A 55,506-nucleotide genomic window follows, 5' to 3' on the forward strand; every position below is an offset into this window, starting at 1 on the left:
AATCGAATTCTAACGAATGGCCGATTTCTGTCCCATTCTCTTTGCTCCATCTCGAACACACTTCCTCCGAGGGAATTGTCACTAATTATAAATAGTTACATTTTTATCTTTTAAAACAAATTTAAAAGTGCTATAATGTTTGTATAAAAAAGACCGAGATGTCTCAGCCTTTTTCGTTCTTAGTGATCGCGGTCGCAGGAGATAAATTTGATCTTGTAGTAGTCCCCGCGCTTATATGTCTCGGTGTACTCGATGATTTGGCCTGTGGCTTCTAATTTTGTAATTTTCACCTGTTTGACCGTTGGGAAGTTTTCGTCGATTTCCAATACTTTAGCGACCTTGCTAGGTGTAGGAAAGACGATCTCATTCACTTCTTCAAAGTGTTCGTCATTCATATGGATATGGTAATCTTCTTTGAAGCGATCATAGATAGAACTGTAGTATTCCAAATTTGGATAATTTGGATTGATGTATTGTTCAGGAATATAGGTTTGGTGGAAGATATAGGTGTCGTTTCCGGTCTTACGAACCCGTTCAATCTTGTAGTAGAACTGCGTTGGGTTGAGTCCAAGTTTTTCTAGGATGCCCAGGGTATTTCCACGTTTGATCGAGAGAACTTTGACAGTTGCTTTTTGGATAGGAAAGGTTTCAACGTCTGAAAATTCAACGAGTTTGTGTTTTCGAGCGCGAGAAACGAAAGTCCCTTTTCCTTGCTGGCGGACAATGTAGCCATCAGCAGCGAGGTCATTCAAAGCACGGACAACGGTGATCGAGCTGACATCATAAATTTTAATGAGTTCAGCCTCGGTATAAAATTTATCTCCGTTTTCAAATTTTCCTGAAATGATTTGCTGCTTCAGATCATCTTTAATGTACTGATACTTCGGAATTGCCATAGTAGCTACCTCTCTTTACATTTCTCTTATTAACCTTATTTTAACATATTTTTTTTAAAAGTGTTGACATTTTTAAAAAAATTTATTATATTAATAAATGAAAAGGGTTACATACTAGAAAGGGGGCAGTTTATGGGAATATTTGAGATCCGAGATGCTTTCTATTTAAACGGTCAACCCTTCAAGATTTTATCAGGAGCGATCCATTATTTCCGAATTGACCCAGATGATTGGTACCATTCTTTATTCAATCTAAAGGCTTTGGGCTTTAACACGGTTGAGACCTATGTTCCGTGGAATGCCCATGAACCGCACAAGGGGCAGTTTGATTTTAGTGGTCGGCTGGATATAGAGCGTTTCATCCAAACTGCTCAATCTCTAGGACTCTATATGATCGTAAGGCCATCGCCTTTTATCTGTGCAGAGTGGGAATTTGGCGGATTGCCAGCCTGGCTCTTGGAAGAGAATATGCGGATTCGCTCATCTGATCCAGCTTTTATCGAAGCTGTCAGTCATTATTATGATCGCTTGCTAGGGATATTGACTCGCTACCAGGTGGATCAGGGTGGCCCGATCCTCATGATGCAGGTGGAAAATGAATATGGCTCTTACGGAGAAGACAAGACCTATCTTCGGGCGGTTCGCGATCTGATGAAAGAAAAAGGTGTGACCTGTCCACTCTTCACCTCAGATGGTCCATGGCGGGCAACGCTCAGAGCAGGAACCTTGATTGAGGACGATGTCTTTGTGACAGGGAATTTTGGCTCCAAGGCCAGCTATAATTTTGCTCAGATGCAGGAATTCTTTGATGAGCATGGGAAGAAATGGCCCTTGATGTGCATGGAATTTTGGGATGGCTGGTTTACTCGTTGGAAGGAACCGGTGATTCATCGAGATCCTGAGGAGTTGGCAGAAGCCGTGCATGAGGTTCTAGAGCTTGGCTCGATCAATCTCTACATGTTTCACGGTGGCACCAATTTTGGTTTCATGAATGGTTGCTCTGCTCGAGGGACACTTGATTTGCCACAGGTAACGTCTTATGATTATGGAGCTTTGCTTAATGAGCAGGGGAATCCAACGGAGAAGTACTACGCTATTCAAAAGATGATGGCGACCTATTATCCGCAATATCCTCAAGAAGAACCGCTCATCAAGGAGTGCTTGCCAGCACGAACCTTATCACTAACAGCTAAGACTAGCCTCTTTGCCAATGTGCACAACATAGCCCAGGTTGAGACAAGCCTCTACCCAAAACGGATGGAAGAGCTGGGTCAACATACCGGCTATCTCTTGTATGAGACAGATGTTGAAATGGATGCACCGGAGGAACGACTCCGGATCATCGATGGTCGAGATCGGGCGCAGGTGTACGTGAATGATCGTCATCTGGCAACGCAATACCAGACAGAGATCGGTAAGGATTTGTTGATCGCAGGGGACGAGAAAGAGTCTGTCAATCTCAAGATTCTTCTTGAGAATATGGGACGTGTCAACTATGGTCATAAACTCCTAGCTGATAGCCAGCGCAAGGGGATTCGTACGGGAGTTTGTGTGGATTTGCATTTCCACCTTCAGTGGAAACAGTACCCACTCGAACTACAAGACCTGAGTCGGTTGGATTTTTCAAAGGAATGGCAGGAAAACGCACCAGCCTTTTACCGTTTTGATTTTCGGTTGGATTGTGTCTATGATACCTATATTGATATGATGGGATATGGAAAAGGTGCTGTCTTTGTCAATGGCCACAATCTTGGGCGTTTCTGGGAGGTCGGACCGACCACCTCACTCTATGTGCCTCATGGTTTCCTCAAAGAAGGCGACAACACCATTATCGTCTTTGAGACAGAAGGACGCTATCAAGAGACACTTCAACTTGTTCAACAACCTACATTTTTGACAATAAAGGGGGAAAACTTATGACAATTGTAGGATGCCGTATCGATGGACGCTTGATCCATGGACAGGTAGCCAATCTGTGGACTACCAAGCTCAATGTTTCGCGTATCATGGTGATCGATGATGAAGTCGCTCAAAATGATATCGAAAAAAGTGGCTTGAAACTAGCGACACCACCTGGTGTCAAGCTCAGTATCTTGCCAGTCGCAAAGGCTGCGGAAAACATCTTGGCTGGGAAATATGATAGCCAACGACTCTTTATCGTAGCTCGCAAGCCAGATCGTTACCTTCGCTTGATTGAAGCGGGTGTACAGATCGAAACACTCAATGTCGGCAACATGTCTCAATCTGATGAGACACGCGCCATTACACGCTCCATCAATGTTGTGGATGCTGACGTGGAAGCTTTCCACAAGATCCACGAAAAAGGGGTTCGCATTACTTCTCAAATGGTGCCAAATGACACAGCAGAAGATTTTATGAAGTTATTAAAATAAAAGAAAAATTTTTAGGAGGAAATTGTCATGATACAATGGTGGCAAATTTTACTACTTACTTTGTACTCAGCTTATCAAATCTGTGATGAGTTGACAATCGTTTCATCAGCAGGTTCGCCAGTCTTTGCTGGTTTCATTACCGGCTTGATCATGGGAGATTTAAAGACAGGTCTCTTTATCGGGGCTTCGCTTCAATTGACCGTGCTTGGTGTAGGTACTTTCGGTGGTGCTTCTCGTATTGACGCTACCTCTGGTGCCGTTCTTGCGACTGCCTTCTCCGTAGCAAAAGGGATTGATCCAGAGATTGCTATTGCTACAATTGCTGTGCCGGTAGCGACTTTGTTGACCTACTTTGATATTCTTGGTCGTATGACTACAACTTACTTCGCTCACCGTGTAGACGCTGCAATCAACCGCTTTGACTACAAAGGTATCGAACGCAACTACCTTCTTGGAGCGATTCCTTGGGCTCTTTCTCGAGCTCTCCCAGTTTTCTTCGCGCTTGCTTATGGTGGATCTTTCGTAGAAACTGTTGTCACAGGTCTTGCTAATGTACAATGGTTGGCAAACGGTCTGAAACTTGCAGGTCAAATGCTTCCAGGTCTTGGATTTGCGATCTTGCTTCGTTACCTTCCTGTTCGTCGTAACCTTCACTACTTAGCACTTGGCTTTGGCCTAACAGCAATGTTGACAGTGCTTTATAGCAATGTTCAAAGTGTTGGTAATGCCGTTTCAGCAATGCTTGGAACAGATGTTTTTGCAAAACTTCCAAAAGAACAAGCTATCACTTTTGTTAACAACTTCAAGAGTGTATCTATGATTGGAGTTGCCATCATTGGTATCTTCCTTGCAGTGCAACACTTTAAAAACAGCCAACGTACGGTTGTAGCTGCTCCAGCAAGCAATGTAGAAAGCGGGGAAATTGAAGATGACGAATTCTAAGAACTACAAACTCACTAAAGAGGATTTCAAACAAATCAACAAACGGAGCCTCTTCACCTTCCAATTGGGTTGGAACTACGAACGGATGCAGGCTTCTGGTTACCTATACATGCTGTTACCACAATTGCGGAAAATGTATGGAGATGGCACTCCTGAATTGAAGGAAATGATGAAAGTTCATACTCAATTCTTCAATACTTCTCCATTCTTCCACACCATTATTGCCGGTTTTGACCTTGCAATGGAAGAAAAAGATGGTGTGAAATCAAAAGACGCTGTTAACGGGATCAAGACAGGTCTCATGGGACCATTCGCCCCTCTTGGGGACTCAATCTTTGGTTCCTTGGTTCCAGCTATTATGGGTTCAATCGCAGCAACTTTGGCTGTTGCAGGGAACCCAGCCGGTATCTTCTTATGGATCGCTGTGGCAGTTGCTTATGACATTTTCCGTTGGAAACAATTGGAATTTGCCTATAAAGAAGGGGTTAACCTCATCAACAACATGCAAAGTACCTTGACAGCTTTGATTGATGCAGCTGCCGTTCTGGGTATCTTCATGGTCGGTGCCTTGATTGCTAGCATGATTGGTGTTGAAGTTTCTTGGGCTCCACACATCGGGAAAAAAGCCATCGATGTCCAAGACATGCTTAATTTGATCTTCCCACGCTTGGTACCAGCTATCATCACAGGTGTGATCTACTGGTTGCTTGGACGTAAAGGTATGAACTCTACAAAAGCTATCTTGCTCATCATCCTTGCAGCAATCGCATTCTCAGCATTTGGCCACTTCTTCTTTGGAATGGCATAATGGAGTAAGGTATGGCAAAACAGTTAGTATTGGTCAGCCATGGTCGCTTCTGTGAAGAGCTTAAAGCGAGCACAGAGATGATTATGGGGCCACAAGAAAACATCCATACGGTTGCGCTCTTACCAGAAGAAGGTCCGGAAGATTTTACAGCCAAATTTGAAGCAGCTGTTGAGGGAGTAGACGATTACGTGGTTTTTGCAGACCTCCTGGGAGGGACGCCTTGCAACACGGTGAGTCGTTTGATCCTTGAAGGCCGCGCCATTGACTTGTATGCTGGGATGAATCTTCCGATGGTGATTGAATTCATCAATAGCAGTCTGATTGGTAGTGAGGGCAACTATCCGGAACGTGCGAAAGAAAGCATTGTCAAGGTCAATGACCTCTTGTCAAACCTTGATGATGATGAAGACGAGTAGGTTGGTAGGGGAGTCTGGGAGAAGTATCTCAGGCTCCTTTCCCATGTACTGAAAAAGAATGTAGAAAGGAATACAACTCGCTATGTTAGACTATACAAAAGAAGACTTGCAGGAGCTAGGAGCAGAGATCACAACGCGTGAGATCTACCAACAACCAAGGGTTTGGAGAGAAACAGCCCGCTTATACCAAGAACGAAAAGCAGAAATCCAAGCTTTTTTAACAAAAATTGGCAAGCAACATGACTACATTAAGGTTATCTTAACTGGAGCTGGAACCTCTGCTTACGTGGGGGATACCTTGGTTCCGTATTTGCAGGAAGTGCACGATGAACGCCACTGGAATTTCCAATCCATTGCGACAACAGATATTGTGGCCCATCCTCAAACCTATTTGAAAAAAGAGGTTCCAACGGTTCTGGTTTCGTTTGCCCGAAGTGGCAATTCCCCAGAAAGTGTTGCGACAGTAGACTTAGCCAAAGACTTGGTGGAGGATCTGTACCAAATCACCATCACCTGTGCAGAGGAAGGGAAATTAGCCCTCCAGGCACACGGGGATGAGCGCAATCTCTTACTTCTACAACCAAAAGAAACCAATGATGCAGGCTTTGCCATGACTTCCAGCTTTACCTCTATGCTTTTGACAGCCCTCTTGGTCTTTGATCCGAGTGAGGAAGAAAACAAGGAAAAACGGGTTGAGGAGTTGATTCGTCTGTCTGAACAGGTACTAGCCAGTGGTCAAGTAGTCAAGGAGGTTGTAGATTTAGACTTTGAGCGTGTAATCTATCTGGGGGCAGGGCCTTTCTTTGGACTAGCGCACGAAGCGCAACTCAAGATTTTAGAATTAACAGCAGGAAAGATTGCGACCATGTACGAGAGTCCTGTTGGTTTCCGTCACGGTCCGAAATCTCTCATCAATGAGCAGACTCTGGTCTTGGTCTTTGGATCTATCGATCATTATACGCGTCAGTATGATTTAGACTTGGTACGAGAAGTGGCAGGGGATCGGATTGCGCGTCAAGTCGTCCTTTTGACAGATCAAGCGTCTGAAATCGATCATGTACGGGAAGTCTTAGTAGAAGCTTCGGAGAACTCACTCGATATTTATCGCGCCTTCCCTTATATCCTCTACGGCCAATTGATTTCTCTTTTGACTTCGCTCAAGGTGAACAATCGCCCAGATACGCCGTCACCAACAGGAACGGTCAACCGGGTTGTACAAGGAGTGATCATCCATCCTTTCCAATAAACGGTGGTGTAAAAGGAAATGAAAACGAAGAGCGAGAGGAGGAGTTCTATGAAATCGTATCAAGTAGCTGTATTTGGGAAATGGCAGAATCAGGAGGTGCTGGCTTATCGCTTTGAAAATGAGCAAGGCTACCAATTGCGTGTCATGACCTATGGAGCAACAATTTTAGAGTATGTGACACCAGATCAGGAAGGTCACTTTACAAATGTTGTCTTAGGCTTTGACCGTTTTGAGGATTATGTGGGAAATAGTCCGAAGTATGGGGCTAGCATTGGCCCTGTCGCGGGCCGGATTGCGGGGGCAAGTTTTGAGCTCAATGGTCAAACTTACAACCTGGAAAAGAATAATGAGCATAACTGCAACCACAGTGGATCAACTGGTTGGGACAGTGCCTTGTTTCAGGTAGAGTCCGTCACGGATCACGGTCTGACTCTTTATACGGAGCGTGCAGATGGGACGGGTGGCTTCCCAGGGAATCTCAAGGTTTGGGTGACCTATGGCTTGAGTGAGGAAGGAGCGCTTGAGATTGCTTACCGAGTGGAAACAGATCAAGATACCTTGGTTAATCCAACCAATCACAGCTATTTCAACTTGTCTGGAAACTTTACACAGCCAATTGATGACCATGTCTTTCAGATCAATCATCAGGGGCTTTACCCGATTCGGTCAGACGGAGTTCCTTTGCAAACCATTGAGAAAGACAGCCCTCTTGTCAACTATCTTTCTCAAGCGATGCGACTAGCGGATCTCTTTCAAGATTCGGATCCGCAAATCCGTTTGGTAGAAGGTCTGGACCATCCTTTTGCTCTAGCGCCAAATCAGGAACAGGCAGGCTTCCTCTATCATCAGCCAAGTGGTCGCTTTTTAGCATTCCAGTCAGAAGCACCGACCTTGGTCGTTTATTCAGCCAATTTTGTAGACGAGAGCGTGCATCTTGATGGAAAACCGATGGTGCAGCACAATGGCCTGGCTCTTGAATTTCAAACCGTGCCAGATGCTATTCATAGTGAAGAAGCAGAGAAGGTTATCCTGAGAGCAGGTCAAATCTTTACCAGCAAGACCCGCTACCATGCCCTTGTGAAGACACAAAAAAGTTGAAACGAACAGAAGAAGTTTTTAGGACGGAGAAGTGGATAACCGCCACACTTTGCCTTCTTCTAAAAAAGAATGTATTTTTAAAATGAAGATAAGGAAACTTTAAGCTTCCTGTCGTATACTAATACCATCATCAAAGACCTCCTAACTTTGAATGATAAAACTCCTAAAACTTTTTCATAATAATCTCCCTATAGAGGCCACCAAAACCGGTGGCCTTTTTTTCTGGGAGTGAGACAGAAAAATTTTTTAAAATTGCTTCGCTTCCTTATTTTTTGGCTTAGGTTGAAAAGGTTCCCCAAACCTTTTCAATTGTCTCACCCCCGCACAGTTGATTAGGTATTCTTTGGAGCTATAAGATCGAAATCAACCACTGCGTCATGTAACTATTACTAAACCTATTTCATCGCACCAAGCCTAATTAGGTACTTTCCTTAAAAAGAAAGGTTAGCAACGAGTGCCGATCTTTCAACTTTTTCTAACGAACACCAATGAGAATTACGGTCTAGAAAATAGCAGGTTTTCCATTGGAAAATTATTTCTATTTTCATTTGAAATATTTGTCAGCTTATCCTCGGATCTATTGGCATTTTTTGCTATAATAGTGTGTATGAGTAGAATTTTAGATAACGAAATCATGAGCGATGAGGAAGCTGTTGAACGGACCTTACGCCCGCAATATTTACAGGAATATATTGGGCAAGACAAGGTCAAGGACCAGCTGAAAATCTTTATTGAGGCGGCCAAGCTTCGGGATGAAGCGCTGGATCATGTCCTTCTTTTTGGTCCTCCAGGATTGGGGAAGACCACCATGGCCTTTGTCATTGCCAATGAGCTAGGCGTTAACCTCAAGCAGACTTCAGGTCCTGTCATTGAAAAAGCTGGTGACTTGGTAGCCATCCTCAATGACCTGGAGCCAGGTGATGTTCTCTTTATCGATGAGATCCACCGCTTACCTATGTCGGTTGAAGAAGTGCTTTACAGCGCTATGGAAGATTTTTATATCGACATCATGATTGGTGCTGGTGAGAGCAGCCGCAGTGTCCATCTGGAGTTGCCTCCCTTCACCCTGATTGGGGCAACGACCCGAGCTGGGATGCTGTCCAATCCCTTGCGTGCTCGCTTTGGGATCACTGGGCACATGGAATATTACGAGCAAGATGATCTGACAGAGATCATCGAGCGGACGGCCGATATCTTTGAGATGGAGATCACCCACGAAGCTGCTGAAGAGCTTTCTCTTCGTAGTCGTGGGACTCCTCGGATTGCCAATCGCTTGCTCAAACGGGTACGCGATTTTGCCCAGATTATGGGCGATGGCTTGATTGATGATACCATTACGGATAAAGCCCTTTCCATGCTGGATGTGGACAATGAAGGATTAGATTATATCGACCAAAAGATTCTGCGCACCATGATCGAGATGTATGGGGGTGGACCGGTCGGACTTGGGACTCTATCGGTCAATATTGCTGAAGAACGCGAGACGGTAGAAGATATGTATGAGCCTTACTTGATCCAAAAAGGCTTTATCATGCGGACCCGGACTGGGCGCGTGGCAACTCGCAAGGCCTATGAACACCTAGGCTATCCCTATAATGGAGACTAGCAAAAGATGATGACAGAAGAAACGATAGTAGAACAAATCCAAGCGGATCCGGAGATGATGGCGGTCTTGGCCATTATTCGAGATCTCAACTTGGCAGATGCTTGGCTGGCAGCGGGCGCAGTGCGCAATTTCATCTGGAACCTGCTCTCTGGAAGACCAGGGTTTGATGCGACAACCGATATGGACCTGGTCTTTTATGATCCTGCGATTAGCTATGAGGAGACGCAGCAGATTGAGCAGGAGCTGAAGAAAAAGTTTCCCCAGTACGCTTGGGAAGTCAAAAATCAAGTCTACATGCATCAACATAGCCCAGGGACAGCTCCCTACACGAGTGCTTGTGATGCAGTTTCCAAATACCCCGAACAGTGTACGGCTCTTGCGGTTCGCCTAAGGAAAGATGGTCAGTTGGAACTTTTTCTCCCCTATGGAACCAGGGACATCGAAGACTTCATCGTTCAGCCGACACCACATTTTTTAGCCAGCCCAGAGCGTTTGGCGGTTTATACGGAACGCATGAAAAAGAAAAATTGGCAGAGGAAATGGTCTCAATTAGAGGTTCGTTTTCCAAAATAGAGAAAAAGATCAGATTGGAGCAGAACATCTGATTTTTCTTTAAAATGATAGGGCGCCTTTGTCATCTTTCTGTCATATTTTTGTTATAATAGTCATAGTGTGCGAGTTTCCCTTGGGAAAGCGCAAAGGTCTTGCAGGGTTGAAAATTCAAACAAGGAGTTGGGTGTTGCCATGAAACAAATCGTTTTTGTCTGCTTAGGAAATATTTGTCGAAGTCCCATGGCAGAGTTTGTCATGAAGAACTTAACCGATCAGTATCAGATTGAAAGTCGAGCAACTTCCAACTGGGAACATGGCAATCCGATCCATCAGGGAACCCAGAAAATCTTTCAGAAACACCAGGTTTCTTATGATCTAACCAAGACTTCCTTACAGATCAAGGATAAGGATTTTTATGACTTTGATCTGATCCTTGGGATGGATGAAAATAATGTGGCAGATCTCAAGCAAATGGCTCCTGCAGGAACCGAACACAAGATCCATTTGTTTGCAAGTGAAAGTGTCCCAGACCCTTGGTATACGGGTGATTTTGATGATACCTACCGCAGGGTTTTGGCTGGATGCGAGGCCTGGTTGGACCAGCTAGCAAGGACCGAAGAGTTTGATCGTTGAGAGAATACAGAATATGAAAGAATTTTATGAGACCTATAAGGTCTATCTGACAAGAAAAAATTTAGAAATCGTCGCCTTGGTCGTCATCATCCTATCGGCCTTGATGGTCTTCGTTTCGGCCATTCCAGGTCAAGGTGTTTTAACCTTGGATAAGGGAGCAATCCGCTATGACGGGACTTTAGTTCGTGGGAAGATGAACGGCAAAGGAACTGTCACCTTCAAAAATGGGGATACTTATACAGGCAACTTTGTTAATGGTGCTTTCAGTGGTCAGGGCAAGTTCAAGGCCAAGGCTGGGTGGACCTATGAAGGCCACTTTGTCAATGGGCAGCCAGAAGGCAAAGGGACGTTGACAACAGAAGCCAATGTCGTTTACAAAGGAACATTCAAGCAGGGGATTTATCAAAATGCGCATTAAATGGTTTTCACTGGTCCGTGTCACAGGACTCTTACTAGTATTGCTTTACCATTTCTTCCAGAAAGCCTTTCCTGGAGGCTTTATCGGGGTGGATATTTTCTTCACTTTTTCAGGATTTTTGATCACAGCCCTCTTGATCGATGAATTTGTGCGCAAACAAGAGATTGACTATCTAGCCTTTTTGAAACGCCGTTTCTATCGGATTGTTCCGCCTTTGGTCTTTATGGTTTTGGTCGTGATGCCCTTTACCTTTATGGTGCAACGGGACTATGTGGCTGGAATCGGGACCCAAATTGCGGCAGTCTTTGGCTTTGTGACCAATTTCTTTGAAATGGCAACGGGTGGTAGTTATGAAAGCAACTTCATTCCCCACCTCTTCCTTCATACCTGGAGTTTGGCTTTAGAAGTGCATTACTATGTGCTCTGGGCGCTTCTAGCATGGTTTTTGGCTAAGCGGGCAAAGACGGTTGGGGCCTATCGTGGCATGCTCTTTTTGGCCTCTAGTGGACTCTTTCTCTTTACCTTCTTGTCCATGTTTATACGAGCCTTTTTAACAGCAAACTTTTCAACAATTTACTTCTCTAGCTTCACCCACATTTTCCCCTTCTTTGTGGGATCTTGCTTAGCAACGGTGACAGGGATTTCCAATGTCAGCCCGAACTTCACTAAGCTGGTGCAATCATGGAGTATGAAAAAGACGGTATCAGTCTTGGGAGGAAGCTTTGCCTTCTTATTCGTGCTCAGTCTTTTCTTGCCGTTTGATAGCTTGTGGACCTATCTCTTTGGATTTTTAGCTGCAACCATTGCTGCCGCGGTCATGATTCTTGCAGCTCGTATTCTTCATGAAAAGACGCCAAATAAAAAAGAACCGGCTATCCTCAACTTCTTTGCGGATACTAGTTATGGTGTTTACCTCTTTCACTGGCCTTTCTTCATCATCTTCTCTCAACATTTGGGCACCATGATGGCAGCGATTGTCACCACCATCTTGTCTTTGACCTTGACAGCTCTTTCCTTCTACGTCTTAGAGCCTACGATTGCAGGAAAGGAACCACGCGTCTTTGGCATGAAGATGGATCTCAGCTTTTTGACCAAACCGGTCTTTTATCTCATGATCCCATTGGCCTTACTGATGGTTGGGATTTCAGCTTTTGCGCCAACGGTTGGAGCCTTCGATGAGAGTCTGGTTGCCAGCGGGCTCAATCAAGCTAATAATAAAATGCAGGTCACACGGACCCAGGTGGACAATGCGACGGCGACAGATTACAACGTTTCAAATGGGGTGACCATGATCGGGGATTCGGTCAATTTGCGGGCACAAGATTATCTAATAAAAGCGATCCCTGGCATCCAGATCGATGCGGTAGTGAGCCGTCAGTTGGAAAATGGGATGAAGGTCTTTGAAACAGATATCTCCAATAAAGTTCTCCTGAAAAACGTTGTCATTGCCCTCGGAACCAATACAGTCAGCAACTACAAACAATTGCTAGATCAGTATGTTGAAAAGTTGCCAAAAGGTCGTCGCTTGATTTTAGTGACACCATACGATGGACGGTATGCGAGTGATCAGTCAAGTGAGTCGGTCCAAACCCGTCTCTATGAGTTGGAATTGGCTAAGAAATATGACTTTATCACCATTGCAGACTGGTATCAAGTAGCCGTGGAAAATCCAAATATTTGGGTGGGAACAGACTCTGTACACTTTAATATGGAAACCAATGGTGGAGAGCTCTACGCTCAGACAGTCAAAGAAGCCCTTGACAAAGCTGAAAAAGGCCCTGTTAAGAAGTAGTCTAGATTTTTGGAAAAAGAAAGACAAATTCATATTAAAAACTTTCCTTAGGTGAGTACGGACGTCAGCGAACTTCTATGAAGTTCCATGACTAATTTTTGAGCCTAAGGTCTCAAAAATTCCGAGTGCCTGAAACTGTATTGTTTCAGGCACTTTTCTCACATCGGAAAGTTTCGGTATTTTCTTGATTCATTCTTAAAATTAGGACTCATCTTTATTTTTTACAAAAGTAGTTTGTCTACCTTCTAAAGCAACTTTATACTTGTAAAAAGTTACTTTTTTTAGTAAGATAAAGAAAACGCTTACAAAAACGGAGTGAAAATCTCTCTTTGTGAAGAAAAAATTTTTTAACGAATTCCTTCACAAAGTGCTGACTCCAAACCCCTCTGCCAGAGTGGTTTGAAAAAAGATTCACAAAATTAGAAAAAATCTTTGTGAAAATTGCTTGGAAGTGTTTACAAAAAGCTCAAAATAGAGTAGAATAATATTGTGAAATAATTAACAAAAGAAAGACTGGGTAAAAGGTTTGAGCGTTTACTGAAAACATGAAAACAACTTTCTTTTGAACAATTCGGAGGAAACCATCAAATGGCTGATAAAAAATCACTTACCCCTGAAGAAAAGAAACTCGCCGCTGAAAAGCACGTTGACGAGTTGGTCCAAAAGGGCCTTGTTGCATTAGAAGAAATGCGTAAATTGACGCAAGAGCAAGTGGACTATATCGTTGCAAAAGCATCTGTAGCAGCTCTTGATGCTCACGGAGAATTGGCTCTTCATGCATATGAAGAAACCGGTCGTGGTGTCTTTGAAGATAAGGCAACTAAGAACTTGTTTGCCTGTGAACACGTGGTCAACAACATGCGTCATACGAAAACAGTTGGTATCATCGATGACGATGATGTGACAGGATTGACCTTGATTGCAGAACCAGTCGGTGTGATCTGCGGGATCACTCCAACCACTAACCCAACTTCTACAGCGATCTTCAAAGCCTTGATCTCATTGAAGACTCGCAACCCAATCATCTTTGCCTTCCACCCATCTGCTCAAGAATCATCTGCTCATGCGGCTCAAATCGTACGCGATGCAGCGATCAAAGCAGGAGCACCTGAAAACTGTGTGCAATGGATTACCCAACCTTCTATGGAAGCAACCAGTGCGCTGATGAACCACGAAGGAATTGCGACTATCCTTGCGACCGGTGGGAATGCCATGGTGAAAGCTGCCTATTCTTGCGGGAAACCAGCTCTTGGGGTAGGTGCTGGAAACGTACCTGCTTATGTTGAAAAAACAGCCAACATCCGTCAAGCAGCCCACGATATCGTCATGTCTAAGTCATTTGACAACGGAATGGTTTGTGCATCTGAACAAGCGGTCATCATCGATAAAGAAATCTACGATGAGTTTGTAGAAGAATTCAAATCTTACCACACTTACTTTGTCAACAAAAAAGAAAAAGCCCTCCTTGAAGAGTTCTGCTTCGGTGTCAAAGCCAACAGTAAGAACTGTGCGGGTGCGAAATTGAATGCGGACATCGTTGGGAAACCAGCAGCATGGATCGCTGAACAAGCTGGCTTCTCTGTCCCAGAAGGTACCAATATCCTTGCTGCAGAAGTGAAAGAAGTTGGTCCAAAAGAACCATTGACTCGTGAAAAATTGTCTCCAGTCATCGCTGTCTTGAAAGCAGACAGCCGTGAAGATGGAATTGACAAAGCTCGTCAAATGGTTGAATTCAATGGTCTGGGTCACTCTGCTGCCATCCATACTGCAGATGCTGATCTGGCTAAAGAATTTGGGAAATCAGTCAAAGCCATCCGTGTGATCTGGAACTCTCCTTCTACTTTTGGTGGTATCGGGGACGTATACAATGCCTTCTTGCCATCATTGACTCTTGGTTGTGGTTCATATGGGCACAACTCAGTCGGTGATAACGTAAGCGCAGTAAACCTCTTGAATATCAAAAAAGTCGGACGCCGGAGAAATAACATGCAATGGATGAAACTTCCTTCGAAGACATACTTCGAACGTGGATCAATTGAATACTTACAAAAATGTCGTGATGTAGAACGTGTCATGATCGTGACAGACCATGCGATGGTAGAACTTGGTTTCTTGGATCGCATTATTGAACAATTAGACCTTCGTCGCAACAAAGTAGTTTACCAAATCTTTGCGGACGTTGAACCAGATCCAGATATCACAACTGTTGAACGTGGTACCGATATCATGCGGACCTTCAAGCCAGATACGATCATTGCTCTTGGTGGTGGTTCTCCAATGGATGCGGCCAAAGTCATGTGGCTCTTCTATGAACAACCAGAAGTGGACTTCCACGATTTGGTTCAAAAATTCATGGATATCCGTAAACGTGCCTTCAAATTCCCATTGCTTGGTAAGAAGACAAAATTCATCGCCATCCCAACAACATCTGGTACTGGATCAGAAGTTACTCCATTTGCCGTTATCTCTGATAAAGCCAATAACCGCAAATACCCAATCGCTGACTACTCATTGACACCAACAGTGGCGATTGTGGACCCATCTCTTGTCTTGACTGTTCCAGGATCGGTTGCAGCAGACACTGGTATGGACGTCTTGACCCACGCGACAGAAGCTTACGTCTCTCAAATGGCTAGCGACTTTACCGATGGTCTTGCCCTTCAAGCTATTAAACTGGTCTTTGAAAACTTGGAAGAATCTGTGAAAACAGCTAACTATGATGCTCGCGAAAAGATGCACAATGCCTCTACGATCGCAGGTATGGCCTTCGCCAATGCCTTCCTCGGTATTTCTCACTCCATGGCCCACAAGATTGGTGCGCAATTCCACACCATTCACGGACGGACCAATGCCATCTTGCTTCCATATGTGATCCGCTACAACGGTACACGCCCAGCTAAAACTGCGACATGGCCTAAGTACAACTACTACCGTGCAGATGAAAAATACCAAGATATCGCTCGTATGCTTGGACTTCCATGCTCTACACCAGAAGAAGCTGTTGAAGCATATGCTAAGGCTGTATATGAACTTGGTGAACGCTGTGGTATCCAAATGAACTTCAAGGCACAAGGAATCGATGAAAAAGAATGGAAGAAACATTCTCGTGAATTGGCCTTCCTTGCTTATGAAGATCAATGTTCACCAGCTAACCCACGTCTTCCAATGGTAGACCATATGCAAGAAATCATCGAAGATGCATACTATGGTTACAAGGAACGTCCAGGACGTCGTAAATAAGACGCCGACGAACAACTGATGTTTATCAGCCCCCTCACTTGAAAGAGTGGGGGATTTTTTGCTTTGAGTTCGCAATTCCCTTGATTTTATGATAGGGTATAAGAAAAGAACTAGAACAAAGAAGGTAAAGATGAGAAAAAAGATTATAGGAATCCTTTTAGTGATCGTCGTCATTCTGGGTGTAGGGATGATCTGGCTGAAGAACCCCCATCGAACAGCCCAAGGCTTGACCCATGAAGAGGAGAGCATTTTTAAACATTCTTTCCGTCTATTGGAAGAACAAACGGCTTTGTACGTGAAGGAAAATTTCACAGGTATCAGTAAAATTGAATTTTCTCCGATTATCTTTGACGGAGGTTTGAAGTCTGGGGATCCTTTACGAGTGAATGTGGTTCCGGTTGTCTATGATCGGCATGGAAACAAAGCTTATCTAGGGCGGGATGCAAAAGGAGAGCCCATGCTCCGCTATGGCTTCCACCAGGGAGTTGAATTTGATTTTGGGATGAATCATAAAGAGGTCATTTTCTTAGATAATTCAAAAACAGGAGAAGCAATTGATGTTTCAAATGAAGAGAAACTACCAGAAGATGCAAAGGTGAAAGAGGATGAAGGAATTGATACGAGTCTAAAGGTCCTAACGGATGCTGGGCAGTTAGTTGGAGTGGATAAAAATAAAAGTGGTAGCCCAGAAGCGAAGGTTGTTTACAATTTAGAGATCCAAAAAGGGGATTATAGTAAATGGCGCTAAAAAAGCTGAGCTCTTCCTTTTATTTTTTAGGAACATGAGACTCAAATTCAATTTTTTTCATCAAGAGCTGTTTTTTTAACTATTTTTTGAAATTTTTATAGCATTACGAGCTAATTTATGTTACCCTATAGTGTGTGAATTTGCTTCTACTGGTGAGGCAGGGAAGTTTAGGATCTGTGGACCATAAAATGAACCAAGAAAGGAGGCTGTCTCAAATGGGGTTAGAAGATGAAGTACAAGGGATGCAAGACCAGGCGCAGAAAATTATTGAGATGCCACAAAGGGATCAAGAAGCACCTACATCAGAAAATCCATCATCTGCCTCGGTTGTTTCTCTGCATGGGCAGGGGACACCTGAGGATGCGTCCAGCATTCCTAGCCTCCATCAGCAACTAGCGAGTGCGTCTGGGACCCAGACCATTCAATTGCGGGAGGAATTGGTACTGGCAGTAGCACAAAATGCTTCAGCGCAAGCGACGCTCTTTGAAGCCGAGCTCAAAGATCAGCTAGAAGTGGCCAAGGAGACGGTTTCCCATAAGGTTGCGGAGGTGTCGCAAATGGCCCACAGTATGGCCCAATTTTTAACGGATGCAGAAGTGGAACAACTATTAGGAGAGTTCTCCATGGATACTTGCTGGGACCAAGCGGTCGAGGCAGAAAACCTGGCTCAAGCAAAGGCCTACTCGACACGTCTGTCAGATCTGGCAGGCCAACTGGAAGCTGCATCAGCCCAATTGGTGGACTTGGACAAGGGACAAGCAGCGGCCTTTGATTTTTCATAAGTAGGAGAAAAAGATGTTAGAGATCCTGGGAGAGGATAGAGAACGCATTGAGGAGCTCCATCGAGAGATTAAAAAGGAGCAAGAGCGGATTGCAATTCGGAGTTTGATTGCAACGCAAAAAGCCTTGATGATGTTGGAAGGGATGAGTTTGCAGGTGACTTTGAGCGGTCAATCCGAAAAGATGCGCTCTTTTGCCACAACGACCCTAGTTAGTGATTTGAAAGATGGATTTACAGGAGGAGCAGCGGACGCAGCAGAAGCAGCACTGAAATCAGTGAAAAAGCCGATTTTCATGAGTCCAATTAAAGGAGGTATGTGATGTACCATTCAGGAAATAATGAATTAGAACAGCTAGAAGATCGACATCACCGCTTTAATCAGAAGCTTAGTGAGCTGGAGTGGGATTATGCGGATATGCGCATGGATGTCCGCCAACACACCGAAAATTTGGTGGATTGGCTGAGTGCTCTGCATTTTCAAGCCCCAAGTGCGGAAGCTCAAAGTGGCTTAGAGCGCTTATTTGCCTTGCAAGAAGAGTTTGAGGCAGAACTCAAGCGTTATGAAGAGCGCTTAGAAGAAGAGCGCGAGCGCGAACAGCAAGAATACTATAAGCAACGTGAACAGTTAGAACAAGATCATTAAAGCATTCCTCTGATAGAGTTAAGTGGAATGTTTTTGTTTGCTCAAAAAACTGTTAAAAATATGCTTTGAACTATTGTAAACGCTTGCTTACTATGTTATAATATTCACAAAGAAACAAACAGAAAATGGTTTTATCAAACCAACAAAGAAAAGGAGTCGCTTATGAAAGCTGCAACCTATGTATCTGCAGGCAATCTGCAACTGATCGACCAACCAAAACCAGGGATAAAAAACCCAACGGATGCTATTGTTCGTGTCTTGAAGACAACTATCTGTGGGACAGACCTTCACATCCTAGGAGGAGATGTTCCTGCCTGTAAAGAAGGCACGATTTTAGGTCACGAAGGCATCGGGATCGTCGAAGAAGTCGGTGATGCGGTGAATAACTTCAAGGTGGGTGACAAGGTCATCATCTCTTGTGTCACAGCTTGTAACACCTGCTATTACTGTAAACGTAGCCTGCCTTCTCACTGTGAAGATGGTGGTTGGATTCTGGGTCACTTGATCAATGGAACCCAAGCAGAATATGTGCATATTCCACATGCGGATGGTAGTCTCTATCATGCGCCTGAAAGTGTGGATGACGAAGCCTTGGTCATGCTCTCAGATATTCTCCCAACCTCTTATGAAATCGGGGTCCTCCCATCTCATGTAAAACCAGGGGACAATGTCTGTATCGTTGGAGCTGGTCCGATCGGTCTTGCGGCTCTTTTGACCGTTCAATTCTTCTCACCAGCTACAATTATCATGGTGGACTTGTCCGAAGCGCGCCTCGCAGCGGCTAAGAAATTTGGAGCAACTCATACCATCTGCTCCAGCGATATTGCGGAAATCAAGGCCTTTATTAATGAAGTGACCGATGGCCGTGGGGTCGATATTTCTATGGAATGTGTGGGTTATCCTGCTACCTTTGATGTCTGCCAAAACGTCATCTCCGTTGGCGGTCATATTGCCAATGTCGGTGTTCACGGAAAACCGGTTAGCTTCAATTTGGACGAATTGTGGATCAAGAACATTACCCTTAACACCGGTCTTGTCAATGCCAACACCACTGAAATGTTGCTCAATGTCTTAAAATCTGGTAAGATCGATGCAACCAAGCTCATCACCCATCACTTCAAACTCTCAGAAGTCGAAAAAGCCTATGATGTCTTTAAACATGCGGGTGAAAACAATGCACTCAAGGTGGTTATCGAAAATGACATCAGTGAATAAGGTGGCAACTAATATTTGTTCATAGTTTTTTTAGTAGGGCTGGGAGGTAACTTCTGGCCTTTTTCCAGAGGATTAAGAGATGAGAGATATAAAAAGTGAAATTGGGAAAAAACTAAGACGATTAAGAGAAGAAAAGGGGATGACGAGAGAAGTACTTTGTAACGATGAAAGTGAATTAACAGTACGTCAGTTAGTACGTATTGAAAAGGGGGAATCTTTACCTAGCTTAAAAAAATTAGAATATATTGCGAATATGTTGGGTATTCCAGTGTCGAATATTGTAGATCATGAAAAAGCGGCATTGCCTCGTAGATATCTAGAATTGAAATTTCTAGTTACTCATTTTATGACATATGGGGATGAAGAACGGATAAGACTAAAGGAATCCTATTTTGATGAGATTTACGAATCGTATTTTGAAGATTTACCAGAAGAGGAACAAGTTGCTATTGAAGCTGTAGATGCAGCGTTAAATGTTTTTTCAACTGAGAAAGCTGAATATGGAGAAAATTTGATTGAGGAATATTTTGGGCAATTGATGACTAAAAAAGAATTTTCTCAAAATGATCTATTAATCATCAAATTATTTTTGTTCAAATGTCTCGCGAGAGCCAAGGATAAAAGAGATGCCATGGTTTTAGTTGATAAAATGATTGCTACCAAAAATTCATCTGATAAAACGAGCCTGTATTTAATAACCAGAAATTTGATAGCGATGACTTCTATCTTATATCAAGATGAAGATTATGAACAGTTGGGTCCATATATAGATGAATTGGATAAATTGGTACAAGAAACTCAATATTTTCAACAAAAGCCGGGTATAGATATGATGAAAGGAACCTATGCATTCTACGTGGAAAAAGATATAGAAAAAGCAAAAGTATTTTATCACCAAGCGATGGTTTGTGCTCATTCATTTGGCGAATTTGATCTTGAAAATAAAATAAAAAAAGAAATGGAAAAACATATAAAAATAAAATGGACATGACATTTATGTCATGTCCATTTTATTTTTAAAGTGATACTATTACTATCGAAAGCGAATAAAGGAGGATAAGCCAGGTGTTGGGAGTAATTGTAACTGTATTATCTTTAGTATTTTTAGTTGATTAAAAATACCAATTTAACAATTAAGTAGAGAAGGTGATGATATGAAAAATATTAAAAAAATGATACTTCTTTCGATTATAGGATTTTCCTTAATAGGATCTTTTGTATCTCCAGTTAGTGCCAATGCTATAAAGCCCATCGAAATATCAATTTCACGGGACCGTGGTGTTTGTGGAGATATGAATAAAAACAGTTCAACCTATAAACGCTATTGTCTCAAAGATGGTAATGCTTCAGCTCATTTGACTCAACGACAAATAGATTGTATTTGGTCTTTGTTTAGAGTTGCTGTGTCCCCAGCTGGTGGGTGGGCATCTGTAATTAGAGCACTTGGTAACACAGCGTACAAATGCTATAATGTATGATTAAAAGGAAATAGTTTGTAAGATTACGTTAAATAATCCTCCTTTGTTTGTTATTATTAATATGGTTCGTGAAATGAATTTTAAGAAATTTAGTAAATTAATGCTAGGTATTATTCTTCTGTGCCAGTTAAATGCTTGTGTTTTATCATCAAAATTGGCTGATAAAGAAAATTTACAATTAACAAAAGTTGAAATCGATAAAGATTATGAATTAAAAATGAAAAGATTATATCGCTCTATAGTAACAAATTATACAAAAGTAAGTGCTGGAAATATCATAGATAGAAATTTAAAAAATAACAGTTTTGTATATATAGGCAGAGAATCTTGTCCATTTTGTAGAGAGTTTGTGCCAATGTTAAATGAGCTTTTATTAAAGTCAAATAACAAAGTCTACTATTTAGATACTGAGTCAGATTCAAAAAATCCTAGAATACAGGAGTTTTATCAAAAATTTAGTATAGATGGAGTACCTGCTTTGCTTTATTTTAAAAAAGATGGGGGATACGAAATATTACATGAAGATGATGTTTTACCTGAGTGGATTAATAAAATGATAGAAAATTAATATCATATACAAAGTTATAAATTTCACTTCATATTTCTTGTAAATAGCCTATTATAGTCTTATAATATAAGTGTAGAAAACGATTACATTAAGAGAAAGGTGTGATCTTATGAGACGGTTTTGTTATCATCGTGAATTTTGGATGGACTTCCATTTCTGGATCTTGGTCTTGCTTTTAGCAGCTGTGGCTTTAACGATGCGGACTCCGATTTCGGTAGTTAGCCTAGCTTATCTTGCTTTTGTAGGGATTTTGATCCTACTGCAGGTCTTTCAACCGCCTGTATCGACACGTCAGTACCCAGAAGGTAGCTACCATTTCAATTGGACCTTTTATCGGGATACCCGACTGTATATCGATCTCTTTGTCTTAGCTGGTCTCTTGGCAGGCCCAATGGCTTCATCGGATATGGTCTATTGGGTCTTGCTTGGAGCCGTCGTCGGCTCTATCGGCTTTGTATTTGTCGTAAAGGAAAAAGCGACTTAAAAGATGGCTTAGGTAGATGAGATGGTCTCAGTATTATAGAGTAGAAATACTTCTTTAGAAGAATCAGAAAAATTAATTTGGCAGGGTTTTTCTTTTTGCTAAAATGTTGTATAGAAATTCCGAAAGAAATAATAAACTCAAAATAAAAATTAATAAAATAGGTATATATGAACATATTGACGTAGACAAATGTTCTTGCAAGACATAAAATACAAATAAAAAGAATAAAAAATTGTTATATTTCAGACTGAAGAAAAAGTCCATTTTGGACAATTTTCTTCAGTCTTTTTCTTTCATTAGAGAAACTAAATAACTCTTAAAAAATAGCGCTATATCAACATTCCTAAGAGCTTTTACAATATGGCAATTTTTCTATTGCTGGTAGGATTTGTCTACGTTCTGATATTTTAATATTTGTTGTTCTGTTATAAAATGAAAGAAATTAGAAAGTATTTTCTAAATCATGAAAAATATTGAACTGAAAAAAATAAGTGTTAAAATAAAGAATGTAAACGTTTACTTTAATAAAGGAGCTCATATGTTACTGCAAAAAGAACTAATTTCAAGGTGCTTATGCAGCGCTGATTGTATCAACCATCGTTATGGTATTTATTAAATACTTCCTTCCTCCAACAGCTGTTAGCTACTGGGCATATTCATTGATTTCAATTTCTGTATCAGTAGTTTCAGGTTATATTGTATCTGTTCTTACTGAAAATAAAGTATCTGCACCTAAATATACAACGATTCATGATATTTCAGAAATTAAAGCGGATTCAAGTTGGGAAGTTCGTCGCTAGTCACTAATAGAAAAGAGAAAATAATATGATTATTTCTGAACAATCTGATTTTAGACGATATGCTTCTGTCAATAAACATTTTTCAAAAGTCTGTGATTTTTTAGAAAATACAAATTTGACAGATTTAGTTGATGGAAAAATTGATATTGATGGGGAAAATGTTTTTGCAAATTGTATGACTTATCTAGCTGATGGAGTTCCAGGAGATATTTTTGAAACTCATAAGAAATATTTAGATATTCATATTGTTGTTGAAAATACAGAAAAAATGGCAGTAACTTCCCCAGTTCGTGCTCAGTCACGTGTACCTTTTAGCAAAGAGAAGGATATTGCTTTTTACGATAGCAAAGACTATCAAATTGTTGAATTGCTTCCAGGGAATATGTTGGTGACTTTTGAAGAAGATCTTCACCAACCAAAGATTCATTGCAATGATGAAACTGTTAAAAAACTTGTTATCAAAGTTTTAAACGAGGAAAAATAAAATGAAAAAAATATTAAACAACATGAAATTGGATTGATGTTTGAAAAATTTGATTCATGGTCTCGTAATGAACTTCATATGAAAAATGTTGTACCATATATAACATTTAAGATTGAAGATTTGAAAAAGAATTAAAGCTGAAATTTAAAAATATATAGAAAGAGGATAAAAATTATGGTAAATTACGGTATTGTTGGAGCTGGATATTTTGGAGCTGATTTGGCTCGCTCAATGAACAAAATTGAAGATGCCAAAGTGGTTGCGGTATTTGACCCAAATCATGGAGAAGAAGTTGCTCAAGAGTTGGGATCAGATGTTTGTGCAAGTTTAGATGAACTTGTAGCACGTGAAGATATTGATTGTGTGATCGTAGCTTCACCTAGCTACCTTCACCGTGAACCTGTTGTGAAAGCTGCTCAACATGGCAAACACGTATTTTGTGAAAAGCCAATTGCATTGTCTTATGAAGATTGTAAAGCCATGGTTGACGCATGTAAAGAAAATAATGTTATCTTTATGGCTGGTCACATCATGAACTTCTTTAATGGTGTACACCATGCTAAAGAATTGATTACTCAAGGTAAAATCGGTAAAGTTCTTTATTGCCATGCCGCTCGTACAGGTTGGGAAGAACAACAACCAACTGTATCATGGAAGAAACTTCGTTCTCAATCTGGAGGACATTTGTACCACCATATTCATGAATTAGATTGCATTCAGTTCATCATGGGAGGACTTCCTGAAAAAGCGACAATGGTAGGAGGCAATGTATATCATAAAGGTGAAAACTTTGGTGATGAAGATGATATGCTCATTGTAAACCTAGAATACTCTGATGATCGTTATGCTGTTTTGGAATATGGTAATGCTTTCCGTTGGGGTGAACACTACGTCTTGATTCAAGGAACTGAAGGAGCTATCAAACTTGACTTGTTCAATACTGGAGGTACTCTTCGTGTTAAAGGTGAAGGAGAATCACACTTCTTAGTACATGAAACTCAAGAGGAAGATGATGACCGTACAGCTATCTATACCGGTCGTGGTATGGATGGAGCAATTGCGTACGGTAAACCAGGAGTACGTTGCCCATTATGGTTACAAACATGTATTGATAAAGAAATGGAATATCTACATGACATCATTAAAGGTGGAGAAATTACAGAAGAATATGAAAAACTTCTCAATGGTGTAGCTGCTTTAGAATCAATCGCTACCGCTGATGCATGTACTTTATCAGTTAAAGAAGATCGAAAAGTAAGTCTTTCAGAAATCACAAATGCTTAACTATTGTAAAACAGAATAGTAAATTCTTGTCATTATATAATTTCTAAAGTTCTGTGATACAACTCATTGAATAAAGGAATAGAGGCTCATTGTCAACTGTAGTGGGTTGAATAAAAGCTAACATCTGGAGAGGACAATCGTTGTCCTCTCCATTTTTATATTCAGAGCGATGAAAATTCGTTTCTTAAAGTTGTCAAAGTTCCTAAAACCAAAGGCATTGCGTTTAATAAGTTTAATGAGATTATTCGTTGCTTCCAATTTAGCGTTGGAATAAGGTAATTGAAGGGCGTTGACAATTTTCTCTTTGTCCTTGAGAAATGTCTTAAAGACAGTCTGAAAAAGAGTATGAACCTGTTTTAGATTATCCTCAATGAGTCCGAAAAATTTCTCGGGCTCTTTATTCTGAAAGTGAAAAAACAATAGTTGATAGAGTTCATAGTGAGATTTTAAGTCTTCGGAATAGCTTAAAAGCTTGTCCAGAATTTCTTTATTCGTCAAGTGCCTACGAAAAGTGGGGCGATAAAAATGTTTATCGCTGAGTTTACGACTATCCTGTTGAATGAGCTTCCAGTAACGTTTAATAGCCTTGTATTCATGAGATTTTCGATCAAATTGATTCATGATTTGGACACGAATACGGCTCATAGCACGGCTCAGATGTTGTACAATGTGAAAGCGATCAAGTACAATTTTTGCATTTGGAAGTGAAACAGTCCAGTGGACTGTTTCAGCCTGAGCCTAGAAATTCGAAAGCGAAGCTGTTTAGCTAAGTCATAGTAAGGGCTAAACATATCCATAGTAATGATTTTCATTCGACATCGGACCGCTCTATTATATTTAAGAAAGTGATTTCGGATGACTGCTTGTGTTCTTCCTTCAAGAACAGTGATGATGTTGAGATTGTCAAAATCTTGCGCTATGAAACTCATCTTTCCCTTGGTAAAGGCGTACTCGTCCCAAGACATAATCTCTGGAAGACGAGAAAAATCATGCTTAAAGTGAAAGTCATTGAGCTTACGAATGACAGTTGAAGTTGAAATGGATAGCTGATGGGCAATATCAGTCATAGAAGTCTTTTCAATCAACTTTTGAGCAATCTTTTGGTGGATAATACGAGGGATTTGATGATTTTTCTTGACTAAGGAAGTCTCAGCGACTGCCATTTTCGAGCAATGATAGCACTTAAAACGACGCTTTTTAAGAAGAATTCTGGTAGGCATACCAGTCGTTTCGAGGTAAGGAATTTTCGACGGTTTTTGAAAATCATATTTCTTCATTTGATTTCCACAATCAGGGCAAGATGGGGCCTCGTAATCCAGTTTAGCAATGATTTCCTTGTGTGTAGCCATATTGATGATATCTACAATCTTGATGTTTGGGTCTTTGATATCAAGCAGTTTTGTGATAAAATGTAAATGTTCCATATGATTATTTCTAATGAGTTGTTTTGTCGCTTTTCATTATAGATCTTATGGGACTTTTTTTCTACACAAAAACAGGGTCCATAATATCCATAGGGGATTTACCCACTACAAATATTATAGAGACGAAAAACCAAGAAGGATGAGTTTTATCTCATCCTTCTTGGTTTTTTAAATAGGGAGACCATATTAAGATTTTCGGGAACGTTGATTAGAAAGCTTTTTGTTTTCCCAATAGCGATTAAACACCGTCTCTTTTTCATCTCGATTTTTACTGAGAAAATGGGTGTAGATAAGGTCGACCACAATCAGTAAAGGAAGGACCGCTGAGATGCGATCAATATAGGTATTGCTAGGAAGAGGAGCAGCAGGCACTACTTCAGTAAAATCATGGTGAACACAAGCAGGGTTGGCCGTTACAAGAACAGTTTTTGCACCGTTTTCCTTGGCTTTCACCAAACTATCTGTAATAGCGCTCGTCTTACCCGATAAGGAAAATCCAATCACTAAGCAGGAAGAATCGAGAATACTGGTGGTCCAGGTAAATCCGTCCTGATCGGTTACGGCTTTCCCAGCCACACCGAGCCGCATGAGGCGCACTTTCATCTCCCTGGCTACCAAGCTGGAACTTCCGATCCCGAAGTAATAGACTCGGTCTGCCTGATCAATTAAGTCTGCCACATGCTCCAATTGGGGATCTTTGACGAAGTTTTCCGTAACGTTACTGACATGGTGGTAGCGTTGCAAGACGCTGAGAGTGAGGTCATCATGCTCTTCCTCGTGCTGTTGCTCTTTCGCTTCTTCGTTAAAATGGTAGACAAATTCCCGATAGCCAGTAAACCCGCATTTTTGGGAAAAACGAGTTAAAGCGGCTTTTGAGACATGTAGCAATTTGGTCACGCGAGACGAGGATAGGGAATGCTGTCGTGCTTCGGATGATAGGAAATAGTGGGCAATGTCGCGTTCCATATCTGTCAATTCCGTTTCATGGCTAGCGATAATCATGCGTAAATCTTGATCTTGTTTCACAGCAGTCCTCCTTTCTCGCAAAATGAAATAATAGGATACTCCTATAATATATTACACATTATAACATGGGGAGACCAGTTTATTCAAGTAAAAGTAAGTAAAAACCATTGAAACTAGTAACAGGATATAAGGGGAAAACGAACGATGTTAAAAGTAGTCTCAAGAGTAAATTTACTTTCAGAATGAGAAGGCCAAAAAGTGGATAGGTTAAATAGCAGTTATGAGAAATAAATAAGGAAGTAAATGAATGGTGGGAGAGAAGCTTCTCTCAGCTCTTGATAATAAAGAACATAAAAAATAACGGAAAATATTTGTATATGAAATCAAATAGAGATACAATAAAAATATAGGAAATACGATATTTTTTTGAAAGTACTTTCTAAGTATGACAAAAGTATTGAAAATACATATTTAAAGTATTATGATTATTAATGTAAGAGCTTACAATTAAAAAAAGAAGCAGGTGATTAAATCATGGAAGAGTTACGGCATAAGCTAATTGTATCGTGTCAAGCTCTACCAGACGAACCATTGCATAGTGATTTTATTATGGCTCGTATGGCAGTGGCTGCCAAGGAAGGAGGAGCATCTGGAATTCGCGCCAATTCGGTTGTTGATATCGCAGCGATTCAAAAAGCGGTAGATTTACCGATCATTGGGATCATCAAACGAGATTACGAAGATGCAGATGTTTATATCACGGCAACTATGAAAGAGGTAGATGAACTCATGACGGTTCGTCCGAATATCATTGCGATAGATGCCACAACTTCTACACGACCAAATGGCGAAAGCTTGAAAGAATTTTTCCAAAAAGCAAAGGAAAAATACCCGGATCAATTATGGATGGCAGATTGTTCCACCATTGATGAAATGCTGACGGCTGACCAATTAGGTTTCGATTTTATTGGAACGACCTTGGTAGGCTACACCAAGCAAAGTCAGGGCGATAAAATCGAATCAAATGACTTTGAAATTATTCGCAAGGCCCTGAGTAAACTATCTCATCCATTAATTGCAGAAGGCAACATCGATACCCCTGATAAAGTCCGTAGGGTCTTGGAGCTAGGTGCCTATAGTGTTGTCGTAGGATCTGCTATTACACGTCCACAACTAATTACAAAAAAATTTGTAGAAGCAACAAAATAAAGAAAGAGGTCTCCAAATGACAAATGAAAATTTGAAAAAATATGAAGGTGTTATTCCAGCGTTTTATGCTTGCTATGATGAAAATGGCGAAGTGAGTCCAGAAAGAGTCCGTGCCTTGACGCAATACCATATTGACAAAGGGGTGCAAGGGGTCTATGTCAACGGTTCTTCTGGAGAATGTATTTATCTTAGCGTGGAAGATCGTAAGCTGATTTTAGAGAATGTGATGGCGGTTGCGAAAGGAAAACTAACGGTTATTGCCCATGTCGCATGTAACAATACCAAAGATAGCGTTGAACTTGCTAAGCATGCTGAAAGCTTGGGAGTAGATGCTATTGCAGCGATCCCACCTATTTACTTCCGTCTTCCTGCCTATTCGATTGCTCGCTATTGGAATGACATGAGCAAGGCTGCACCAAATACAGATTTTATCATTTATAATATTCCGCAATTGTCTGGTACCACCCTCACACGCGACCTGTATGCTGAAATGCGCAAGAATCCACGGGTGATCGGGGTGAAAAATTCATCCATGCCAACACAAGATATTCAAATGTTTGTAGCTGATGGAGGAGATGACCATATTGTCTTTAATGGACCAGATGAACAGTTCATTAGTGGTCGTGTTATTGGTGCAAAAGCTGGAATTGGTGGTACTTACGGGGTGATGCCTGATTTGTTCTTAAAATTAAATGAATTGATCAAAGAATCCGATTTTGAAACAGCTAAAGAATTGCAATATGCGATCAATGATGTCATTTATAAGATGGTCAGTGGACGAGCAAATCTTTATGCAGTGATCAAAGAAATTCTCCGTCTAAATGAAAAATTAGATCTTGGTTCTGTAAGAGCACCACTTGAACCCTTGCATGAAGAAGATCTGGCAATTGCAAAAGAAGCAGCTGACTTAATCAATAAGGCAAGAGAACGCTTCTTGTAATCAGTGTTTAGAGCTTCATAGGAGCGGGAACGATTCCAATGTGTGGACGGGTTGAAGAGGTTTCCCAAATCTTTTCAATCTTCCTGCTCCTAAAAAGTGGTGCTTTGAGCGATTGACCACTGTGTCAATCCGGTTTTTTCAAGTATCGTTTTAGAGGTTGGACTGTGACCTGGCCTTCTGAAGTACTTGTTGGATGGAGAAAGTAATATGGGAAATTCTGGTTTTACAACAATTGATTTAATTGTTTTGATTGTCTACTTATTGGCAGTATTGATTGCAGGACTTCTATTTTCCAAAAAGGAAATGCAAGGAAAAGAGTTCTTCAAAGGAGATGGTACCGTCCCTTGGTACGTTACCTCGGTGTCTATTTTTGCGACCATGCTAAGCCCGATCTCTTTCATGGGATTACCGGGAAATTCTTATGCTGGGACTTGGATTTTATGGTTTGCTCAATTAGGGCTCATCATTGCAGTGCCTTTGTCTATTAAGTATATCTTGCCTATCTTTGCAAGAATGGACATTGATACCGCCTATGATTATCTAGAACGAAGATTTGATTCTCGACCTCTTCGTGTCATTTCAGCCTTGCTATTTATCATCTACCAAATTGGACGGATGTCCATTATCATGTACTTGCCTTCCGCTAGCTTAGCGATTTTAACAGGCATTGATGTAAACATCTTGATTATCCTGATGGGAATTGTGGCGATCATTTACTCCTACACTGGAGGAATCAAGTCTGTATTGTGGACTGATTTTATTCAGGGTGCGGTTTTGATCGTTGGCGTCATCATCTCATTGGTTGTATTGGTTGGCAATTTGCATGGTGGATTTGGTTCAATTTTCCATGAATTAGCTCATGGTAAATTCATTGCCCCAACTGAGAAATTATTTGACCCGAATTTGTTGTCCGGATCTGTATTCTTGATTCTCATGGGATCTGGTTTAACCATCTTGTCTTCTTATGCGTCTTCTCAAGACTTAGTCCAACGCTTTACGACTACTCAAAATATTAAAAAATTGAATAAAATGATGTTTACCAATGGTGTACTTTCCCTTGGAACAGCAACTGTATTTTATTTGATTGGTACAGGTCTTTACGTTTATTACAAGGTTCAAAATCCAGGAGCTTTTGGTAGTGATATTCCTCAGGACCAAATCTTCACTTATTTCATTGCTTATCAATTGCCTGTTGGGATTACAGGAATTATCTTAGCAGCTATTTATGCTGCAGCTCAATCAACCTTATCTACAGGTTTGAATTCTGTAGCGACTTCCTGGACCTTGGATATTCAAGATGTTATCTCTAAAGATATGACGGACGCTACACGTACGAAGATTGCACGTTATATTTCCTTGGGAGTAGGTATTTTCTCAATTGTTGTGTCGATCGTGATGGCTCATTCAGATATCAAATCAGCCTATGAATGGTTTAATAGCTTTATGGGATTGGTATTAGGAATCTTAGGCGGTATCTTTGTTCTTGGATTCGCTTCTAAAAAAGCTAACAAGTATGGTGCCTATACTGCCTTGGTTGTTTCTAGTATCGTGATGATTGTAATTAAATACGTACTTCCTGCAACAGCAGTAAACTATTGGGCTTATTCATTCATTTCAATTTTTGTATCATTAGTATCTGGATATGTTGTTTCACTATTGACTCAAAAAGGTAGTGCAGCTCCTAAATATACCACGATCTATGATATTCCTGAAATCCATGCGGATAGTAGCTGGGCAAAACGTCAATAAAGCGATGCATCAGCTATTGAAGATAGGGAAACAGGTCCCTATCTTCAATGGGCAAGAGCAATTAGAAGCTTAGTTAGAATTTGGAAAGGAGTTCCAATATGGAATTAGTACAGTATAAAGATGCAGCGATTGCACGAGACATTCAACACCCTGCACTCAAGAAAGTGGTAGACTATTTAAAAACACATGATGTCAGTCAAGAGGAAAAGGGGACGCATACAGTCTCTGATGATTTCTTTTACAATGTGATTGAAATGGAAACAACGGATGAAGAGCACCGTGTGTGGGAAAGCCACCGAGCTTACTATGACGTTCATGTCCTATTTGAAGGAAAAGAACGCATCTCATATAATTTTTTGTCCAATATGAAGGTGGAAGATTATGTGAAAGAAGAGGATTGGCAACAAATGTCTGGTACTTCCCTGTTTGATATTCATTTTACCCCTGGTAGCATTTTGTTATTGGATCCAAATGATGCGCACAAGACAGGTTTGAAAGTGGATCAGGCACAAGGTATTCGCAAGGTCGTTTTTAAAGTGCGCTTATAGCCTGCGTGGTTCATTCTTTTCATTCCAAGCGGGAGAAATAGAACAATTTTTGAGGGAAGGGTTCTTGTCATCTGGCCACTGATTTCTCTCATTGAGTGGTCTAAATGGCTCGATAGAGCCTTTCAGAGGACGGATGTTCCCATGAATTGTTAGTGGAGGTTGGAGACTATTCCCAGCCTCTTTCCCCGTTTTTAGAAGATCTTGCCAGAGTGGAGGAGAAATGGTTACATTAGAAAAAAGTATACAACCTATTATTGAGTCGGTCTATGAAAGCTTAACGGATTTAGAAAAGAAAATAGCCGACTATTTTTTATCTGATCAGGTTATGCAAGACGACTTGTCTGCACAATCAGTAGCGAAACGATTGTATGTTTCCCTCTCTTCTTTGACAAGATTTGCTAAAAAGTGTGGGTTTACAGGCTACCGGCAATTTGTCTATGAATTTGAGGGATCCAATCAGGAGATTCAAAATGTTAGTCGCCACATTACAAAAAGTGTCTTATCTGATTATGGAGAGTTGCTAAATAAGACATTTTCCTTGATTGATGAAGAACAGTTCTTGCGTGTCAGCCGTATGTTAGACAAGGCGAAACGGGTCTATATATACGGGATGGGGAGTTCCGGCCTTGTGGCGCGTGAAATGGAATTTCGTTTCATGAGATTGGGAATGATTTGTAAGGCGATTACAGATGACCACATGATCCGAGTCAATGAGGTCATGCTGGATGAGGAATGTCTGGTGATCGGGATTTCATTATCAGGTGAGACCAAAGAAATTCTAGATGCTGTCTATCAGGCGAAACAAAGAGGCTCTAGGACGGTCTTGATAACATCCAAAACAAGTGCGTTTTTAAAAGAGCGGTGTGAGGAGCTGGTATCTGTGGCCGTAAAGGAAAGTTTGCCTCAAGGTACGCTGATCTCTCCACAATTTCCAGTCTTAGTCGTAGTGGATATTTTTTATGCCTATTATGTGGATTTGGATAGAGAAAAAAGAAATCATATCTTTACCAACACACTTTCGGCCCTCAATATGCATAAGAAGGAGGATGAACAATGAATATTTTAGGAATCGACATTGGAGGTACATCTATTAAAGCGGATGTATACGACGAAGATGGCACTGCTTTGGGACATTTTTCGGAACAGAGTACCAAGATATGCCATGAGAACCAAACCAATGAGATACTGGAGCAAATTTGCGACCTTATTGCCAGCTATCAATCTAGTCTTGATTTAGACGGGGTTGCGATTTCGACAGCAGGTGTGGTCGACAGCCAATCAGGGAAAATTGTATATGCAGGTTATACCATTCCTTCTTATAGTGGAACTGATTTTTCCAGCGAGATTCAGAAACGATTTTCCATTCCCGTCACAGTAGAAAATGATGTCAATTGCGCCTTGTTAGGAGAAATGTGGAAAGGTGCAGCCAGAAATAGCCATTCTACTGTTATGATTACGGTTGGGACCGGTATCGGTGGTGGTATTTTCACCAATGAACAAATCTTGTCCGGGCATAATTTCACAGCAGGCGAAATCGGATATTTACCGATTGGGAATGCTGATTGGCAATCCTTAGCGTCTGCGTCAGCACTTGTTCAGATGTATGAGGAAGCAACTGGCTTACACCATCAAACTGGTAAAACGTTTTTTGAGGCGGTGGATAAGAGTGATCCAGTTGCTTTGAAGGTTTTAGAAACATACGTTCATCATCTGGCACAAGGATTGGTCACTCTTTCTTATGTCTTAAATCCGGAGAAAATGATTTTAGGAGGTGGCATCTTTGCTCGCTCAGATGTTTTGCTGCCCCTATTGCAAAACGAATTGTATCATGCAGTTCAGGACCAACGATTCTTACCGCGAGAAATTGTAACGGCTACATTAGGAAATGAAGCAGGAAGATTGGGAGCAGTAGCCAAATTTTTAATGGATCAGGGGAAAAACTTGTCTTAAAAAACGGTCGTTTTAGGAGCGATCGATCCCTAATTTCCCGAACAAAACTATGTAAAATATGGTATAATCTAAGGTAATTATACTGTTGTTTAAAGAATGATAGTTGAATAAGGAGGTGTGACGATGTCGAATGCAACACTCGAAATGATGCAAGAGATCGAACAGGCTGCTCAAGGAGTGATCGCTACTTATGAAGAGCAAGTCGAGCAAGTCCGGACGGATTCGCGTGATCGCCTTGCAACAGTGGCGCAGCATTACGATGAGGAAACCAAGCAATTGGTAGCTGAGGCTGAAACCAATGCCCAAGAAAAACTTGTCGCTTTAGCCAAAGACCTAGACGAAACGGTCGCGAGAAACGACGCCAAGGTGCAGCAAGCGATGACCGACAAGCGCGCCGGTTTAGTCGAAGCCATTGTAGAAAAGGTGGTAGCAAGCTATGGCCATTAGTCAGATGCAAAAATTGTCCCTTATCTTGCCCAAAGATGACTTGGACAGACTACTACTAGCCTTGCAAGCCCAAGCAAACGTTCAGATTTATGATCTGAGTGAAAACGAAGAGTGGCAGGCAGCCTTTGAGGTGTCTGCCTTGTCTCAACCCTTGACAGAAGACAATCGTCAAGCCTTGGTAGAGTTGCAAAAACGCCAAGAACAAGTTGAAAAAATGATTCAAACTCTAGAAGCTTACATGCCTGAGAAAAAGGCCATGCAAGCTCTCAAGGAAGAACCCTTAAGTTTGTCTTTTAATGATCTGCAGGCCCACGGGATGATTCGAGATGAGGATCTTCTATTGACCAAGTTGAAACGCCAGTTGCGCGTGTTAGACAAGGCCCATCAGAAGATTGCGGATGCAAAGGGAGAGATCGAGCGCTTAGAAAAATGGCGACCCTTAGAGGTGACGCCAGCAGCCCTTGCTACCTTTCACTATGTGCATGGTTTGATCGGGACCATTCCCAATAGCGATACAGACGCTGTTCGTTCTTCCTTAAAAGCTCATCCTGAGCTGGAACTAGAAGAAGTCTTTACATCTGAGACGGAACACGGCTATATGATCCTGTATCGCTCGGGAGACCGTACGGCTGTTCAAGAGCTCTTAGAAGAGCATGGGTTCAAAGAATTGGACTATGAAGAAGAGCAACTTCCAGCTGCCTACTTGGATCGCCTAGAAGGGGAAATCAAAGAGCAGGAAGCTGTGGTTGCAGCAACGCTAGCAGAGTTGCAAAACTCCCAGAAGGAGTTGGATCAGCTCAAGTATCAGATGGATTACTTGTTGAGCTTGGGAGCTCGTGAGGAAGCCAAGTCACTGCTAGCCAGCACGCAAAGTTTGGTAGCCTTAGAGGGTTGGATCGAAACAGCCCAAGTGGCCTCATTACGAGATTTCTTGCGGCAAGGTTTTGGTTCTCGGGTCCTACTAGAAACGCGCGATGTAACGAAAAAAGATTGGGATGACGTGCCGATCCAGTTGCGAAATAGCGCCTTGGTAGAGCCCTTTGAATTAGTCACAGAGATGTATGCCTTGCCTAAGTATTACGAGAAAGATCCGACACCGATCGTTTCACTCTTCTACTTTGTTTTCTTTGGCATGATGGTCGCAGATATCGGTTATGGACTCTTGCTAACGGTAGCGACAGGGTTTGCCCTTAAAGCCTTCAAGCTCAAGCCTGGTACAGCCAAGAACCTTCGTTTCTTCAGTCTCCTTGGGATTTCTGTTGCCCTTTGGGGAGTGGTCTATGGCTCTTTCTTTGGATTTGAGATGCCTTTTGCCCTGATCAGTACGACCAGCAATGCTATGACCATCCTGATCCTCTCAGTGGTCTTTGGTTTTATCACCGTCTTAGTGGGCCTCTTCCTAGGAGGCATGAAAAATGTCCGCCTCAAAGACTACACCGAAGCCTACAATTCAGGCTTTGCCTGGGTTTTGATCCTGCTTGGCTTAATGCTGCTAGCAGTGGGCAATATCCTGCCTGGGATGGCGCTTCTGGTGCCGATTGGTAAGTGGCTAGCTATTTTGAATGCGATTGGGATCTTGATTGTTTCCATCGTCAGTACCAAGAAGCTGTCTGGTTTAGCGTCTGGTCTCTTTAACCTCTACAATGTCAGTGGCTATGTCGGAGACTTGGTCAGCTTCACCCGTTTGATGGCCTTGGGCTTGTCTGGAGCTAGTATCGGTTCAGCCTTTAACCTTATTGTCAATCTCTTTCCACCGCTTGGACGGTTTACGGTAGGGCTTCTGCTCTTTATCGTCCTTCATGCCATTAATATGTTCCTGTCCTTCTTGTCAGGGTACGTGCATGGAGCCCGTTTGATCTTTGTGGAATTCTTCGGTAAGTTCTACGAAGGAGGAGGCAAGCCATTTCGCCCTCTTAAACCTTCTGAACGTTATATTAAAACAAAAAAATAAGTATTATCTTTTAAAAAATAGGAGTATATCATGGAATCTTTAGCATCATATTTTTCAGCCCATGGGGGCGCCTTCTTTGCAGCATTTGGTGTCGCGATCGCCGTCGCTCTTAGTGGGATGGGATCTGCCCTTGGGGTTGGTAAAACGGGTCAAGCAGCAGCAGCGCTCTTGAAAGAACAACCAGAAAAATTTGCCCAAGCCTTGATTCTGCAATTGTTGCCAGGTACACAAGGTTTGTATGGTTTCGTTATCGGGATCTTGATCTGGTTGCAAATTAAGCCAGATATGCCACTTGAAACAGGAGTCGCTTACTTCTTTACAGCTCTTCCAGTTGCGATCGTTGGTTATTTCTCAGCAAAACACCAAGGAAATGTTGCGACAGCGGGGATGCAAATCTTGGCAAAACGTCCTGAAGACATGATGAAAGGGGTTATCCTTGCGGCCATGGTTGAAACCTATGCCATCTTGGCCTTCGTTGTGTCCTTCCTATTGACCCTACGCGTCGGTTAAGAGCTAGCTTTGATGGATTCGTCTAGAGACGAAAAACACAAGACGCATGCCAATAGGAGAAAAACGACATGGATGAACATACCCAATTAAAGGATTCGATCTTGGCCCAAGCCCACGAAAAGGGGCGAAAACTCGTAGAAGAAGCCAAAGAGAGCATCCTAAAAGAAGAGACTGTTCAAGAAGAGCGTTTGATCCAAGACAAACTTAATCAACGCTCGGAGCAGCTCAAGCGGGTTCAACGTCAATTGCAACGTGAAACCCAACAAATCGAAAATAAAAAACGCCAATCAACCCTTGTCACCAAGCAACGGGTCTTAAAGGATCTCTTTGCAGAGGCATATAAAGCGATGGCAGCATGGCCCCTTGAAAAGGAAGTGCAATTTGTAGAAGCTGTCCTAGATCACTATCAAGGACAAGCGGTAACTTTGACCTTTGGAGCAGTGAGTGCTGCAAAATTTGGACCAGCTGATCTGGAACACTTGCGTCAGGCTCACCAGGACTTGACGGTCTCAGAAGCGACGATTCCAGCTCAAGCAGGCTTTGTCTTGTCGGTTGGGAAGATTGATGACAACTATCTCTACCGTGATTTGGTGGATTCCATTTGGGAGCAAGAAAGCTACCAGATGGCAGCCAGCATTTTCACTGATGAAGCAAACTAGGAGGATACGATGAGCGAACGGACCTATTCTCAAGTCAATACCGGAATCAGTGTACGTGAGGCCAGTTTTCTCAGTCCCAGTCAGTTTGAGCAGTTGCTTGCAAGTGACTCTAGCGAAAGCAGAGAAGTCTTGCTGCAAGGAACGCCCTATGCGTTAGATGGCCAAGAAATCAAAAATCCAGAAGCAATCGAGAGCCGTTTGATGGCAGCCTTGTTGGCAGAATACCAATGGGCCTTTGAAGCAACACCTCAGTCAGATTTGGTCAGCCTTTTTACCTTGAAATATACCTATCATAACCTCAAGGTTTATTTGAAACACAAGGCGACAGAGCGCACATTGGGACACTTATTGATCCCCATCGGTCCTTATTCTCTCGATGTGCTTGAGCATTTGGTGGCGACCTTTTCTGCAGAACATTGCCCGAATTTTATGGCTGAAGAAGTGGCTGCTACCTGGCAAGAATACCAAGACTATCAAGACCTGCGGGTGCTTGAAATCGGTATGGATCTAGCTTATTTTAAACACCTGAAAATTCTAAGAGAAAGCTTAGATCATCCAATTCTCAAGCAGTTGGTGGACGTGACCATTGATTTTTACAATGCCATTACGGTCAAACGGGCCTTGGATCAGCAAAAACCGCATAGTTTCATGCACCAATTGCTCTCGGATGAAGGAAGACTCAGTGCCCATCAGGTGATCGACCTGCTAGAATCGGGTCAGTGGTTGACCTGGTTTTATCAAGTCAATCCTCTGGACTATGATCTCGCCTTAGACACTTACGAAGAAAAGATGCGCACTGGTCAATTAAAGACCGTGGAGTTGGAGTATTTAGAAAGTTTGGTGAAATTCAGTCTTCTAGACGCTGGTCGTTTTGAAGTGGATGGACCGCTACCCCTTGTCCGCTATCTTTACGGAAAAGAGCTAGAGGTGACTAACCTTCGTTTAGTCCTCTCTGGTTTGGACAATGGTTTTCCACTAGCAGACATCAAAGAAAGGATGAGACCGATTTATGGACAAACAGACCTATAAGATCGCGGTTGTGGGCAATCGGGACGCCATCCTTCCTTTTCGCCTGATTGGCTTTCAAACCTATCCGGTCGCAGAGCCACAAGAAGCGGTCAATACCTTGCGCAAACTCAGCCGAGAAAACTTCGGGATTATTTACCTGACAGAGGATATAGCTCAGGCTATTCCAGAAACAGTGGCTTATTATGACCAGCAGCTGACACCGGCTCTGATCCTTATCCCGACCCATCGAGGAACGACAGGGCTAGGACGGCAACGCATTCGTGATAATGTTGAAAAAGCAGTAGGACAGGATATTTTATGAGAACAAATGAATTTGGCCAAGCCATTGGCGATGCACTGCCCAATTTTACACCGGGACGTCTACCAGCTATCGAGCGGATCGAGGGTCGCTATACCGTGATCGAGCGCCTGTCAAAAGAAAAGCACGGTGCGGATCTTTATCAGGTCTATGGGCCGTCCTCCCCAGCAGATATGTGGACCTTTCTGTTCAAAGGCCCTGCCCGCAATGAAGTGGAGTGGGACCGCTTGTTGGATGAGCTCATGACAGCCCAAGGTCGCTTTTACTATGCGATAGTAGACAAAGATTCAGGCAAGGCCTTAGGGACTTTCTCTCTCATGCGGATCGATCAAGCCAATCGGGTGATCGAAGTCGGAGCAGTGACCTACTCACCAGCGCTAAAAAAGACACGCATGGCTACAGAAGCCCAGTATCTCTTGGCGCGCTATGTGTTTGAGGACTTAGGTTACCGACGCTATGAGTGGAAATGTGATGCCTTAAACCAAGCTTCGCGCAAAGCAGCTGAGCGCTTGGGATTCACCTATGAAGGCTGTTTCCGCCAGGCTGTTGTTTACAAAGGTCGGACGCGAGACACAGATTGGTTGTCTATCATTGATCAAGAATGGCCAGCTATCAAAGAACGTTTTGAAGCTTGGTTGGATCCAACTAATTTCGATGAAAATGGCCAACAAAAGCAATCTCTAGCCGATATGGCGCAAAAGTAATACAAAGAAACAAAGGATTCCCAGGAGGAATACATGACTCAAGGAAAAATTATCAAAGTTTCCGGTCCCTTGGTGGTCGCATCAGGGATGCAGGAGGCCAATATCCAAGATATTTGCCGGGTCGGCGATCTTGGTTTGATTGGCGAAATTATTGAGATGCGGCGTGACGAAGCCTCTATCCAAGTATATGAAGAAACATCTGGAGTCGGACCAGGAGAACCAGTGGTCACAACTGGAGCTCCCCTTTCTGTCGAGTTGGGACCCGGTTTGATTTCCCAGATGTTTGACGGGATCCAACGTCCCTTGGAACGCTTCCAAGAAGTTACTGCCAGTGATTTTCTGGTTCGTGGGGTGCAAGTTCCAAATCTAGACCGTGATACCAAATGGACCTTCGAACCAAGTGTGGCAGAAGGGACAGAGGTGGTCGCTGGAGACATCGTCGGTACCGTTCAGGAGACCAATATGGTGGAACACCGCATCATGGTACCATTTGGAGTCAGTGGACGTGTGACCAAGATCGCAGCAGGTTCTTACACAGTGGAAGAACCGGTTTATGAGATCGAACAGGCTGATGGTAGCCTCTTTACTGGTACTTTGATGCAAAAATGGCCAGTTCGTCGAGGCCGTCCCTTTGCACAAAAATTGATCCCAGTAGAGCCTTTGGTCACTGGTCAACGGGTCATTGACACCTTCTTTCCTGTGACAAAAGGTGGAGCTGCAGCTGTACCCGGCCCTTTCGGAGCTGGAAAAACGGTCGTGCAACACCAGGTGGCTAAGTTTGCCAATGTAGACATCGTAATTTACGTGGGTTGTGGGGAACGTGGAAATGAAATGACGGACGTTCTGAATGAGTTCCCAGAATTGATCGATCCAACAACTGGTCAATCCATTATGCAACGGACCGTTCTGATCGCCAACACTTCGAACATGCCAGTAGCAGCGCGGGAAGCTTCCATCTACACAGGGATTACCATTGCTGAATACTTCCGTGATATGGGCTATTCCGTTGCCATCATGGCCGATTCGACATCGCGTTGGGCAGAAGCTCTTCGTGAAATGTCTGGCCGTCTAGAAGAAATGCCCGGAGATGAAGGCTACCCAGCCTATCTTGGTAGCCGGATTGCTGAGTACTACGAGCGGGCAGGTCGGGTCAAGACACTGGGAACCACTGCGCGTGAAGGTTCGATTACCGCTATCGGTGCCGTTTCCCCTCCGGGTGGAGATATTTCAGAGCCCGTAACGCAAAATACCTTGCGGATTGTTAAGGTCTTCTGGGGCTTGGATGCTCAGTTGGCCCAACGGCGCCACTTCCCAGCCATCAACTGGTTGAGTTCTTACTCGCTTTACCAAGATGAGGTGGGCCAATACATCGATCAACACGAGCAGATTAGCTGGTCTGAAAAAGTGACCCGCGCTATGAACTTGTTGCAAAAAGAAAGTGAATTACAAGAGATTGTGCGCTTGGTTGGTCTAGATTCCTTGTCTGAAAAAGACCGCTTGACCATGAATGCGGCCAAGATGATCCGCGAAGACTACTTGCAACAAAATGCCTTTGATGAGGTCGATACCTATACCTCTTTCAGCAAGCAAGTTGCCTTGTTGACCAATATCTTGACCTTTGACCAAGAAAGTCAAAAAGCACTAGAATTAGGGGCTTACTTCACAGAAATTATGGAAGGAACCGTAACTCTTCGAGACCGCATTGCCCGGAGCAAGTTCATCCATGAGAATCAGTTGGCCACTATCCAAGCTTTGAAAGAAGAAATCGTAGAAACCCTACACCAAATCGTCGCAAAAGGAGGAGTAGACAATGAGCGTGATTAAAGAATACCGTACTGTCAGCGAAGTTGTTGGCCCCTTGATGATTGTCGATCAGGTCGAAGGGGTTCACTACAATGAACTCGTAGAAATCAAGCTCCATGACGGAACGACCCGTCAGGGACAAGTCCTCGAAGTCCAAGAAGATAAGGCCATGGTCCAGCTCTTTGAAGGATCTAGCGGAATCAATTTGGAAAAAGCCAAGGTTCGCTTTACCGGACGTCCCCTAGAACTCCCTGTGTCTGAAGACATGGTGGGTCGCATCTTTAACGGGATGGGCAAACCCATCGACGGTGGTCCAGAGATTATCCCAGAGAAGTACTTGGACATTGATGGGCAAGCCATCAACCCTGTTTCGCGGGACTATCCAGATGAATTTATCCAGACAGGGATCTCAGCTATTGACCACTTGAACACCTTGGTTCGGGGCCAAAAACTCCCCGTGTTCTCAGGTTCTGGTCTCCCTCACAAGGAGTTGGCAGCTCAGATTGCTCGTCAAGCGACGGTTCTTAATTCTGAAGAAAACTTCGCCGTGGTCTTTGCGGCTATGGGGATCACCTTTGAAGAAGCCGAGTTCTTTATGAACGACCTTCGGGAAACAGGAGCTATTGACCGCTCTGTCCTCTTTATCAACCTAGCCAATGATCCCGCTATCGAGCGGATTGCGACTCCTCGGATCGCCTTGACCGCGGCAGAATATTTGGCCTATGAAAAAGACATGCACGTCTTGGTTATTATGACCGACATGACCAACTACTGTGAAGCTCTTCGGGAAGTATCCGCTGCCCGTCGGGAGGTTCCAGGACGTCGGGGCTATCCAGGTTACCTCTATACCAACTTGTCGACCCTCTACGAACGTGCAGGACGTTTGGTTGGGAAAAAGGGATCGGTGACCCAAATTCCGATTCTCTCTATGCCAGAAGATGACATCACCCACCCCATCCCTGACTTGACAGGTTACATCACGGAAGGGCAAATTATCTTGTCTCGCGATCTCTACAATAGCGGTTACCGCCCACCGATCAATGTTCTTCCATCCCTTTCTCGTTTGAAGGACAAGGGTTCTGGTGAAGGTAAGACACGGGAAGATCATGCGGCGACCATGAACCAGCTCTTTGCGGCCTATGCCCAAGGAAAACAAGCCAAAGAACTGGCTGTAGTGCTTGGAGAGTCTGCCTTGTCCGATACCGACAAGCTCTATGTCAAATTCACCGATCGCTTTGAGCAAGAATACATCAACCAAGGCTTTACCACCAATCGGACGATTGAGGAAAGTTTGGATCTCGGTTGGGAACTCTTATCCATCCTTCCACGAACAGAGCTTAAACGGATCAAGGATGAGATGATTGACAAGTATCTGCCAAACAAAGAGGATTAGCCTATGGCACGATTAAATGTAAAACCAACTCGGATGGAGCTCAATATTCTCAAAGAGCGCCTCAAGACAGCAACCCGTGGACACAAGTTGCTCAAGGATAAGCGGGATGAACTCATGCGCCGTTTTATTGAGGCGGTGCGTGAGAATGACCGCTTGCGCCAAAGGGTAGAGGCAGCACTGGTGGACAACATGCAAGATTTCGTGATGGCCAAGTCCTTAGAGAGCGACCTCATGGTAGAAGAAATCTTTGCTGTTCCCACGCGAGAAGTGAGACTCGATATCGAGGAAGAAAATGTCATGAGTGTGCGCGTGCCCAAACTCCATGCTCGTATCGATAATCCGTACGGCGATGACGAAGGAGATGTGGTCTATAGCTACCTCGCCTCCAACAGTCAAATGGACAGCACCATCCAAGAAATGGGTGCCCTTCTTACAGATTTGCTCAAATTAGCGGAAATCGAAAAAAGCTGTCAACTTATGGCAGATGAAATCGAGAAAACCCGCCGTCGAGTGAACGGACTGGAATATGCGACCATCCCAGACCTCAAAGAAACCATATATTATATCGAAATGAAACTCGAAGAAGCCGAACGCGCCAACCTCGTCAGAATCATGAAGGTAAAATAAGATACAAAGCCGTTAAGCAACTCAAAGGAAAATAGGAAATCCAGCGACGAAGCGCCAGCTTCTAGTTGGATTTATCTTTTTCCAAAGAGTTGTAGGCGTGTTCAATTCATAAGATACAAAGCCCGCAAAATGCAAAGTGAAAATAGGGAGCGGGACAGAAGCACTGTTGTATAGAATGCTTCGTTGTCCTGCCCCCACAAGGCTGATTAGGATTTTTCCGAGCTCTTAAAGCGAGAGAAAAATCCAATCAGCTACTGTGCCTTTGAAGTTAGTACTATTACAGTTTGCGTTTTTCACACAGCTCTTAGATCTCGTGCGATGTCAAACTTCATCAAGGGACCGATCCTAGATGAGGTTTTTTGCGCCCTCGCCCTCTTCTCTCAACTCTCTATTTTTATGTTACTAGTTTGTAACAATGTGACAAGAAAGACGAAATGTTACAAGAAAAATACAGTTTTGTTAAATAGCCAAAAAGTCCTTTTATTATTTTTAAATTGTGATAAGATAGAATAGTAATCAATTTGCCCAAGAAAATCTTGAGCAAAAGCAAAGAAAAAAGAGGATAAAAGATGAAATTAAAAGTTAACACGAAAGCCCTTATCGCTTCGACAGTAGCTCTTGCAGTGATCCCATTCACAAAAGCAACAGCAGAAACCCTTGAAGATTGGGTGGCTCGCTCAGTAGATGAAATCAAACACGACATTCAACAAAGTGGTGACAACCAACAAACCTATACAATCAAGTATGGTGATACGTTGAGTTCTATCGCAGAAGCACTTGGAATCGATGTTCACGTATTGGCAAACTTGAACAACATCAGCAACATGGACTTGATCTACCCAGGTACTGTTTTGAAAACAACTGTGAACGATCAAAAAGAAGTGACTTCAGTTGAAATCCAAACTCCTCAAGCAGGTGCGACAGATGCTACAACTGCAAGTGCTGATTTGACAACAAACCAAGTGACAGTTGACAACCAAACCGTCGCTGTGAACGACTTGTCAAAACCAGTCAATGAAGATAACAAAGCAGTTCCAGTTGCTCCAGCAGCAGAAACTCAAGAAGCTCCAGTAATTGCTGTCCCAGCCGCAGAAACAACAGCACCATCAGCTGTTCCAGAAACACCAAGCTACGGTGCTCCAGCTACCAATGTTGCAACTCAAAACCCAGAAGCAGCAGCTGCCCCTCAATCTGCTCCAGCCTCAGAAGCTCCTGCAGAAACACCAGCCACAGAAGCAGCAGCTGCCCCTCAATCTGCTCCAGCCTCAGAAGCTCCTGCAGAAACACCAGCCACAGAAGCAGCAGCTGCCCCTCAATCTGCTCCAACAACGGAAGAAGCTCCAACACAACCTGCAGCAACAGAAACTGCTGCTGCCCCTGAAGTGCAATCAGTAGCATCAACTCCAGCAAGCGGAAATACGATTCCAACTGATCCACATCTTCAACCACAAGCAGAAGCTTTCCGTCAAGAAATCGCTGCGAAATTCGGTATCACAAACATTGGTGGTTACCGTGAAGGGGATCCAGACGATCATGGTAAAGGACTTGCAGTGGACGTAATGGTCCCAACCAGTTCACAACTCGGAGATCAAGTAGCTCAATATGCTATTGACAATATGGACCGTGCAGGTATTTCATACGTCATCTGGAAACAACAATTCTACATGCCAGTAGACAACATTTACGGACCAGCTAACACTTGGAACCAAATGCCTGACCGTGGTGGAGATACAGCAAACCACTATGACCACGTGCATATCTCATTTAACGGATAATCATCATTCAATCTAGAAACGTTGAACTAGGACGAGCTCCTAGTTCTTTTTTTGTAGGCAGAAAAAAGGCCGGAAGACGAACTTCCAGCCAGAGCCTGATTATAAGATTTTATCGACTTTTTCTACCTGATAGAGGGCAAATGCCATGATAAGGGTTAATATCAATAATAAAACGACAGCAGGTGTCCATGAATGAAAGAGCGATTTGCTGTAACCAAATAGGATGGGACCCAAGGCTGCAAAGATGTAGCCACCGGTCTGAGACAGACCAGACAGTTGAGCCGTTTTTTCCGGTGTCGTTGATTTCATGGAGAAAGTAACCATCAGGTAAGGGAAGAGGGCACTAACACAACTTCCGATCAGGGCATTGATGATCAGCCAGTAGAAGAAGTTACTGGTTGGAACTAAGAGCATAGCGACTCCCAAAATACCAGCTCCAACCAAGATCATAAGCATCAGATGGCGTTTTTGATCTGAAAGGCGTGTGGTTAGGCTTGGCACTGTGAGAGAATAAGGCAAGCTAATCAGTGTAAATACAGAAGCAAGGAGGCCAGATTCTACTTTAGAAAGCCCGGCTTGAACGGCCATGGTTGGCAGCCAAGTCATGCTGGTGTAAAAGAGGAGTGATTGAAGACCTCCATAAATCATGATGGCCCAGACATATTTATTGGTATACCACTTGCTATCAGACTTAGTAGCTTGATTCCTTTCCAAATGGTGGTTGTAACGGAGATTTGGAATCCAAACGATTAAGGCGATTGCACACAAGACGGTCAAAACATTTACCAAGCCTTGCCAAGAAGTGGCTTTGGTGATCGGAACGGCGACAGAAGCAGCCACAGCGGTCGACATCCCCATGGATGTGATGTAGAGAGTGGTCAAAAAGCCAAGTTGCTTGGGTTTGTTTGCTTGGATCAAGCTTGGAAGCAGGACATTGAGAAAGGCGATACCAGCTCCAATCAAGATGGTCCCTAAATAGAGAAAAGGAAGATTGATTGTGCGAATGGCAGACCCAACAGTAAGGACGATCAAAACGAGAAAGAAAAGACGCTCGATTCCCAGTCTTTTTGCAAATTGAATCGCAAAAGGAGAGAAAATCGCAAAAGTCAGAAGAGGCAGACTAGTCAACAGCCCCAAAGAGCTGACGTCCACTCCTAAGCCAGCGGCAATATCAGATAAGACGGTCGGTAGCGTCGTAAAGGGCGTCCGCAAAATAATACCAAGCATGATGATGCCTGGGATCAATAAACGAGAATGTGTTTTCTTCATAAATACCTCTCTGTCAAAAATTTCACTTCATTATAACATAGATTGGGGGTAAATAGAATCAAAATAGATGGGTCGGTTAGTGAACTGATACGTTTTTCTAAGGACCGTAGTTCTCACTGTCGTTCGAACTGCATCAACGTACCTAAGTTCGTCTGCGTCCCAAATGGACTTGACTCACTAAGGTACGTAGAGAAAAAGGCCACCGGTTTTGGTGGCCCTTATAGGGAGATTATTATGAAAAAGTTTAGGATTTTCTATCAAATAAAGTTAGGAGGTCTTCATTTGATGGTTTTATTATAGCCCGACTTGCTTAAAGAAAACTTAAGGAAGGGTTTTCTTTTTGAAAATAGGTCTTAGGTCTGAGAGTGATTTATTCGCTGAAGAAATCAATGCCGGTATGGTTGAGTTCATTGACTCGGAGCATAAATTTGGTTTTGATTTGAACCAAGGGGGTTCCGAAATTTTCAAGTGCAATCAAGCCTTCAAGTGCTTTCATGACCTGCTTGGCACGGTAGACCCCTTCCTTGTCGTTTAAGCCAAGGAGAGCATAGACCTGCATAAATTCCAACTGCATAGAAATGCTGGTGTTCAAAATTGGTTTTCGCTTGCGAAGCTGGTTAATGGACTGGAGGAAATTCTTAGCTTCTAGGTAGAGTTCTTTTTTAATCAAGTAGTTGGCCAAATTCAGTAGCAAAGAGGCCAATGCATTGGCAGAGTAGGCTGAATAACTGCTTTCAAACAGTTCTAGTGACTCCTTTCGAATCTTAGCCACTACTTCATAAGGCAAGACGGATAAAAGGGCAATGGTGAAGTCCTGCTCAATTTCATTTTGATAGGCAAAAGGTACTTCTTGAGCGATTCGTTGAATCGAGACGGGTGCATCCTCCAGGTGGATTTCTTTTCCCATCGCGTTATTGACATTGATTTCGAGCGAGCGCAAATAGAGTTGCCAGAGCTCTTTGTTTCCCTCTGCTACAGGTGATTTCTCATGTTTTAACCGATCGATGATTGCTAAGAAATCCATATTTTCTTGATTAATGTATTTCATCAAAATAGGACTAAAATTTTGAATGGTTAAGCCAGGATAATGGGACAAAAAGGTATCCCAATCCACCCCCATAGACAGCAAGAGGCGAGAGAAGGTTTCGATGGTTACTCCTTTTTGAGAGCGCTCAAATTGGCTGAGGAACTGAGGAGAGACAATATCTGCAGCGACTTCTTTGAGAGAAAGACCGCGTGCTTCACGAATTTTACGAAATGTTGGACCAAATGGAGAAGATGAGGACATAAGAAACTTCCTTTCTATTGTACTACCCTAGTATAGCTCAAAAAGAAATAAAATTAAACTCTGAGTTTAATTTTCGGTCAAAATACGAGAATTTTTCTTATTTTTAAGAAAAATGAAACTATAGTTTACATGGCCCTTTTTTAGGAAAGGATTTTTGATAAAATAAGGTCAATTCTAGAAGATAAGCTGATAACAAAAGGAGATTTACAATGACGACACAAGAAATTTTACACTTATTAGACGAAAAGCGCGTACTAACAGCACCAGCTGCAGTCGCTTGGGATGAAGTCCAACGGCAACAAAACCGCTTGAATCGAGCAGCGAAAAGACTCAATGGACCAATCACTGTAACGATGGCCCTCAATCTTCTTTTTGCCTTCACGATTTTTCTGTTGGAACAAAGCCATCTGATGAACGGCTTTCTCTTGATGCTTGGCTTGATGGGTGGGCTGATTGCGTTCAAATATTTTGTCTTTGTAGCCCCAGCTAAGCAAGCTCTAGCCAATGCTCAGGCCCTCTATCACCAGGAAATCAGCCAACCAGCCTACCAACAAGGGCTGCAAGGTTTTCCACAAAAATTTTATAACTACCATGACCTTTTTCGACTCTACAACTTAATCGCAGAAGGACGCGCTTCAACCCTGCCAGAAGCTTATAATCTGCTTGAAATGCAACAATTCCAAGAAACGCAAGTGAATTTGCAAGAAGAAGCCAATGCCCTACAAGCCGATATCGCACGCAGTTCAAGAGTCAGTGCCGTGGCTAACGTGGTCACAGCCTACAATACCTATCGCATCCACAAAGATATGTAATGGAAGAGAGATAAAAGATGAAAAGCCTCTACAGAAGTCTAGACTGAGGATCCAGATTTTTGTAGAGGCTTTTTTCGCGATATGAGAAAAATAGTTTCGGGAAAGGATCGTAGTTTTCGCTCCGCTCAAACTGCATCAATGTACCTAATTAGGCTTGGTGCGATGAAATAGGTTTAGTAATAGTTACATGACGCAGTGGTTGATTGGTATCTTTGTTCGCTCTTATAGCTCCAAAGAATACCTAATCAACTGTGCGGGGGTGAGACAATTGAAAAGGTTTGGGGAACCTTTTCAACCTAAGCCAAAAAATAAGGAAGCGAAGCAATTTTAAAAAATTGTTCTGTCTCACTCCCAGAAAAAAGGCCACCGGTTTTGGTGGCCTCTATAGGGAGATTATTATGAAAAAGTTTAGGATTTTCTATCAAATAAAGTTAGGAGGTCTTCATTTGATGGTTTTATTATAGTGCGTCTTGCTTAAAGAAAACTTAAGGAAGGGTTTTCTTTTTGAAAATAGGTCTTAGGTCTGATAATTTTTTACAACAGAAACTATTTAGATTTTTTTCTAAATAGAGTTGACAAAAAGATAGTGAAGTTGTACAATCTATTTAGAAATATTTCTAAATAGATTAGAGGAGATAGAGAATGAATTTTGCGCAAACATTCAAAGCTTTATCAAATCCGATAAGAAGAAGTATCTTAGAACTGCTAAAGGCGGGAAAATTATCTGCTGGAGATATCGCTAGCCACTTTGATGTAGCAGGAGCGACCATTTCCCACCATTTAAGCATCCTCAAGCAGGCGGATCTAATTCGAGAGGAAAAAGAGAAGAATTTTATCTACTATGAACTCAATACTTCTGTCTTGGAAGATTTAATGGTCTGGCTCGTTGATTTGAAAGGAGATTCTACTGATGAAAACGAATAAAAAACTATTGCTATTGACTTCTATGGTGATCCTTTTCCCCATGTTTTGGGGGTTGATGATTTGGTCGCAATTACCTAACCAAATCTCGATTCACTTTAATATTGCTGATCAGGCTGATAACTTCCAACCAAAACCCCTGGTTGTGTTTGGCCTTCCTATTTTCCTTCTTTTGGTGCATCTGTTTGTGATCTTTATGATCGGACGTGATCCTAAGAATCGCACGATGAATGAGAAAATGGTCAAAGTAAACCACTGGTTGACTCCAATCGTTTCCTTAAGTATCTCCTATCTCATCTATAGCAAGGCGCTAGGCTCTACGACCAATCCATCTGTTTTTGTTTCAGTGTTGCTAGGCCTCATCTTTGTAATCATGGGCAATTACATGCCTAAGTTGAAAGTGAATCACACGGTTGGCATCCGTCTGCCTTGGACCTTACAGAGTGAAGATAACTGGCACAAAACCCATCGCTTGGCAGGGAAGTTGTGGGTCCTCGGAGGTTTGATCCTCCTACTTGAAGCAGGCCTCCAATTCGCGCTGTCTTATGTACTGGTGCTGGTCATCCTCGCCATTGTCCTTATCCCTGTGATGTACTCTTATCAATTAAGTCGGAAAAATCGTTAGTATAAAAAACAACCAGAGAAGAAGCAGTCGTGAACTGTTTCTTTTCCGGTTGTTTTTGCTTGTTTTCATAAGAATACGCTCTTATACCGATAGCAATTGAAAGTTAGTTCAATTCTTTGTAATATAAAGAAGATTGCATGGTATAAAGCTCTTCATAGTATTTGTTGGTTCTCATTAAAGCATCATGTTTATCAAATCCTTCAATCCTTCCATTTCTTAATAACAAAATTTTATCTGCTTGTCGGACGCTTGATAATCGATGTGTAATGAAAAATACGGTTTTTCCTTCCGTTAATTTTAAGAATTTCTCAAATAATTCATATTCGGTTCGAGCATCGAGTGCAGCTGTAGGCTCATCTAGAATCAGTATAGGTGAATGAGAGAAGAAAGCTCTTGCTAGCGCAACTTTTTGCCATTGACCTCCTGAAAGGTCACGACTATGATCAAATTTTTTTCCAAGAATAGTATTTAGGTCTGATAGACTACTTTCAAACCCACTGTCCTCTAACGCCTTTAGGATTTGATCATCTGCATTGATCTCCTGTATATTCGAAATGCCCACGTTTTCTCTAAGGGTAAGATCAAATTTAGAAAAGTCCTGAAAAATAGCGGAGACATTTTCCCTAAATTTCTCTGGATCAAAGTTGCTAATTGATACGTTATTGATCAATAATTCACCCTCTTCGATATTATAAAATCGGGTAAGTAACTTAATCAATGTGGTTTTTCCTGCGCCGTTTTCTCCAACAATAGCAATCTTTTCTCCCTTATTGACGCTGAAGCTGATATGTTTTAAGGCATAGTTTTCACTAGTTGGATACTTAAATGATACGTCTACGAAATCTATTTTTTCAATGCTTGATGGTACAGCAACTGTAGCACTCTTAGAGTCTGATGGCAGTGCAATAAACTTGAAAAATTTTTCCATATAAAGCAAGGTGTCGTACAGCAAACTAGAATCTTCAATCAATCTTGACATACTATTAATGGCATACACAATACTTGAAGAAAAAAGCATTATGGCTCCAATTCCCAATTGTCCTACTTTGATAGAATAGATGATATAGATAAAACTTCCTACACTCAATAGAGCGGTCAAAATCAAAAAAATGACAGAACTGTTAAATTTTTTTAACCTTGTCTTTTGAATATTTCTTTTTATACTGGAGAAAGATTGAGTATACTTCTTCATAAAGAAGTTGTAGAGGTTGTATAGTCTCACATCTTTGATCGCCTCTGACGATAGTAAAACCTGACTATAATATTCTAGTTTTCTTGATTCTTCACTGTTGGAAACAAGGACTTCAAAAGCTTGCTGTTGAAGGGAATAAGAAATCATCCCTTGTGGAACTAAAACCAGCAGCATGAGTAAGGCAATGACTGGATGAAATGATGCAAATATAACCAGCATTGAAATAAACAGTATTGCATTTGAAATAATACTAGTCCCAAAGACCAATAAATTCACAGGTCTCCAACTTGCTTCTGAACTTAATAATTGAATATCATTATAAAAATTATTGTCTTCAAAATAGTCAATCGTCTGAATTTCCTCAGACTTTTTCATAATATCACAGTTCAATGTATAGGTAAGATCATCTGTCAACTTGCCTTGAATCATTGTTGTTAACGGCGTAAATATATTATTTAAAAGGAAAGCAACACCCCATACTCCCAGCAATAAGAATAATAATTGTTGTGACAGGTTGTTCATTCTATTAATGAGTATATTCGCAATATACAATGATAACGAAGGCAATAATGCCTGGATCGGTATCGTGATAATCAAAACTAAAATATTGAATGGCGACGTTTTCCACAGATAGAGGATACTTTTAACATACAATACAAGGTAAGTTTTATATTCGCTAACGTTAACCATTTGTCCCCCCTCACTAATAAAACTACAAGCTCAAAGAAAATAGAGCTTAAATGAACTTTGACAAAAATAGGTCATTTCTCGAAGTGCTTTAGTATGCTATGTCTTACTAAGGATGATGATCTTTTTCAGGATTGCTCATAATATGTGTAAATATTTCTTTATATTTATATTTCAAATATTTTTCGTGTAGAATGAATAAAGCTACGTAAACAATCATAAAAACAATAGATAAATACAGCGTATCAAATGTGCTATGTCCAAAATAAGTTGCGGATTCATAAGATCCAATAGCTCCTAGGACCAACCAAGGAATATACTTGTAATACTTAGTTACCATAACACAGGTCTCCTTTCAATGAATGGAATCCCCGCCATCTCCAACTATCTAACAAATTGAAGAGTGGGAGCGATTATAATAAAAAATTAATAGTGGTTTTTTCACGTTTTCTACGTCTTTCTTTAATATATATGATATACTAAACCTATATCGAAATGTAAAAATGTCACATATATACACATAATTAGAGGTGGAGCTGTTATGCGTTGGGATTATGGTACGATCTATAAAAAAATACGAAAATCAAAACATATTAGTCAAGAGGAAGTTTGCCAGGATTACACTTCAAGAGCGCACTTGTCTCGTATTGAATCGAACCAAGTGGTGCCGAGTTTTGAGTTGATGGAGCATCTTCTAAAGCAAGTTGGCCTAGATTTCGAAGAATTTCGATATATATGCCATTCTTATCACCACTCCGATAGAGAAGAAATTATCTTATTAGCAGAAGGTAACAATACCTACCAATCAAATGATAAATTATTGGAACTGAAGAATAAGAGTGTAGCTTATTTAAAAAAACATCCTAATGATATTCCTGTGTTAAATATACTAAAGAGAGTAGAGGTCATTCTTTGTTTAAGAGAATCTGGTCCAGATGAGAAGGTAAGAACGATGGCCACGGAAGCTTGGAACGAAATTAAAAATCAGGATGTCTGGTACCATAGTGACCTAAAATTAATTGTTGTTATTTTATTTACACTTCCATTAGAAACAGTGATTTCTGTCTGTGATGAAGTGATAGATAGGTTGAATGATTACTCTGATTATACAGAGATTCTTCCCACCAAGTATAAATTACTCTCTAATTTAGCTAGCATTTTTCTTTGGAATGGTTTGATAGAGAAGTGTACCAGTATCAGTTATTTATTGTTAGATACGGCCAAAAAAAGTAAGCGATATGATTTTCTAGGAAATGCTAAAGTGACACTTGGAATTTGTTTAAGTGATAAAAAGTTGGTCGATGAAGGCTTGCAGCTACTCGAATTAACGGATGAACAAACACTATTGGAAGCATGTCAATCAGATGTGAATCGCTTTTTCAAGAAATGAGTTGCTAATTAAGAATCATAGAAAAAGACTAAGAATGTAGACAAACTATTTTCAAGTAAAATAAGTTAAGCAATTCTGCAAAGAAATATAAATGTGCTTCAATTTTTAGAATGAATCAAGAAAAAAATGAAACTTTCCGCTGTGAGAAAAGTGCCTGAAACAATACAGTTTCAGGTACTCGGAATTATTGAGACCCTAGGCTCAATAATTAGTCATGGAACTTCTACGAAGTTCGCCGACGTCCGTACTCACCTAAGGAAAGTTTTTAATTTAACTTTGTCTTCAATCTGATAAGTATGAATAATTCTATTTTTGCTGATTTGTATTAATTTTTAGGAAAATAAGAGTAAATAGCATAATAAAAAGGGATTGAAATTTTATTTTCAATCCCTTTTTTGGATAAAGAAAATAATAATGGTGCTAATTAGGATTAATACCTAAATAAGTTTTAATTTTCTTTTCAAGAAAATCAATATGTTGGTTAATTTCAGTTTGTTGCTTATGAAGTTCATCAAGTTGAAAAAATAGTAGTCTAAGTCGTTGAGGAATTGTGGAGTCTCCTTTATATCTTAGGTCAGCGTATTCTTGCATATTTTTAATAGACATTCCCGTCTTTTTTAATCTAATAATGAATTGAGTCCACGCTATATCAGAGTCATCATAGTATCTACGATTATTTTCTTCTCTGTGTGAGTAAATCAATTTTTCTTGCTCATAGTATCGAAGTGTGGAAATAGAAAGTCCAGTTTTTTTAGCAAATTCTCCAATAGAATAGTGAGCCATAATATTTCCCCCCCTTTTTTTATTATTTTAGCATAATTTTTAAAAAATCAAAAAATTTCCAGTTTTCTCTTGACATAAAGTGCGCTTTACTATGTAAAATACATAGCATCAAAGGAATTTGATATAAAGCTAGGAGAGGAGGTAATACCATATAGACGAAAAATTGGTTTGAAGAAATAGAGAGCTCCAAAGGGGCTTAGTGATAAGGCTGTCAAGGACCTTGATGGGAGCAGTGACTCTTATAAAAAATGCAAATAGCAATCTGTAAAGGAGAAAATAGTATGGAACAAACGAAGAATTATACTTGTATTACTGGAGCCAGTGCTGGTATAGGAGCGGAGACAGCAAGACAATTTGCAAAATTAGGAACGAATCTTATTTTAATTGCTCGGCGTCAAGAACGACTAGAAAAATTGAAGCAAGAGATTTTGAACCATTATCCGGATTTAGATGTTGTTATTAAAGTTGTTGATTTATCGAAGTCCAGTAATGTTTTTGCTCTTTATGAAAGCTTGAAAAAATATCACATTACTACTCTAATAAATAATGCTGGTTTTGGAAATTATGATAAGGTTGAATCTCAAGATTTAGAAAAGATAATAACATTAATCCATCTAAACATTGAAGCTTTAACAATTCTATCAACTCTATATGTGAGAGATTATAAAGATTGTAAAGGCGCTCAATTGATTAACTTATCATCTAGAGGCGGATACATGATGGTTCCAAATGCAGTTACATACTGTGCAAGTAAATTTTATGTCAGTGCTTTTACAGAAGGCTTGGCATTGGAACTAGAGGCAAATCAACATCAATTAAAAGCTAAGGTTTTAGCTCCAGCTGCCACAAAAACGGAATTCGGTCAAGTTGCTACAGATTCGAAAGAATACAATTATGATGAGCATTTTGCTAAATATCACACAAGTGAAGAGATGGCACAATTTTTGATGGAATTATATCAAAGTGACAAAGTTGTTGGTTTAGTTGATGTTACAAATTTTGAATTTCATCTTAGCGGACCACTACTTAAACATTAATTATTTTAATAAATAGAGATAATATATATTGAATAATAATAGTTGCAGCTATTTTATGACAAGAAAAAAGCTTCTGAAATGTTAGATTTCAGAAGCTTTTTGTCTATCTATTATGATTTAAACCTTGGTAAGTTATAATTTTCTGTGATATTTAGGATATTTAAAAATATAGAAGTATTTTTGTAGACTAATTTACAATTTTTTCAGTATTTTACCAAGTAGTTCTTCTAACTTTCTTAAATCTCCATAGACAGTTCCGTCCATATAAAGGTTGTAAATTTCATCATCTTGTTCCACTCGTATTTGTGCAGAATACCCTTTTGATAGTGCTAAGGAACGAATAAGTGTTCATTCCGGTAGGTTTCTTCAATATTTGTAATATTTTGTTTGTTGATTAAGACGGTGGAATTTGGATAGGTATATTGGTGATTGGGGTCAATGTACTTATAGACCTTGTATTGATTTTTAACCAATATTCAATTCCTTTCGTCTGTTGATAACATAAGTTTTTAAATCAATCACATCTTGAACAGTAGGTTCATAATTTTCAATCATTGATGACCCAATAGCATACCAGACAGTATCAAAATCCGAAAAGTTATCAAAGGGAATCCCTAAAATTGTTAATTCTTCTTTATTTACATCAAGAGTCATGGCACACCTCCTTATATAGAGTTATCCTTATTATACCATAAAATCGGTATTTTCACCTAAAGGATAGAGACCAAAAGATATATGTAAGCGTATAGATTAATACTTACAGAACTAAAAATATTCCCCTGTTTTTAGTCCAACTGAATCCCATACTTTCCAAACCAGGTCTTAAGAAAAAAGGTAGTGAAAAAGGTAGAGTTTGAATTGAAATACAGTGCAATAGTTCGCATTTGGCAAAAATAAAAAACGCTTAAAATGTACTGACCCCAAAAAGTTAGACAAATAATTTAAGTGAAGGATTTAGTTCTGTATTGCACAGGACTAAGTCCTTTTCTACCATT

Annotated in this window: 54 protein-coding genes and 3 pseudogenes; 47 read left to right on the forward strand and 10 right to left on the reverse strand. The window is 41.5% G+C overall.

Translation table 11 applies throughout. The annotated features are described in order from the left end of the window. Positions 1 to 179: 179 nt before the first annotated feature. A complete protein-coding gene (locus BTU61_RS01840) occupies positions 180 to 896 on the reverse strand; it encodes a GntR family transcriptional regulator (protein WP_200772102.1) in 717 nt (238 codons plus the stop codon). A 132-nt stretch (positions 897 to 1,028) separates the two neighbouring features. On the opposite strand from BTU61_RS01840, the gene BTU61_RS01845 reads away from it, so the two are divergent. The 25 genes and pseudogenes from BTU61_RS01845 (at position 1,029) to BTU61_RS01965 (ending at position 24,525) form a co-directional block, all read left to right on the forward strand. Beyond that, positions 1,029 to 2,816: a glycoside hydrolase family 35 protein gene (locus BTU61_RS01845; RefSeq protein ID WP_200772103.1), complete on the forward strand. Its 1,788-nt coding sequence runs from the start codon at positions 1,029 to 1,031 to the stop codon at positions 2,814 to 2,816. Next, positions 2,813 to 3,289, forward strand: a complete 477-nt coding sequence (locus BTU61_RS01850) for a PTS sugar transporter subunit IIB (protein WP_200772104.1) — start codon at positions 2,813 to 2,815, stop codon at positions 3,287 to 3,289. The genes BTU61_RS01845 and BTU61_RS01850 overlap by 4 nt, the downstream gene beginning before the upstream one ends. Before the next feature lie 27 nt (positions 3,290 to 3,316). Continuing rightward, complete coding sequence (locus BTU61_RS01855) at positions 3,317 to 4,231, forward strand: PTS mannose/fructose/sorbose/N-acetylgalactosamine transporter subunit IIC (protein ID WP_200772105.1); 915 nt, start codon at positions 3,317 to 3,319, stop codon at positions 4,229 to 4,231. Further along, the gene (locus BTU61_RS01860) at positions 4,218 to 5,039 is read left to right on the forward strand and encodes a PTS system mannose/fructose/sorbose family transporter subunit IID (protein WP_200772106.1); all 822 of its coding nucleotides are present in this window, start codon (positions 4,218 to 4,220) and stop codon (positions 5,037 to 5,039) included. The genes BTU61_RS01855 and BTU61_RS01860 overlap by 14 nt, the downstream gene beginning before the upstream one ends. An 11-nt stretch (positions 5,040 to 5,050) precedes the next feature. Beyond that, entirely contained in the window at positions 5,051 to 5,455 is a 405-nt protein-coding gene (locus BTU61_RS01865) for a PTS sugar transporter subunit IIA (RefSeq protein ID WP_200772107.1), read from the forward strand. Between the two features lie 82 nt (positions 5,456 to 5,537). Beyond that, positions 5,538 to 6,701: an SIS domain-containing protein gene (locus BTU61_RS01870; RefSeq protein ID WP_200772108.1), complete on the forward strand. Its 1,164-nt coding sequence runs from the start codon at positions 5,538 to 5,540 to the stop codon at positions 6,699 to 6,701. Positions 6,702 to 6,749: 48 nt separating this feature from the next. Beyond that, complete coding sequence (locus tag BTU61_RS01875; RefSeq protein ID WP_200772109.1) at positions 6,750 to 7,799, forward strand: aldose epimerase family protein; 1,050 nt, start codon at positions 6,750 to 6,752, stop codon at positions 7,797 to 7,799. Positions 7,800 to 8,406: 607 nt separating this feature from the next. Then, complete coding sequence (gene ruvB, locus BTU61_RS01880; protein ID WP_200772110.1) at positions 8,407 to 9,405, forward strand: Holliday junction branch migration DNA helicase RuvB; 999 nt, start codon at positions 8,407 to 8,409, stop codon at positions 9,403 to 9,405. Between the two features lie 6 nt (positions 9,406 to 9,411). Next, complete coding sequence (locus tag BTU61_RS01885; RefSeq protein ID WP_200772111.1) at positions 9,412 to 9,978, forward strand: nucleotidyltransferase family protein; 567 nt, start codon at positions 9,412 to 9,414, stop codon at positions 9,976 to 9,978. A gap of 171 nt (positions 9,979 to 10,149) precedes the next feature. Next, on the forward strand, positions 10,150 to 10,590 hold the full coding sequence (locus BTU61_RS01890) for a low molecular weight protein-tyrosine-phosphatase (protein WP_200772112.1): 441 nt from the start codon (positions 10,150 to 10,152) through the stop codon (positions 10,588 to 10,590). Between the two features lie 13 nt (positions 10,591 to 10,603). After that, positions 10,604 to 11,008, forward strand: a complete 405-nt coding sequence (locus BTU61_RS01895; protein WP_187539518.1) for an MORN repeat-containing protein — start codon at positions 10,604 to 10,606, stop codon at positions 11,006 to 11,008. Beyond that, entirely contained in the window at positions 10,998 to 12,800 is a 1,803-nt protein-coding gene (locus BTU61_RS01900; RefSeq protein WP_200772113.1) for an acyltransferase family protein, read from the forward strand. Before BTU61_RS01895 ends, BTU61_RS01900 begins: the two co-directional genes overlap by 11 nt. A 588-nt stretch (positions 12,801 to 13,388) precedes the next feature. Next, positions 13,389 to 16,040, forward strand: coding sequence for a bifunctional acetaldehyde-CoA/alcohol dehydrogenase (gene adhE, locus BTU61_RS01905; protein WP_200772114.1), 2,652 nt, complete (start codon positions 13,389 to 13,391; stop codon positions 16,038 to 16,040). 130 nt (positions 16,041 to 16,170) lie between these two features. After that, the gene (locus tag BTU61_RS01910) at positions 16,171 to 16,788 is read left to right on the forward strand and encodes a hypothetical protein (protein ID WP_200772115.1); all 618 of its coding nucleotides are present in this window, start codon (positions 16,171 to 16,173) and stop codon (positions 16,786 to 16,788) included. A 215-nt stretch (positions 16,789 to 17,003) separates the two neighbouring features. Then, positions 17,004 to 17,570, forward strand: coding sequence for a hypothetical protein (locus BTU61_RS01915; protein WP_200772116.1), 567 nt, complete (start codon positions 17,004 to 17,006; stop codon positions 17,568 to 17,570). 13 nt (positions 17,571 to 17,583) lie between these two features. Further along, positions 17,584 to 17,889 carry a hypothetical protein gene (locus tag BTU61_RS01920; RefSeq protein WP_200772117.1) on the forward strand — a complete coding sequence of 102 codons (306 nt, stop codon included), beginning with the start codon at positions 17,584 to 17,586 and terminating at the stop codon, positions 17,887 to 17,889. Beyond that, positions 17,889 to 18,212: a hypothetical protein gene (locus tag BTU61_RS01925; RefSeq protein ID WP_200772118.1), complete on the forward strand. Its 324-nt coding sequence runs from the start codon at positions 17,889 to 17,891 to the stop codon at positions 18,210 to 18,212. The genes BTU61_RS01920 and BTU61_RS01925 overlap by 1 nt, the downstream gene beginning before the upstream one ends. Before the next feature lie 162 nt (positions 18,213 to 18,374). Then, on the forward strand, positions 18,375 to 19,427 hold the full coding sequence (locus BTU61_RS01930; protein ID WP_200772119.1) for a zinc-dependent alcohol dehydrogenase family protein: 1,053 nt from the start codon (positions 18,375 to 18,377) through the stop codon (positions 19,425 to 19,427). Between the two features lie 79 nt (positions 19,428 to 19,506). Continuing rightward, positions 19,507 to 20,418 (forward strand): helix-turn-helix domain-containing protein, encoded by a 912-nt coding sequence (locus BTU61_RS01935; RefSeq protein ID WP_200772120.1) that lies wholly within the window; start codon positions 19,507 to 19,509, stop codon positions 20,416 to 20,418. A 163-nt stretch (positions 20,419 to 20,581) separates the two neighbouring features. After that, the gene (locus BTU61_RS01940; protein ID WP_200772121.1) at positions 20,582 to 20,905 is read left to right on the forward strand and encodes a hypothetical protein; all 324 of its coding nucleotides are present in this window, start codon (positions 20,582 to 20,584) and stop codon (positions 20,903 to 20,905) included. Between the two features lie 73 nt (positions 20,906 to 20,978). Beyond that, positions 20,979 to 21,473, forward strand: coding sequence for a DUF6568 family protein (locus BTU61_RS01945; protein ID WP_200772122.1), 495 nt, complete (start codon positions 20,979 to 20,981; stop codon positions 21,471 to 21,473). Between the two features lie 109 nt (positions 21,474 to 21,582). After that, positions 21,583 to 21,957, forward strand: coding sequence for an ABC transporter permease (locus BTU61_RS01950; protein ID WP_200772123.1), 375 nt, complete (start codon positions 21,583 to 21,585; stop codon positions 21,955 to 21,957). Between the two features lie 563 nt (positions 21,958 to 22,520). Further along, positions 22,521 to 22,757: pseudogene (locus BTU61_RS01955) on the forward strand (sodium:solute symporter family protein); the annotation flags it as partial. A gap of 25 nt (positions 22,758 to 22,782) precedes the next feature. Further along, positions 22,783 to 23,241: a NanQ anomerase/TabA/YiaL family protein gene (locus BTU61_RS01960; protein WP_200772124.1), complete on the forward strand. Its 459-nt coding sequence runs from the start codon at positions 22,783 to 22,785 to the stop codon at positions 23,239 to 23,241. 174 nt (positions 23,242 to 23,415) lie between these two features. Beyond that, positions 23,416 to 24,525 (forward strand): Gfo/Idh/MocA family protein, encoded by a 1,110-nt coding sequence (locus BTU61_RS01965; protein WP_000248712.1) that lies wholly within the window; start codon positions 23,416 to 23,418, stop codon positions 24,523 to 24,525. A 117-nt stretch (positions 24,526 to 24,642) separates the two neighbouring features. Here the strand turns inward: BTU61_RS01965 and BTU61_RS01970 are convergent. Then, positions 24,643 to 25,949, reverse strand: a pseudogene (locus tag BTU61_RS01970) (ISL3 family transposase). Positions 25,950 to 26,135: 186 nt separating this feature from the next. Beyond that, positions 26,136 to 26,975 (reverse strand): MurR/RpiR family transcriptional regulator, encoded by an 840-nt coding sequence (locus BTU61_RS01975; RefSeq protein ID WP_200772125.1) that lies wholly within the window; start codon positions 26,973 to 26,975, stop codon positions 26,136 to 26,138. A gap of 474 nt (positions 26,976 to 27,449) precedes the next feature. Between BTU61_RS01975 and BTU61_RS01980 the strand changes: the two genes are divergently transcribed. The 17 genes from BTU61_RS01980 (at position 27,450) to BTU61_RS02060 (ending at position 44,507) form a co-directional block, all read left to right on the forward strand. Continuing rightward, positions 27,450 to 28,124 carry an N-acetylmannosamine-6-phosphate 2-epimerase gene (locus BTU61_RS01980; protein WP_200772126.1) on the forward strand — a complete coding sequence of 225 codons (675 nt, stop codon included), beginning with the start codon at positions 27,450 to 27,452 and terminating at the stop codon, positions 28,122 to 28,124. A 16-nt stretch (positions 28,125 to 28,140) separates the two neighbouring features. Further along, positions 28,141 to 29,064 (forward strand): dihydrodipicolinate synthase family protein, encoded by a 924-nt coding sequence (locus BTU61_RS01985; RefSeq protein ID WP_200772127.1) that lies wholly within the window; start codon positions 28,141 to 28,143, stop codon positions 29,062 to 29,064. 207 nt (positions 29,065 to 29,271) lie between these two features. Further along, entirely contained in the window at positions 29,272 to 30,813 is a 1,542-nt protein-coding gene (locus tag BTU61_RS01990) for a sodium:solute symporter family protein (RefSeq protein ID WP_187539543.1), read from the forward strand. A gap of 98 nt (positions 30,814 to 30,911) precedes the next feature. Beyond that, positions 30,912 to 31,361 carry a NanQ anomerase/TabA/YiaL family protein gene (locus tag BTU61_RS01995; protein WP_200772128.1) on the forward strand — a complete coding sequence of 150 codons (450 nt, stop codon included), beginning with the start codon at positions 30,912 to 30,914 and terminating at the stop codon, positions 31,359 to 31,361. 220 nt (positions 31,362 to 31,581) lie between these two features. Then, positions 31,582 to 32,418, forward strand: a complete 837-nt coding sequence (locus tag BTU61_RS02000) for a MurR/RpiR family transcriptional regulator (RefSeq protein ID WP_200772129.1) — start codon at positions 31,582 to 31,584, stop codon at positions 32,416 to 32,418. Further along, positions 32,415 to 33,311, forward strand: coding sequence for an ROK family protein (locus BTU61_RS02005; protein WP_200772130.1), 897 nt, complete (start codon positions 32,415 to 32,417; stop codon positions 33,309 to 33,311). The genes BTU61_RS02000 and BTU61_RS02005 overlap by 4 nt, the downstream gene beginning before the upstream one ends. A gap of 123 nt (positions 33,312 to 33,434) precedes the next feature. Next, the gene (locus tag BTU61_RS02010) at positions 33,435 to 33,758 is read left to right on the forward strand and encodes a hypothetical protein (protein ID WP_200772131.1); all 324 of its coding nucleotides are present in this window, start codon (positions 33,435 to 33,437) and stop codon (positions 33,756 to 33,758) included. Beyond that, complete coding sequence (locus BTU61_RS02015) at positions 33,748 to 35,709, forward strand: V-type ATP synthase subunit I (RefSeq protein ID WP_200772132.1); 1,962 nt, start codon at positions 33,748 to 33,750, stop codon at positions 35,707 to 35,709. Before BTU61_RS02010 ends, BTU61_RS02015 begins: the two co-directional genes overlap by 11 nt. Before the next feature lie 30 nt (positions 35,710 to 35,739). Further along, a complete protein-coding gene (locus BTU61_RS02020; protein ID WP_003009435.1) occupies positions 35,740 to 36,219 on the forward strand; it encodes a V-type ATP synthase subunit K in 480 nt (159 codons plus the stop codon). Positions 36,220 to 36,287: 68 nt separating this feature from the next. Continuing rightward, positions 36,288 to 36,878 (forward strand): V-type ATP synthase subunit E family protein, encoded by a 591-nt coding sequence (locus BTU61_RS02025; RefSeq protein ID WP_200772133.1) that lies wholly within the window; start codon positions 36,288 to 36,290, stop codon positions 36,876 to 36,878. Between the two features lie 9 nt (positions 36,879 to 36,887). Next, the gene (locus BTU61_RS02030) at positions 36,888 to 37,907 is read left to right on the forward strand and encodes a V-type ATPase subunit (protein WP_200772134.1); all 1,020 of its coding nucleotides are present in this window, start codon (positions 36,888 to 36,890) and stop codon (positions 37,905 to 37,907) included. Further along, positions 37,888 to 38,208, forward strand: coding sequence for a V-type ATP synthase subunit F (locus tag BTU61_RS02035; protein ID WP_200772135.1), 321 nt, complete (start codon positions 37,888 to 37,890; stop codon positions 38,206 to 38,208). The genes BTU61_RS02030 and BTU61_RS02035 overlap by 20 nt, the downstream gene beginning before the upstream one ends. Then, positions 38,205 to 38,909 carry a GNAT family N-acetyltransferase gene (locus tag BTU61_RS02040; RefSeq protein WP_200772136.1) on the forward strand — a complete coding sequence of 235 codons (705 nt, stop codon included), beginning with the start codon at positions 38,205 to 38,207 and terminating at the stop codon, positions 38,907 to 38,909. Before BTU61_RS02035 ends, BTU61_RS02040 begins: the two co-directional genes overlap by 4 nt. 33 nt (positions 38,910 to 38,942) lie before the next feature. Further along, positions 38,943 to 40,733, forward strand: a complete 1,791-nt coding sequence (locus tag BTU61_RS02045; protein WP_200772137.1) for a V-type ATP synthase subunit A — start codon at positions 38,943 to 38,945, stop codon at positions 40,731 to 40,733. Beyond that, entirely contained in the window at positions 40,720 to 42,105 is a 1,386-nt protein-coding gene (locus BTU61_RS02050; protein WP_003002370.1) for a V-type ATP synthase subunit B, read from the forward strand. Before BTU61_RS02045 ends, BTU61_RS02050 begins: the two co-directional genes overlap by 14 nt. A gap of 3 nt (positions 42,106 to 42,108) precedes the next feature. Continuing rightward, the gene (locus tag BTU61_RS02055) at positions 42,109 to 42,732 is read left to right on the forward strand and encodes a V-type ATP synthase subunit D (RefSeq protein WP_200772138.1); all 624 of its coding nucleotides are present in this window, start codon (positions 42,109 to 42,111) and stop codon (positions 42,730 to 42,732) included. Between the two features lie 569 nt (positions 42,733 to 43,301). Beyond that, entirely contained in the window at positions 43,302 to 44,507 is a 1,206-nt protein-coding gene (locus tag BTU61_RS02060; RefSeq protein ID WP_200772139.1) for a M23 family metallopeptidase, read from the forward strand. 99 nt (positions 44,508 to 44,606) lie between these two features. Here the strand turns inward: BTU61_RS02060 and BTU61_RS02065 are convergent, their stop codons facing one another. Next, positions 44,607 to 45,776 (reverse strand): CynX/NimT family MFS transporter, encoded by a 1,170-nt coding sequence (locus tag BTU61_RS02065; protein ID WP_200772140.1) that lies wholly within the window; start codon positions 45,774 to 45,776, stop codon positions 44,607 to 44,609. A gap of 370 nt (positions 45,777 to 46,146) precedes the next feature. Next, positions 46,147 to 47,064, reverse strand: a complete 918-nt coding sequence (locus BTU61_RS02070) for a helix-turn-helix domain-containing protein (RefSeq protein WP_200772141.1) — start codon at positions 47,062 to 47,064, stop codon at positions 46,147 to 46,149. Positions 47,065 to 47,273: 209 nt separating this feature from the next. On the opposite strand from BTU61_RS02070, the gene BTU61_RS02075 reads away from it, so the two are divergent. From BTU61_RS02075 to BTU61_RS02085, 3 genes are all read left to right on the forward strand, one after another. Further along, on the forward strand, positions 47,274 to 47,876 hold the full coding sequence (locus BTU61_RS02075; RefSeq protein ID WP_200772142.1) for a hypothetical protein: 603 nt from the start codon (positions 47,274 to 47,276) through the stop codon (positions 47,874 to 47,876). Positions 47,877 to 48,518: 642 nt separating this feature from the next. Then, entirely contained in the window at positions 48,519 to 48,800 is a 282-nt protein-coding gene (locus BTU61_RS02080; RefSeq protein ID WP_200772143.1) for an autorepressor SdpR family transcription factor, read from the forward strand. Beyond that, on the forward strand, positions 48,787 to 49,422 hold the full coding sequence (locus BTU61_RS02085; protein ID WP_200772144.1) for an SdpI family protein: 636 nt from the start codon (positions 48,787 to 48,789) through the stop codon (positions 49,420 to 49,422). Before BTU61_RS02080 ends, BTU61_RS02085 begins: the two co-directional genes overlap by 14 nt. 103 nt (positions 49,423 to 49,525) lie before the next feature. Here BTU61_RS02085 and BTU61_RS02090 read toward each other — a convergent pair whose 3' ends face one another. Together BTU61_RS02090 and BTU61_RS02095 are read right to left on the reverse strand one after the other, a co-directional pair. Continuing rightward, a complete protein-coding gene (locus BTU61_RS02090; protein WP_200772145.1) occupies positions 49,526 to 51,304 on the reverse strand; it encodes an ABC transporter ATP-binding protein in 1,779 nt (592 codons plus the stop codon). 106 nt (positions 51,305 to 51,410) lie between these two features. Continuing rightward, positions 51,411 to 51,641 carry a hypothetical protein gene (locus BTU61_RS02095; RefSeq protein WP_200772146.1) on the reverse strand — a complete coding sequence of 77 codons (231 nt, stop codon included), beginning with the start codon at positions 51,639 to 51,641 and terminating at the stop codon, positions 51,411 to 51,413. Positions 51,642 to 51,842: 201 nt separating this feature from the next. Here BTU61_RS02095 and BTU61_RS02100 point away from each other — a divergent pair, with 201 nt between their 5' ends. Further along, complete coding sequence (locus BTU61_RS02100) at positions 51,843 to 52,691, forward strand: helix-turn-helix domain-containing protein (RefSeq protein ID WP_200772147.1); 849 nt, start codon at positions 51,843 to 51,845, stop codon at positions 52,689 to 52,691. Between the two features lie 420 nt (positions 52,692 to 53,111). On the opposite strand, the gene BTU61_RS02105 is transcribed toward BTU61_RS02100, so the two are convergent. Then, positions 53,112 to 53,474 carry a MerR family transcriptional regulator gene (locus BTU61_RS02105; RefSeq protein ID WP_002888280.1) on the reverse strand — a complete coding sequence of 121 codons (363 nt, stop codon included), beginning with the start codon at positions 53,472 to 53,474 and terminating at the stop codon, positions 53,112 to 53,114. A gap of 281 nt (positions 53,475 to 53,755) precedes the next feature. On the opposite strand from BTU61_RS02105, the gene BTU61_RS02110 reads away from it, so the two are divergent. Further along, complete coding sequence (locus BTU61_RS02110) at positions 53,756 to 54,511, forward strand: SDR family NAD(P)-dependent oxidoreductase (protein ID WP_021151586.1); 756 nt, start codon at positions 53,756 to 53,758, stop codon at positions 54,509 to 54,511. Positions 54,512 to 54,703: 192 nt separating this feature from the next. Here the strand turns inward: BTU61_RS02110 and BTU61_RS10330 are convergent. Both BTU61_RS10330 and BTU61_RS02120 read right to left on the reverse strand, forming a co-directional pair. Further along, positions 54,704 to 54,984 (reverse strand): annotated as a pseudogene (locus tag BTU61_RS10330) (hypothetical protein). Beyond that, positions 54,977 to 55,165 carry a hypothetical protein gene (locus BTU61_RS02120; RefSeq protein WP_014713950.1) on the reverse strand — a complete coding sequence of 63 codons (189 nt, stop codon included), beginning with the start codon at positions 55,163 to 55,165 and terminating at the stop codon, positions 54,977 to 54,979. The pseudogene BTU61_RS10330 and the gene BTU61_RS02120 overlap by 8 nt, the downstream one beginning before the upstream one ends. Positions 55,166 to 55,506: the final 341 nt, after the last annotated feature.

It is taken from the genome of Streptococcus lactarius (assembly GCF_016642265.1).
GTDB classification, from domain to species: domain Bacteria; phylum Bacillota; class Bacilli; order Lactobacillales; family Streptococcaceae; genus Streptococcus; species Streptococcus lactarius.

Coding starts and splice junctions, on each gene's coding strand:
- BTU61_RS01840 (WP_200772102.1), bottom strand. CDS start 896: ATGGCAATTCCGAAGTATCAGTACATTAAAGATGATCTGAAGCAGCAA.
- BTU61_RS01845 (WP_200772103.1), top strand. CDS start 1,029: ATGGGAATATTTGAGATCCGAGATGCTTTCTATTTAAACGGTCAACCC.
- BTU61_RS01850 (WP_200772104.1), top strand. CDS start 2,813: ATGACAATTGTAGGATGCCGTATCGATGGACGCTTGATCCATGGACAG.
- BTU61_RS01855 (WP_200772105.1), top strand. CDS start 3,317: ATGATACAATGGTGGCAAATTTTACTACTTACTTTGTACTCAGCTTAT.
- BTU61_RS01860 (WP_200772106.1), top strand. CDS start 4,218: ATGACGAATTCTAAGAACTACAAACTCACTAAAGAGGATTTCAAACAA.
- BTU61_RS01865 (WP_200772107.1), top strand. CDS start 5,051: ATGGCAAAACAGTTAGTATTGGTCAGCCATGGTCGCTTCTGTGAAGAG.
- BTU61_RS01870 (WP_200772108.1), top strand. CDS start 5,538: ATGTTAGACTATACAAAAGAAGACTTGCAGGAGCTAGGAGCAGAGATC.
- BTU61_RS01875 (WP_200772109.1), top strand. CDS start 6,750: ATGAAATCGTATCAAGTAGCTGTATTTGGGAAATGGCAGAATCAGGAG.
- ruvB (WP_200772110.1), top strand. CDS start 8,407: ATGAGTAGAATTTTAGATAACGAAATCATGAGCGATGAGGAAGCTGTT.
- BTU61_RS01885 (WP_200772111.1), top strand. CDS start 9,412: ATGATGACAGAAGAAACGATAGTAGAACAAATCCAAGCGGATCCGGAG.
- BTU61_RS01890 (WP_200772112.1), top strand. CDS start 10,150: ATGAAACAAATCGTTTTTGTCTGCTTAGGAAATATTTGTCGAAGTCCC.
- BTU61_RS01895 (WP_187539518.1), top strand. CDS start 10,604: ATGAAAGAATTTTATGAGACCTATAAGGTCTATCTGACAAGAAAAAAT.
- BTU61_RS01900 (WP_200772113.1), top strand. CDS start 10,998: ATGCGCATTAAATGGTTTTCACTGGTCCGTGTCACAGGACTCTTACTA.
- adhE (WP_200772114.1), top strand. CDS start 13,389: ATGGCTGATAAAAAATCACTTACCCCTGAAGAAAAGAAACTCGCCGCT.
- BTU61_RS01910 (WP_200772115.1), top strand. CDS start 16,171: ATGAGAAAAAAGATTATAGGAATCCTTTTAGTGATCGTCGTCATTCTG.
- BTU61_RS01915 (WP_200772116.1), top strand. CDS start 17,004: ATGGGGTTAGAAGATGAAGTACAAGGGATGCAAGACCAGGCGCAGAAA.
- BTU61_RS01920 (WP_200772117.1), top strand. CDS start 17,584: ATGTTAGAGATCCTGGGAGAGGATAGAGAACGCATTGAGGAGCTCCAT.
- BTU61_RS01925 (WP_200772118.1), top strand. CDS start 17,889: ATGTACCATTCAGGAAATAATGAATTAGAACAGCTAGAAGATCGACAT.
- BTU61_RS01930 (WP_200772119.1), top strand. CDS start 18,375: ATGAAAGCTGCAACCTATGTATCTGCAGGCAATCTGCAACTGATCGAC.
- BTU61_RS01935 (WP_200772120.1), top strand. CDS start 19,507: ATGAGAGATATAAAAAGTGAAATTGGGAAAAAACTAAGACGATTAAGA.
- BTU61_RS01940 (WP_200772121.1), top strand. CDS start 20,582: ATGAAAAATATTAAAAAAATGATACTTCTTTCGATTATAGGATTTTCC.
- BTU61_RS01945 (WP_200772122.1), top strand. CDS start 20,979: ATGAATTTTAAGAAATTTAGTAAATTAATGCTAGGTATTATTCTTCTG.
- BTU61_RS01950 (WP_200772123.1), top strand. CDS start 21,583: ATGAGACGGTTTTGTTATCATCGTGAATTTTGGATGGACTTCCATTTC.
- BTU61_RS01960 (WP_200772124.1), top strand. CDS start 22,783: ATGATTATTTCTGAACAATCTGATTTTAGACGATATGCTTCTGTCAAT.
- BTU61_RS01965 (WP_000248712.1), top strand. CDS start 23,416: ATGGTAAATTACGGTATTGTTGGAGCTGGATATTTTGGAGCTGATTTG.
- BTU61_RS01980 (WP_200772126.1), top strand. CDS start 27,450: ATGGAAGAGTTACGGCATAAGCTAATTGTATCGTGTCAAGCTCTACCA.
- BTU61_RS01985 (WP_200772127.1), top strand. CDS start 28,141: ATGACAAATGAAAATTTGAAAAAATATGAAGGTGTTATTCCAGCGTTT.
- BTU61_RS01990 (WP_187539543.1), top strand. CDS start 29,272: ATGGGAAATTCTGGTTTTACAACAATTGATTTAATTGTTTTGATTGTC.
- BTU61_RS01995 (WP_200772128.1), top strand. CDS start 30,912: ATGGAATTAGTACAGTATAAAGATGCAGCGATTGCACGAGACATTCAA.
- BTU61_RS02000 (WP_200772129.1), top strand. CDS start 31,582: ATGGTTACATTAGAAAAAAGTATACAACCTATTATTGAGTCGGTCTAT.
- BTU61_RS02005 (WP_200772130.1), top strand. CDS start 32,415: ATGAATATTTTAGGAATCGACATTGGAGGTACATCTATTAAAGCGGAT.
- BTU61_RS02010 (WP_200772131.1), top strand. CDS start 33,435: ATGTCGAATGCAACACTCGAAATGATGCAAGAGATCGAACAGGCTGCT.
- BTU61_RS02015 (WP_200772132.1), top strand. CDS start 33,748: ATGGCCATTAGTCAGATGCAAAAATTGTCCCTTATCTTGCCCAAAGAT.
- BTU61_RS02020 (WP_003009435.1), top strand. CDS start 35,740: ATGGAATCTTTAGCATCATATTTTTCAGCCCATGGGGGCGCCTTCTTT.
- BTU61_RS02025 (WP_200772133.1), top strand. CDS start 36,288: ATGGATGAACATACCCAATTAAAGGATTCGATCTTGGCCCAAGCCCAC.
- BTU61_RS02030 (WP_200772134.1), top strand. CDS start 36,888: ATGAGCGAACGGACCTATTCTCAAGTCAATACCGGAATCAGTGTACGT.
- BTU61_RS02035 (WP_200772135.1), top strand. CDS start 37,888: ATGGACAAACAGACCTATAAGATCGCGGTTGTGGGCAATCGGGACGCC.
- BTU61_RS02040 (WP_200772136.1), top strand. CDS start 38,205: ATGAGAACAAATGAATTTGGCCAAGCCATTGGCGATGCACTGCCCAAT.
- BTU61_RS02045 (WP_200772137.1), top strand. CDS start 38,943: ATGACTCAAGGAAAAATTATCAAAGTTTCCGGTCCCTTGGTGGTCGCA.
- BTU61_RS02050 (WP_003002370.1), top strand. CDS start 40,720: ATGAGCGTGATTAAAGAATACCGTACTGTCAGCGAAGTTGTTGGCCCC.
- BTU61_RS02055 (WP_200772138.1), top strand. CDS start 42,109: ATGGCACGATTAAATGTAAAACCAACTCGGATGGAGCTCAATATTCTC.
- BTU61_RS02060 (WP_200772139.1), top strand. CDS start 43,302: ATGAAATTAAAAGTTAACACGAAAGCCCTTATCGCTTCGACAGTAGCT.
- BTU61_RS02065 (WP_200772140.1), bottom strand. CDS start 45,776: ATGAAGAAAACACATTCTCGTTTATTGATCCCAGGCATCATCATGCTT.
- BTU61_RS02070 (WP_200772141.1), bottom strand. CDS start 47,064: ATGTCCTCATCTTCTCCATTTGGTCCAACATTTCGTAAAATTCGTGAA.
- BTU61_RS02075 (WP_200772142.1), top strand. CDS start 47,274: ATGACGACACAAGAAATTTTACACTTATTAGACGAAAAGCGCGTACTA.
- BTU61_RS02080 (WP_200772143.1), top strand. CDS start 48,519: ATGAATTTTGCGCAAACATTCAAAGCTTTATCAAATCCGATAAGAAGA.
- BTU61_RS02085 (WP_200772144.1), top strand. CDS start 48,787: ATGAAAACGAATAAAAAACTATTGCTATTGACTTCTATGGTGATCCTT.
- BTU61_RS02090 (WP_200772145.1), bottom strand. CDS start 51,304: ATGGTTAACGTTAGCGAATATAAAACTTACCTTGTATTGTATGTTAAA.
- BTU61_RS02095 (WP_200772146.1), bottom strand. CDS start 51,641: ATGGTAACTAAGTATTACAAGTATATTCCTTGGTTGGTCCTAGGAGCT.
- BTU61_RS02100 (WP_200772147.1), top strand. CDS start 51,843: ATGCGTTGGGATTATGGTACGATCTATAAAAAAATACGAAAATCAAAA.
- BTU61_RS02105 (WP_002888280.1), bottom strand. CDS start 53,474: ATGGCTCACTATTCTATTGGAGAATTTGCTAAAAAAACTGGACTTTCT.
- BTU61_RS02110 (WP_021151586.1), top strand. CDS start 53,756: ATGGAACAAACGAAGAATTATACTTGTATTACTGGAGCCAGTGCTGGT.
- BTU61_RS02120 (WP_014713950.1), bottom strand. CDS start 55,165: ATGACTCTTGATGTAAATAAAGAAGAATTAACAATTTTAGGGATTCCC.